At 72.8% G+C, this 57518-nt stretch carries 48 protein-coding genes (1 of these 48 cut by a window edge); 21 read left to right on the forward strand and 27 right to left on the reverse strand.

Annotation, left to right across the window (positions count from 1 at the left end):
* From ABR737_RS27375 to ABR737_RS27390, 4 genes are all read right to left on the reverse strand, one after another.
* Positions 1–1191 carry the 5' portion of a DUF8189 domain-containing protein gene (locus tag ABR737_RS27375; protein WP_350253051.1) on the reverse strand. 156 nt of this gene lie to the left of the window's left edge, so 1191 of the gene's 1347 nt are visible here — the first part of the coding sequence; it begins with the start codon at positions 1189–1191; its stop codon lies off the left edge, out of view.
* A 395-nt stretch (positions 1192–1586) separates the two neighbouring features.
* Entirely contained in the window at positions 1587–3359 is a 1773-nt protein-coding gene (locus ABR737_RS27380) for a PTS transporter subunit EIIC (RefSeq protein WP_350253053.1), read from the reverse strand.
* A gap of 85 nt (positions 3360–3444) precedes the next feature.
* A complete protein-coding gene (gene murQ / locus ABR737_RS27385) occupies positions 3445–4383 on the reverse strand; it encodes an N-acetylmuramic acid 6-phosphate etherase (protein WP_350253055.1) in 939 nt (312 codons plus the stop codon).
* 154 nt (positions 4384–4537) lie between these two features.
* Positions 4538–5485, reverse strand: coding sequence for a MurR/RpiR family transcriptional regulator (locus tag ABR737_RS27390; RefSeq protein ID WP_350253057.1), 948 nt, complete (start codon positions 5483–5485; stop codon positions 4538–4540).
* 149 nt (positions 5486–5634) lie between these two features.
* Here ABR737_RS27390 and ABR737_RS27395 point away from each other — a divergent pair, with 149 nt between their 5' ends.
* The 3 genes from ABR737_RS27395 to ABR737_RS27405 all read left to right on the forward strand — a co-directional run bounded on the left by ABR737_RS27395 (position 5635) and on the right by ABR737_RS27405 (position 7165).
* Entirely contained in the window at positions 5635–5997 is a 363-nt protein-coding gene (locus ABR737_RS27395; RefSeq protein WP_088802267.1) for a DUF8819 family protein, read from the forward strand.
* A 107-nt stretch (positions 5998–6104) separates the two neighbouring features.
* Positions 6105–6380, forward strand: coding sequence for a DUF4031 domain-containing protein (locus ABR737_RS27400; protein ID WP_350253059.1), 276 nt, complete (start codon positions 6105–6107; stop codon positions 6378–6380).
* 242 nt (positions 6381–6622) lie between these two features.
* Positions 6623–7165, forward strand: coding sequence for a pyridoxamine 5'-phosphate oxidase family protein (locus ABR737_RS27405; RefSeq protein WP_350253060.1), 543 nt, complete (start codon positions 6623–6625; stop codon positions 7163–7165).
* A gap of 40 nt (positions 7166–7205) precedes the next feature.
* Here ABR737_RS27405 and ABR737_RS27410 read toward each other — a convergent pair whose 3' ends face one another.
* A complete protein-coding gene (locus tag ABR737_RS27410) occupies positions 7206–8549 on the reverse strand; it encodes a Cmx/CmrA family chloramphenicol efflux MFS transporter (RefSeq protein ID WP_350253061.1) in 1344 nt (447 codons plus the stop codon).
* 80 nt (positions 8550–8629) lie between these two features.
* Positions 8630–9313 carry an HD domain-containing protein gene (locus tag ABR737_RS27415; RefSeq protein ID WP_350253063.1) on the reverse strand — a complete coding sequence of 228 codons (684 nt, stop codon included), beginning with the start codon at positions 9311–9313 and terminating at the stop codon, positions 8630–8632.
* A 356-nt stretch (positions 9314–9669) separates the two neighbouring features.
* Here ABR737_RS27415 and ABR737_RS27420 point away from each other — a divergent pair, with 356 nt between their 5' ends.
* A complete protein-coding gene (locus tag ABR737_RS27420) occupies positions 9670–10392 on the forward strand; it encodes a copper homeostasis protein CutC (protein WP_350253064.1) in 723 nt (240 codons plus the stop codon).
* Between the two features lie 170 nt (positions 10393–10562).
* On the opposite strand, the gene ABR737_RS27425 is transcribed toward ABR737_RS27420, so the two are convergent.
* Complete coding sequence (locus ABR737_RS27425; protein WP_502964381.1) at positions 10563–12794, reverse strand: HelD family protein; 2232 nt, start codon at positions 12792–12794, stop codon at positions 10563–10565.
* A gap of 368 nt (positions 12795–13162) precedes the next feature.
* Between ABR737_RS27425 and ABR737_RS27430 the strand changes: the two genes are divergently transcribed.
* Complete coding sequence (locus ABR737_RS27430) at positions 13163–13435, forward strand: hypothetical protein (protein ID WP_350253066.1); 273 nt, start codon at positions 13163–13165, stop codon at positions 13433–13435.
* Between the two features lie 295 nt (positions 13436–13730).
* Entirely contained in the window at positions 13731–14924 is a 1194-nt protein-coding gene (locus ABR737_RS27435; protein ID WP_502964510.1) for a glycosyltransferase 87 family protein, read from the forward strand.
* Positions 14925–14953: 29 nt separating this feature from the next.
* Here the strand turns inward: ABR737_RS27435 and ABR737_RS27440 are convergent, their stop codons facing one another.
* Together ABR737_RS27440 and ABR737_RS27445 are read right to left on the reverse strand one after the other, a co-directional pair.
* Positions 14954–16606: a DNA repair helicase XPB gene (locus tag ABR737_RS27440; RefSeq protein ID WP_350253070.1), complete on the reverse strand. Its 1653-nt coding sequence runs from the start codon at positions 16604–16606 to the stop codon at positions 14954–14956.
* Between the two features lie 331 nt (positions 16607–16937).
* A complete protein-coding gene (locus ABR737_RS27445; RefSeq protein WP_350253071.1) occupies positions 16938–19583 on the reverse strand; it encodes a helicase-associated domain-containing protein in 2646 nt (881 codons plus the stop codon).
* Positions 19584–19894: 311 nt separating this feature from the next.
* Between ABR737_RS27445 and ABR737_RS27450 the strand changes: the two genes are divergently transcribed.
* Positions 19895–21157 (forward strand): hypothetical protein, encoded by a 1263-nt coding sequence (locus tag ABR737_RS27450; RefSeq protein ID WP_350253072.1) that lies wholly within the window; start codon positions 19895–19897, stop codon positions 21155–21157.
* A gap of 199 nt (positions 21158–21356) precedes the next feature.
* Entirely contained in the window at positions 21357–22004 is a 648-nt protein-coding gene (locus ABR737_RS27455; protein ID WP_350253074.1) for an HAD family hydrolase, read from the forward strand.
* Here the strand turns inward: ABR737_RS27455 and ABR737_RS27460 are convergent.
* Positions 21959–22219: a hypothetical protein gene (locus ABR737_RS27460; RefSeq protein ID WP_502964382.1), complete on the reverse strand. Its 261-nt coding sequence runs from the start codon at positions 22217–22219 to the stop codon at positions 21959–21961. The genes ABR737_RS27455 and ABR737_RS27460 overlap by 46 nt on opposite strands.
* Before the next feature lie 238 nt (positions 22220–22457).
* Between ABR737_RS27460 and ABR737_RS27465 the strand changes: the two genes are divergently transcribed.
* Entirely contained in the window at positions 22458–22841 is a 384-nt protein-coding gene (locus tag ABR737_RS27465; protein ID WP_018089689.1) for a cold-shock protein, read from the forward strand.
* 144 nt (positions 22842–22985) lie between these two features.
* On the opposite strand, the gene ABR737_RS27470 is transcribed toward ABR737_RS27465, so the two are convergent.
* From ABR737_RS27470 to ABR737_RS27485, 4 genes are all read right to left on the reverse strand, one after another.
* Complete coding sequence (locus tag ABR737_RS27470) at positions 22986–23837, reverse strand: 1,4-dihydroxy-6-naphtoate synthase (RefSeq protein WP_350253076.1); 852 nt, start codon at positions 23835–23837, stop codon at positions 22986–22988.
* A gap of 10 nt (positions 23838–23847) precedes the next feature.
* Positions 23848–24615, reverse strand: a complete 768-nt coding sequence (locus tag ABR737_RS27475; protein WP_350253077.1) for a futalosine hydrolase — start codon at positions 24613–24615, stop codon at positions 23848–23850.
* 17 nt (positions 24616–24632) lie between these two features.
* Entirely contained in the window at positions 24633–25139 is a 507-nt protein-coding gene (locus ABR737_RS27480) for a hypothetical protein (protein ID WP_350253079.1), read from the reverse strand.
* Between the two features lie 70 nt (positions 25140–25209).
* The gene (locus ABR737_RS27485; RefSeq protein ID WP_350253080.1) at positions 25210–26712 is read right to left on the reverse strand and encodes an MFS transporter; all 1503 of its coding nucleotides are present in this window, start codon (positions 26710–26712) and stop codon (positions 25210–25212) included.
* Positions 26713–27031: 319 nt separating this feature from the next.
* Here ABR737_RS27485 and ABR737_RS27490 point away from each other — a divergent pair, with 319 nt between their 5' ends.
* The 3 genes from ABR737_RS27490 to ABR737_RS27500 all read left to right on the forward strand — a co-directional run bounded on the left by ABR737_RS27490 (position 27032) and on the right by ABR737_RS27500 (position 32295).
* Entirely contained in the window at positions 27032–27937 is a 906-nt protein-coding gene (locus ABR737_RS27490; protein WP_350253081.1) for a DUF3027 domain-containing protein, read from the forward strand.
* A 636-nt stretch (positions 27938–28573) separates the two neighbouring features.
* Complete coding sequence (locus ABR737_RS27495; protein ID WP_502964511.1) at positions 28574–31777, forward strand: sacsin N-terminal ATP-binding-like domain-containing protein; 3204 nt, start codon at positions 28574–28576, stop codon at positions 31775–31777.
* A complete protein-coding gene (locus tag ABR737_RS27500) occupies positions 31765–32295 on the forward strand; it encodes a hypothetical protein (protein WP_350253084.1) in 531 nt (176 codons plus the stop codon). Before ABR737_RS27495 ends, ABR737_RS27500 begins: the two co-directional genes overlap by 13 nt.
* 48 nt (positions 32296–32343) lie before the next feature.
* Here ABR737_RS27500 and ABR737_RS27505 read toward each other — a convergent pair whose 3' ends face one another.
* The 5 genes from ABR737_RS27505 to ABR737_RS27525 all read right to left on the reverse strand — a co-directional run bounded on the left by ABR737_RS27505 (position 32344) and on the right by ABR737_RS27525 (position 36697).
* On the reverse strand, positions 32344–32526 hold the full coding sequence (locus ABR737_RS27505; RefSeq protein WP_350253085.1) for a hypothetical protein: 183 nt from the start codon (positions 32524–32526) through the stop codon (positions 32344–32346).
* Between the two features lie 208 nt (positions 32527–32734).
* On the reverse strand, positions 32735–33451 hold the full coding sequence (locus tag ABR737_RS27510; RefSeq protein ID WP_350253086.1) for an SDR family oxidoreductase: 717 nt from the start codon (positions 33449–33451) through the stop codon (positions 32735–32737).
* Between the two features lie 212 nt (positions 33452–33663).
* Entirely contained in the window at positions 33664–33867 is a 204-nt protein-coding gene (locus ABR737_RS27515) for a hypothetical protein (protein WP_350253087.1), read from the reverse strand.
* A 77-nt stretch (positions 33868–33944) separates the two neighbouring features.
* Complete coding sequence (locus ABR737_RS27520; RefSeq protein WP_350253089.1) at positions 33945–36359, reverse strand: cation-translocating P-type ATPase; 2415 nt, start codon at positions 36357–36359, stop codon at positions 33945–33947.
* A 65-nt stretch (positions 36360–36424) separates the two neighbouring features.
* Positions 36425–36697, reverse strand: a complete 273-nt coding sequence (locus tag ABR737_RS27525; protein ID WP_350253090.1) for a DUF2530 domain-containing protein — start codon at positions 36695–36697, stop codon at positions 36425–36427.
* A 340-nt stretch (positions 36698–37037) separates the two neighbouring features.
* Here ABR737_RS27525 and ABR737_RS27530 point away from each other — a divergent pair, with 340 nt between their 5' ends.
* Positions 37038–38510, forward strand: coding sequence for an NCS2 family permease (locus ABR737_RS27530; RefSeq protein WP_350253091.1), 1473 nt, complete (start codon positions 37038–37040; stop codon positions 38508–38510).
* Here ABR737_RS27530 and ABR737_RS27535 read toward each other — a convergent pair.
* On the reverse strand, positions 38503–38706 hold the full coding sequence (locus tag ABR737_RS27535; RefSeq protein WP_350253093.1) for a hypothetical protein: 204 nt from the start codon (positions 38704–38706) through the stop codon (positions 38503–38505). The genes ABR737_RS27530 and ABR737_RS27535 overlap by 8 nt on opposite strands.
* Positions 38707–38837: 131 nt before the next feature.
* Between ABR737_RS27535 and ABR737_RS27540 the strand changes: the two genes are divergently transcribed.
* The 3 genes from ABR737_RS27540 (at position 38838) to thpR (ending at position 41567) form a co-directional block, all read left to right on the forward strand.
* Positions 38838–39302, forward strand: coding sequence for a MarR family winged helix-turn-helix transcriptional regulator (locus tag ABR737_RS27540; RefSeq protein ID WP_328385134.1), 465 nt, complete (start codon positions 38838–38840; stop codon positions 39300–39302).
* Between the two features lie 28 nt (positions 39303–39330).
* The gene (locus ABR737_RS27545; protein WP_350253094.1) at positions 39331–40779 is read left to right on the forward strand and encodes an MFS transporter; all 1449 of its coding nucleotides are present in this window, start codon (positions 39331–39333) and stop codon (positions 40777–40779) included.
* A 218-nt stretch (positions 40780–40997) separates the two neighbouring features.
* Positions 40998–41567 (forward strand): RNA 2',3'-cyclic phosphodiesterase, encoded by a 570-nt coding sequence (gene thpR, locus ABR737_RS27550; RefSeq protein WP_350253096.1) that lies wholly within the window; start codon positions 40998–41000, stop codon positions 41565–41567.
* 329 nt (positions 41568–41896) lie between these two features.
* On the opposite strand, the gene ABR737_RS27555 is transcribed toward thpR, so the two are convergent.
* Both ABR737_RS27555 and ABR737_RS27560 read right to left on the reverse strand, forming a co-directional pair.
* Complete coding sequence (locus tag ABR737_RS27555; protein ID WP_350253097.1) at positions 41897–42895, reverse strand: aldo/keto reductase; 999 nt, start codon at positions 42893–42895, stop codon at positions 41897–41899.
* A gap of 124 nt (positions 42896–43019) precedes the next feature.
* Positions 43020–43712: a GDSL-type esterase/lipase family protein gene (locus ABR737_RS27560; RefSeq protein WP_350253098.1), complete on the reverse strand. Its 693-nt coding sequence runs from the start codon at positions 43710–43712 to the stop codon at positions 43020–43022.
* Between the two features lie 158 nt (positions 43713–43870).
* On the opposite strand from ABR737_RS27560, the gene ABR737_RS27565 reads away from it, so the two are divergent.
* Together ABR737_RS27565 and ABR737_RS27570 are read left to right on the forward strand one after the other, a co-directional pair.
* Positions 43871–44866 carry a hypothetical protein gene (locus tag ABR737_RS27565; protein ID WP_350253100.1) on the forward strand — a complete coding sequence of 332 codons (996 nt, stop codon included), beginning with the start codon at positions 43871–43873 and terminating at the stop codon, positions 44864–44866.
* A 101-nt stretch (positions 44867–44967) separates the two neighbouring features.
* Positions 44968–45612: a dihydrofolate reductase family protein gene (locus ABR737_RS27570; protein ID WP_350253102.1), complete on the forward strand. Its 645-nt coding sequence runs from the start codon at positions 44968–44970 to the stop codon at positions 45610–45612.
* 44 nt (positions 45613–45656) lie between these two features.
* Here ABR737_RS27570 and ABR737_RS27575 read toward each other — a convergent pair whose 3' ends face one another.
* The 3 genes from ABR737_RS27575 to ABR737_RS27585 form a co-directional block, all read right to left on the reverse strand.
* Positions 45657–46091 carry a PPOX class F420-dependent oxidoreductase gene (locus tag ABR737_RS27575; protein WP_350253103.1) on the reverse strand — a complete coding sequence of 145 codons (435 nt, stop codon included), beginning with the start codon at positions 46089–46091 and terminating at the stop codon, positions 45657–45659.
* A 246-nt stretch (positions 46092–46337) separates the two neighbouring features.
* Positions 46338–47456, reverse strand: coding sequence for a phosphoserine transaminase (gene serC / locus ABR737_RS27580; protein ID WP_350253104.1), 1119 nt, complete (start codon positions 47454–47456; stop codon positions 46338–46340).
* A gap of 157 nt (positions 47457–47613) precedes the next feature.
* Positions 47614–48699, reverse strand: coding sequence for a helix-turn-helix transcriptional regulator (locus tag ABR737_RS27585; protein ID WP_350253106.1), 1086 nt, complete (start codon positions 48697–48699; stop codon positions 47614–47616).
* 66 nt (positions 48700–48765) lie between these two features.
* On the opposite strand from ABR737_RS27585, the gene ABR737_RS27590 reads away from it, so the two are divergent.
* Both ABR737_RS27590 and ABR737_RS27595 read left to right on the forward strand, forming a co-directional pair.
* The gene (locus tag ABR737_RS27590; protein ID WP_350253107.1) at positions 48766–50304 is read left to right on the forward strand and encodes an FAD-binding oxidoreductase; all 1539 of its coding nucleotides are present in this window, start codon (positions 48766–48768) and stop codon (positions 50302–50304) included.
* Positions 50305–50429: 125 nt separating this feature from the next.
* Positions 50430–53435, forward strand: a complete 3006-nt coding sequence (locus ABR737_RS27595) for an FAD-binding and (Fe-S)-binding domain-containing protein (RefSeq protein ID WP_350253109.1) — start codon at positions 50430–50432, stop codon at positions 53433–53435.
* 136 nt (positions 53436–53571) lie between these two features.
* Here ABR737_RS27595 and ABR737_RS27600 read toward each other — a convergent pair whose 3' ends face one another.
* A complete protein-coding gene (locus tag ABR737_RS27600) occupies positions 53572–54045 on the reverse strand; it encodes a hypothetical protein (protein WP_350253110.1) in 474 nt (157 codons plus the stop codon).
* 295 nt (positions 54046–54340) lie between these two features.
* Entirely contained in the window at positions 54341–55891 is a 1551-nt protein-coding gene (locus ABR737_RS27605) for an FAD-dependent monooxygenase (protein ID WP_350253111.1), read from the reverse strand.
* Between the two features lie 76 nt (positions 55892–55967).
* Between ABR737_RS27605 and ABR737_RS27610 the strand changes: the two genes are divergently transcribed.
* The gene (locus tag ABR737_RS27610) at positions 55968–56693 is read left to right on the forward strand and encodes a TetR/AcrR family transcriptional regulator (protein ID WP_350253113.1); all 726 of its coding nucleotides are present in this window, start codon (positions 55968–55970) and stop codon (positions 56691–56693) included.
* Positions 56694–57518 lie beyond the last annotated feature (825 nt).

Below are 57518 nucleotides of genomic sequence, written 5' to 3' on the forward strand. Positions count from 1 at the left end.
GTGGCCGGGGAACTTGGTGTCGGTGGACCACCGGCTGCCGTCGTAGTAGGTCCACCACAGGTTCTGGTCGTTGCTGCCGTGGCCGCGGTGGACGCAGTACAGCTTGTTGTCGAACACCGCCAGGCCAGGGCCTTCCAGGCTGCTGTGGGCGGGAAGCGACTGGTCGGCGGACCAGCGCGTGCCGTCGTACGTCGCATGCCACAGGGACACGTCGTTGCCGGTGCCGCGGTGGACCAGGTGGAGCTTGCGGTCGTAGACGGCCAGCGCCGGGTTCGAGGCCGTCTTGTGGGTGCGGAGTTCGGTGTCGGCGGACCAGCGCGTGCCGTTGAACGTGGTGTGCCACATGGTGATGGTGTTGCCGTCGCCGCGGTGGATGCAGTGCAGCTCGTTGTCGTAGACGGCCAGCGCCGGCCCGACCGAGCTCTTGTGGGCGGGGAGCCTCTGATCGGTTGACCAGCGGGTGCCGTCGAACGTGGTGTGCCACAGGGAGGTGTCGTTGCCGCTGCCGCGGTGGACGCAGTGCAGCTGTCCGCGGAAAACCGCCAGAGCTGGGCCGGCTGCGCTGGAGTGAGCACCGAAGGTCCTGTCCTCGGACCAGCCCCTGTCGGGGTCGAACTCGGTCCACCACAGCTGCTGGTCGCTGTTGCCGTAGCCGCGGTGGACGAGGATCAGACGGCCGTTGAACACCGCCGCCGCCGGGTTCGCGGCACTGGCGTGGCCGGGGAACATGGCGTCCTCGTTCCACTCGAAGCGACCGGTCTCCGCGTTGCGGCCGAACACCGTCCACCACAGGTTGGGGTCCTCGGCGGGGTTGATGCCGATCGGGATGAGCATCGTCGGCGAGATCCACGGCGAGACCAGCTTGCAGCCGTACCCCCTCGACACCGCCTGGATCCAGATCTTCTGTGCCATGGCCGCCAGGGTGACCAGGGACGAGAGAGGCTCCTTGAGCGCCTCGCCGAGGATGTCCGCGAGGAGGTCCTTGATCTCCAGGTACGCATCCACCGCCGCCTGGTTGAGGTGAACCTCGAACCCCCACCATTTCGCCTTGAACTCCACGGTGGCGCCCCGCGCCTCCAGTTCCTTGCGCGCGCGCTTCGCCCGCTCCACCAGCTCGGGCGGCGGCGTCTCGTAGACCACGCTGTTCTGCGGCGCGCTGTCCTGGGACTCGGTGGACTGATCGATGGCCATGGTTGTCCTCTCCAGTGGCGAGTGTCGTACCGGCCTGCCCGGACTCGTGACTCGAAGATCCCGGCGGCCCCAGGATGCCCACATAGCGCAGCAAAAGACTGCATAGAGTCACCAAAAGGCCTCAGGGCTACTCAATCTGGGGGGATCAACCACGGTCGGCCATGGGGGAATCAACCACGGTTGGCCACATGGGAAGAGCGAGCTGATTGTCACCGGACGGGCGGGCGGGAGCGGCGGCGCACTCGCCGCCCACGTCGATGTCCTCAACTGACCCCTGGCCTCCGGCACCGCGCCGAGCCACGGCCTTTCTTAACGGACGGTCCGCTTCCCCTGGCTGTTCCTTTGACCTGCGGCTTCAAGTTGGCGGAAGCGCAATGTCAAGGGGGAGCCCGGCCTCAGCGTGTTCCCAGGCCGGCCGGCGCGCCCGGTGTGGCGGGTGTGTCTGGCACGGTCGGCGCGCCCGGTGTGGCTGTTGGTGCGGTCGGGCTTCCGGTGGTTGGGGGATCGGTGGTCTGTGAGGGGTGGGGAGCGGTGGCGTCGGGGTCTTTGGGGTCCGTGTTCAGGTCCGCCCGCAACTGTTTGCTGAAGCCGAAGAAGTAGGTGGCGAGGAAGCCGGTGAGGTAGCCGACGGCCAGGCCCAGGGCGTAGACGACGAGGGTGGTGGTGACGGGCTGAGCGCCCTTCACCAGGGGGAACAGGGCCCAGCCTGAGGGCCCGATGGCGGTGGAGCCGACGGCGTCGCCGAGCTGGTTGAAGAGGCCGATGAAGCCGCCGCCGCACGCGCCGCCGATACAGGCGGTGATGAAGGGGCGGCCCAGGGGGAGCGAGACGCCGTAGATCAGAGGTTCGCCGACGCCCAGGAAGCCTGCAGGGAGGGCCGACTTGATGGTCGTACGGATCGAGCGGTTGCGGGGGAGCCGGAGGTAGACGGCGAGGGCGGCGCCGACCTGGCCCGCGCCCGCCATGGCGAGGATCGGCAGCAGGACGGTATAGCCCTGCTGCTCGATGAGGGTGGTGTGGATCGGGATCAGGGCCTGGTGGAGGCCCAGCATCACGAGGGGGAGGAAGAGGCCGCCCAGGACGAAGCCGGCGAAGGCCCCGCCGTGGGCCAGCAGCCAGGTGGCGAAGGTCCCGATGGCGGTGGAGACCTCGCCCGCCACGAACATCAGGCCGAAGATCGTGACCAGGCCCGTGACCAGGACGGTCAGGGTGGGAGTGAGAAGCACATCCAGTGCGTCGGGGACCTTTCCCCACGCTCTCGTTTTCGCCCGGCCGGGGAAGAACCCGTTGCGGCAGCACTTCTCCACCTGGACGGCGAGCAGTGCCGCGGCGAGGGCGCCGAGTACGCCGCCCTGGCCCGGGGCGAGCTTCTGGCCGAATGCCGTGACGTGGGCGATGCCCGGGAAGACGATGATCGCGGCGACCGCCCCGCCGAGGATCGGTGTGCCGCCGAACTCCTTGGCGGCGTGGTAGCCGACGAAGACGGCGATGAGGGACATGAAGCCGGAGGCGATGGCGGTCAGCGCCGGGACGACGGACGGCAGCCAGCCGAGGTTGGCCAGCAGGCCGTTGATACCGGCGACGATGCCGCAGCCGATCAGGGCGGGGATCAGCGGGACGAAGATATTGGCGATCCGGCGCAGGAACAGCTTTACGGGGGTGGCGTTCCGGGACTTCTGCCGGGCCTTGAGGGCGGCACCCTGGGCGGCCAGCTCCTCGGCGGTGGTGGCGGTGGGCGTGGCGGTCGGGGCGCCGGTGGGGGTGGCGGCCTCAGGTGTGGATTCCGGTGCGGAGGGTGGTGTGGCGGCCCGGGGGCCGGCGGTCGGCGCTACCGTCCCCGGTGTTGTGGCCTCCGGCGCTTCGGCCTTTGGTGCCTTGGCCTTCGGCTCCGGGAGCGGGGGCGTGGTGCGGGCCTGCTCGACCAGGCGCTCGAACTCGGGGGTGACCCGGGCAACCGTTCCGGGGCCCAGCACGATCTGGTACGTGTCGTCCTCGACCACGCCCATGACGGCCGGGAGCGCCTTGAGGGCTTCGTCCTGGACCAGGGAGCGGTCCTGGACGCCGAGGCGGAGCCGGGTCATGCAGTGGGCGATGGAGGTGAGGTTCTTGGCGCCGCCGACGAGAGGGAGGATCGCGGCGGCGGTGGCGCGGTTCTTGTCTTCGGGCATATGGGGTGCCTTGCTGTGCAGACAAACCAGGAGCAGGGGTCGGGGAACGGGGACGAGGACCGGGTGCCAGAGGGTCCCGCGGGCCTCAGGGGTTCTTGGCGGCCTGGAGGGCTTCGCGCAGATGGCCGTTGGCGGCGTCGAGAAGGCGGGCGGCGGTGGGGCCGTCGACATCGCCGAGGAGAGTGAGGATGGCGTTCTTCACCTCGCCGTCCGTGATCCTGAGTGCCGTCTCGATCTCCGGGTCGGTGGCGCCGGTGGCGAGCGCGACGATACGGCGCGAGCGGGCCCGCAGCTTTTCGTTGGAGGCGCGGACGTCCACCATCAGATTCCCGTAGGTCTTGCCCAGGCGGATCATGGTGAGGGTCGAGAGCATGTTGAGCACCAGCTTTTGGGCGGTGCCCGCCTTGAGCCGGGTGGAGCCGGTCAGCAGCTCCGGGCCGACCACGATCTCGATGCCGTGCTCGGCGGCCGCGGCCAGCGCCGAATCGGCGTTGCAGGACAGGCCGATGGTCAGGGCGCCCAGCTCGCGGGCGTACTCGACGGCCCCGATCGCGTACGGCGTGCGGCCGGAGGCGGAGATGCCGACGACGGTGTCCAGGTCGGTCAGGCCGATGCCGGTCAGATCCTCGACGGCGAATTTCGTGCTGTCCTCGGCGCCCTCGACGGCGGTGACCATCGCGGACGGCCCGCCCGCGATCAGCCCGAGGACCTGGGCAGGGTCGGTGTTGAAGGTCGGCGGGCATTCGCTGGCGTCCAGCACCCCGAGGCGGCCGGCCGTGCCGGCGCCTGCGTAGATCAGGCGGCCGCCGCGGGCCATGCGCGCGGCGGTGGCGTCGATGGCGGCGGCGATCTCGGGGAGCCGCCGGGCGACGGCGGCGGGGACGGTGGCGTCCTCGTCGTTCATCGTGCGGGCGATGTCCAGGGTGGAGCGGCGGTCGATGTCCGCGAGGTCGGGCCGGAACGCTTCGGTGGTGAGGGTGTCCAACTGGGCGCGCAGACGGTCGTAGTCGGCGGTGGAGGTCATGGCAACGATGGCTCTTTTCGGGTGGGCTCGTGGGGGGCCGGTGCTCTCTTCGGGTGCGCTGCCTCGTCTCGGGGTCGCTGTGCCGCCCGCGCCGATGTCGCGGACACGGGCCCGGCGCGGGCACGGGCCCGCAGAGCGGCGGGGCAGCGCGAGGTCAGCGCTGGTTGTGGCGTGGTGAGTGGCGGTGGGCAAGGGCCTCGTAGGAGGCGGAGAGCGCCGGGGCCGCGGTCTCGTACGTACGCTGTGCGACCCCTATGAACAGGCAGTCCACGACCAGCAGCTGGCTCGTCCTGGACGACATCGCGGCCGGGCGCAGCTCGCTCTCGCGGGCCGTGGACGTGGTGAGGATGTAGTCGGCGTAGGAGGCGATCTCGCCGTCCGGGCGGCCGGTGATGGCGATGGTGGTCGCGCCGTGGTCGAAGGCCACCCGCAGGGGCTCTATGACATCGGTGGTCCGCCCGGAGTGCGTGATCGCGAGGGCGACGTCACCGGTCCGCATCTGCACCGCGTTCGTCACGGCCAGATGCGGGTCCGCGTGCGCATGGGCGATCAGGCCGATGCGCAGCAGCTTCTGGACGAGGTCCTGGCCCACGAGGTTGGAGGCACCGATGCCGTACACATCGATGCGGCGGGCCCCGGCGAGCGCGGCGACGGCCGCTTCGAGCTGGGTGACGTCCAGTGCCGCGGCGGTGTCGGCCAGGCACTGCTGTTCCTCCTGCGCGAGCTTCGCGACGACCTCGACGAGGGAGTCGTCGACCGCTATATCGGCGGTCACCGCGGGCGCGCCGCCGGCCTCCTGCTGCGCGGCGAGCGCGGCGAGGGCGAGCCGCAGGTCGCGGTAGCCCGGGTAGCCGAGCAGCCGGGACGTCCGTACGACGGTGGCTTCGCTGGTGCCCGTGCGCTCCGCGAGGCCGGTGACGGTGAGGGCGGCACAGCCGGCCGGGTCGCTCGCCACGGTCTCGGCGACCCGCTGCATGGAGCGGGTCATCGTCGGGGCGAGGGTGCGGACCTTGGCGGCCAGTGCGGCGGGGGCGGGTGGGGCCGGGGCCGGCCGGGTCTCGACGGCCGCGTCCTTGAAAGTTTCCTTCACGCTGCTGCTCACGATTGAAAAGTAATTTCATCGCCGCGCGGCGTCAATACCCCGGTGAGTGCTGTGGACAGAGCGCAGGATCCGCCCGGGCGAGCGCGTGATGTGTGCCGGGGCTGTGGACAACTCCTTCGCCGGTCGGTGGCCGGGGGACAATGGGCAGCATGGAGCTGGAACAGGCATTGCACGCCGCGCGGGCGCTGGTGCTCGCCGACCTGATGGCGGATGAGGTGGCCGACGCCGACATCGTCTCGCTCGTGGAGGACGCGGTCGTCCACCGCCGGTGGTGGGTGGAGCAATGGCCTGAAGGCGCGGCATTCGTCGCGGGACTGATAGCGCAGGACGTCCAGGACGCCCTGCTGGACCGGTACGGCCGCTGGCCGCTGTGCCCCGTGTGCACGGAGTCGGGCGATCCCCATGCGCTCGACGTCGAGCCGGAGTTGGGACCCGACCCGCATTGGGTCTGCCCCAAGACGGCGGTCGCCGTGGCCCGGGTCGGGCGGCTCGGCACATCCCTGGAGGGGTGAGGTGGTGGATGGCGCGAAGTGGTGCATGGAGCGAGGCAAGGCGGTGGACGTCGCGAGGCGGTGGACGGTGCGGCGGGCTGACGCAGTGACCCGGCCGGAGGACTGACGTGGCGATCTATATCGATCCCCCCACCTGGCCCGGGCACGGCCGGATGTGGTCGCACCTGGTCAGCGACCACTCCTTCGACGAACTGCACGACTTCGCGGCGGGGCTCGGCGCGCCCCGGCGGGCGTTCGAGCGCGATCACTACGACCTGCCGGAGGAGCGGTACGGCGATGCGGTGCGGGCCGGCGCCGTGGAGGTCGGCAGCAAGGAACTGCTGCGCCGCCTGACGGCAGCGGGTCTGCGCCGCCCCAAGCACCGGCCGGCGCCGCGGGTGTGAGGCGCGCCGGTGGAGGGCCCGCCGGATGGAGCTGCCCCCTGGTGGTGGCGCCCCACCCGCCGGTGGAGCCGCACTCCGGGTGGAGCCGCACCCTGGGTCGAGTCGCACCCCGGGTGGAGCCACACCCGCAGAGCTCCCCGCGAGCCCCCTGCGGCGCGTCGTAGCGGGGGCGGGACGGTGGGCCGCCGGACGATGGGCCTGACCGTGCGCCGTATGGGAAGCCGTGTGGGAAGGGGACAGTCATGTCCGTCAGCGAACCGGGCCGGGAGCCGGCCACCGATCTCGACCCCGACTACAGCAGTGAGGACGCCACGGCGATCGGATGGCCCACGGCCGTCGGCGGTATGACCGAGGCGGAGATCTTCTGGCTCAGCACCGTCCGGCCCGACGGCCGCCCGCATGTCACCCCGCTGCTCGCCGTCTGGTCGGACGGCGCCCTCCACTTCTGCACCGGCCCCGGCGAACGCAAGGCCAAGAACCTCGAAACCAACGCGCACTGCGTGCTGACCACCTCGACGGCCGGCGGCAACGATCTGCACGCCGGGCTCGATGTGGTGGTCGAGGGCGAAGCGGTGCAGGTCAGCGACGAGCCGACGCTGCGCCGGCTGGCCGGTCTGTACACCGAGAAGTACGGCAGCGACTGGCATTTCGACGTCCGCGACGGCGCGTTCCAGGGGCAGGGCGGCCGGGCCGTGGTCTTCCGCGTCGAGCCGGCCACGGCCTTCGGGTTCGGGCGGGGAGAGACGTACAGCCAGACGCGGTGGAGGTTTGACGGCGGGGCGTAGGGCGCCGTGGGGGGAGCGGGCGCCGGCTCAGGGGCTCAGCTCAGCGCCGTCCCGCCGTCTCCCCGGCCTCTGCTGTCTCCGCTGCTGTCGCCGCCGTGGTCTTCATGGCCTCCATGGCCTCCACTGCCTCTGCTGCCGCCGCTGTCTTGTGTGTCGCCGTTGCGGGAGTGGCGGCGGCCGAGGAGGCGATCACCCGGGAGCGGCTCGTGGCGCGGTGCAGCCGGAAGGCGAGGGCGGTGGTGACAACGGCCGCCGCGGCCAGCGCGGCGCCGGTCCAGGCGACGGACGGGTAGCCCCAGCCCGCGCCGATGGCCAGACCGCCGAGCCAGGGGCCGACGGTGTTGCCGATGTTGAAGGCGGCGGTGGTGGTGGCGCCGGCCAGCGTCGGCGCGGCGTTCGCCACGTTGAACATCCGGGCGTTGAGCGCCGGCGCCGTGGTGAACGCGGTCATTCCGAGCATCAGCGAGAGCGCGACGGCGGCGACCGGGCTGTGCGCGGTCAGCGCCAGGACGGCCAGCACGACCGTGGAGGCGCTGATGCCGCCGAAGAGCGTCCCGAAGAGGTGCGCGTCGGCGATCCGGCCGCCGATGAACGTACCGATCAGTGCGCCGACGCCGAACAGCGCCAGCACCGTCGGCACCCAGCTCTCGGCGAGGCCGGCGGTGTCGGTCAGCAGCGGCGAGAGGTAGGAGAAGAGCGCGAAGACCGCGGCGCCGTTCAGCGCCGTGGCGGTCAGCGCCAGCCAGACCTGCTTGTCCTTGTAGATGGCCAGCTCGCGGCGGAGCTGCGGGCGGTCGTCGCCGGTGGGCACGGCCGTACGCGGCACCAGCGCGACCACGCCGAGCAGGCCGATCACGGCCAGGCCGGCCACCGCCCAGAACGCGGCGCGCCAGCCCGCGTGCTGGCCGAGCAGCGCGCCGGCCGGGACGCCCGCGATATTGGCGATGCTCAGGCCGCCGACCATCACTGCCATCGCGCGGGCCCGTGCGGTCACCGGCACCAGCGAGACGGCGACGGCCGCGCCGACGGCCCAGAAGCCGGCGCAGGCGAGCGCGCTCACGACGCGTGAGACGAACAACACGCCGTAGGAGGGTGCCAGCGCGCCTGCCACCTGGCCCAGGCCGAAGGCGGCGAGCAGCGCGATCAGGGTCGTCCGGCGCGGGAGGCGGAGCGTGGCGGCGGCGAGGACCGGAGCGCCGACCACCATGCCGATCGCGAAGGCGGAGACCAGGAGCCCGGCCTGCGGAATCGAGACGTGCAGGTCGCGGGCGAGCGGCTGGAGGATGCCGGAGAGCATGAACTCGGACGTGCCGAGAGCGAAGACGGACAGGCCGAGGACGTACACGGCTATGGGCAGGCGGGCGCGGTCGGACGGTGCTGGCATGTCAGCTACTAACAGCGGTAGGACGGCTTACATTCCCGGGCGCGTGCCCGGCTGCTGGTGATAGGGGACACCCCCTGGCCCTACGCCCCGCGCAGCAGATCCAGCTCCGTGGCGAGGTTGCGGCGGGCGAGGTGTTCCCAGCGGTCGTAGCCGCGGGGGGTGCGGAACAGGCGGGGGAGGGCGAGGAGTTGGGACAGGATGGCGGAGCGGCCGGCGAGGAAGTCGGGGTCGGGTACGAAGGCGTACTCGGCGCGGACCGCGGCGGCGTAGGCCGCGTACTCGTCGGGGGAGCCGCCGAGCACGGCGAGGTCGGCATCGCACAGCACCTCGCCGTCGGGGTCGTCGGGCGCCGGGTCATGGGTGACGGTGAGCCGCACCAGGCGGGCGACCTCGGCCGTGCGGGCCGGGCCGATGCCCAGCTCGGGCAGGGCGCGTTCGGCGAGCGCCGCGCTGCGCTCCTCGTTCTCGGAGCGGTCCGGGCGGTAGACGGCGTCGTGGAACCAGGCCGCCAACTGGACGGTGGGCAAGTCGTCGGCGTGCTGTGCCAGTTCGTCGATGCGGTAGAGGACCGCGGTCAGATGGTCGACGGTGTGGTAGCGGCGTTGCGGTTCGCGCCAACGGGACAGGAGGTTGTCCGCGTACGGGGCGGGGTCGGGCGCCGTGGGGTTCTTGGTGCCGCGGGCCTTGGCGACGGTCACGGCCCATCGCTGCCGCAGCTCCTGCGCCGGGTCGGTGGTGTCTGCCGTACGGGACACGGAGGTCATGCCCGCCATTGTGCCTCGCGCGCCGGGAAGCCGGGGCGGAGGGCGATGGAGCGGTCAGGTCCGGGGCTGGTCGTCGGGCGGTGGCCGGTTGGATCGGTGGCCGGCTGGTTCGGGGCCGGTTGGCCGGTGGTTGGTTGGTGGCCGGTTGGTCAGTGGTGGGTTGGCCGGGGGCCGGTCATCCGGTTAGGTGCGCCGGGTAGGTGTACGGGTAAGGCGTATGGGCGGACTCCGGTCGTGGCGGTGGCGGGGTGGCCCCCGGGGCGCCGGGTGGCCCGTAGTCTGGGATATTGGACTAGACCTGTTACCGGTGTCGGGGCGGTCCGTCTCGTCACGTCGTCATCGAAGGATGGGGTCATATGAGCAAGCGCGCGCTGCTGGAGGTGATCGCGCTCGACCCGCAGGACGCGGTCGCCGCCCAGGCCGGCGGGGCCGACCGCCTGGAGCTGGTCACGGACATGGCGGCCGACGGTCTCACCCCGCCCCGCGCGGCGTTCGCGGCGATCCGGGCGGCCGTCGGCCTTCCGCTGCGGGTGATGCTGCGGTCCGCCGACGGGTTCGCGGCCGGTGAGGTGACGGCGCTGTGTGAGGAAGCCGCGGCGCTGCGGGCGGAGGGCGCCGAGGAGTTCGTCCTCGGCTTTCTGACGCCGGACGGGCGGCCGGATCTCGATGCGGTGGCGGCGCTGGCCGAGGTGATCGACGGCTGCCGGTGGACCTTCCACCGGGCCATCGACCGGGCCGCCGACCGGGACGCGCTGCGCAAGGAGCTGTCGGCAGCGTCCGGCACCGCCGGGCTCGACACCTATCTGACGGCCGGTGCCGCGCAGGGCGTCGGCGCGGGGATGCCGACGCTGCTGGCCGAGCAGGCGCGTACCGCAGCGGGCGAGCCCGGGTACGCGCCGCGGATCCTGGTCGGCGGCGGGCTCGGGCTCGGCCATCTGCCGGAGCTGCGTGCGGCCGGTCTCGACGCGTTCCACATCGGGGGCGCGGCCCGGCCCGGCGGCTGGTCGGCACCCGTGGACGCGGCGGCGGTACGGACGTGGCGGGAGGCGCTGGACCAGCCGGTCGCGCCAAGGGGCTGAGTAGTCGACTGAGTAGTCGACCGGCGGGTCCGAGACGTTGATCGGGGGGCGGGGCGGGCTCGCCGGGCGGGTCGCGCCTGCGTCCCGCGCCCTCCGTCCCTCGGCGTCCGGTCCTCGGCGTCCGTCCCTCAGCGTCTGCCCCTCGGCGTCCGCCCCTCGGTCTCCGGACCTCAGCGGTCCGCCAGCGCTTCCGGCAGTGCCGCCCCATGGACCACCGTCAGGCCGGACACCGGCCGGGTCAGGCAGACGTACAGGCGGCGCAGGCCGGTGCGTTCGTCCGGTTCGCCGTCGACGATCGCGGCCGGTTCCTCCAGGACGACGTAGTCGTACTCCAGGCCCTTGGCGAGGGTGGCGGGGACCAGCGTCAGCCGGGCCTCGGCCGAGGTCTCCTCGCCGGGGGCCAGGCAGGCCATGCCCGCTGCCGCCAGGGCCGTGCGCAGCGTCGGAATGCGGGCCTCCGCGGCGATCAGGCCGATCGAGCCCTCCTTCGTCAGCGCATCGTCGCAGGCCGCGAGGGTGGCGGCGGTCAGGTCCGCCGGTTCGACCGGGCGGATCTCGAAGTCGCCCGCCGACTCGCGGATGGAGGTGGCCTCCGTCAGATCGGGGGCGATGGCGGGCAGCAGCCGGGACGCGTAGGCGATGACCTCGCGCGGTACGCGGAAGCCCTGGGTGAGTTCCTCGACGGCCGCACCGGGCTTGCCCAGGTGGGCCAGCGCCTCTTCCCAGGTGTGGGTCGCCCAGGGGGTGGTGCCCTGGGCGATGTCGCCGAGGATGGTCGTGGAGCCCGTCGTGCAGCGGCGGCCGACCGCGCGGTACTGCATGGGGGAGAGGTCCTGTGCCTCGTCGAGGACCACATGGCCGAGGGAGTGGGTGCGCGCGACCAGGTCCATCGCCTCGTCGATCAACACCGCGTCCGCGGACGACCACTTGGCGCTCTTCACGCTGCGGGCCGGCTTGGTCCACAGGATCGTCTTCTGCTCCTCGGGCGTCAGGATCCCCTCGGCCTGCTCGGCCAGGAACTCCGCGTCGCCCAGCAGCCGCAGCACCAGCTTTGCCGGGTCGACCGGCGGCCAGACCGCCTTGACGGCGGCTTTCACGGCGGGGTTACGGGCCACCGCGTCCTGCACCCGGTCGTCCGGGGCCTCGCCCGCCTGCTCCATCCGGACCAGCACGGCGTGCGCGATCCGCTGCGGCAGCGCCTCGCGGGCGGCACCGTAACGGATCTCCCGGTCCATCAACTCCTGTACGAGCTCTTCGAGTTCGTAAGCCGGTACGCGCCAGCGGCGGGAGCCGCGGACGACCATGCAGGGCTCCTGCGGCATGGTGATGTGCGAGCGGACCGCCCGCCGCAGCACCTCGGCCATGCGGGCGTCGCCCTTGACCGTCGCGGCGGCCGCCTCGTCCGTGCCGCGTACGTCCACGTGGCCGACCAGGTCATCGACCGTGGCCTGCTTGACCTCCAGCTCGCCGAGGGCCGGCAGCACCTGCTCGATGTAGTGGAGGAACGAGCGGTTCGGGCCGATGACGAGGGTGCCGGCACGGGCCAGCCGCTCGCGGTGCGCGTACAGCAGGTACGCGACACGGTGCAGGCCGACCGCCGTCTTACCGGTGCCCGGCGCACCCTGTACGCAGACCGAGCCGCCGATGCCGGCGCGCACGATCTCGTCCTGCTCCGGCTGGATCGTGGCAACGATGTCCCGCATGGGGCCGACGCGCGGGCGCTCGATCTCGGTCTGGAGGAGCCGGCTGGTCTGCTCCGCCTCCGTGGGGTCGGTGAGGTGTTCGTCCTCGTAGGCGGTCAACTCGCCTGCCGTGTAACCGAAACGGCGGCGCAGCCTGAGGTCCATCGGGTCCTTCTTGGAGGCCCGGTAGAACGGCTGGGAGACGGGCGCGCGCCAGTCGATGACCATGGGGTCGCCGTCGGCGTCGTGGACGTGCCGCCGTCCGATGTAGAAGTTCTCGCCCTCCCGTCGCCCACCACCGCCCTTGCCGGAGGCTCCCCCAGACTCCGTCCGGGGGGACCCCCACTGCGCCGCCCCACTCGATGCGCCTTCGGCGAGGTCGAGGCCGGGGGCGTGGAGATAGTCGAGGCGGCCGAAGAAGAGCGGGGTGTGGGAGAGGTCGGCGAGCGCCTTGATCCGGGCGTCGATCTCGCCCTGGAGGACTTCGGCGTTGACCCAGTTCGCGGTGACATCGGCGATGTTCAGCGCTTCGGCGTCCTCGCGCATGGCACGCAGGGCCGCGCGGGAGGCGGCCAGGTGGGACTTTTCGCGTTGGAGGGGGCCGGGGGCTGGGTCGAGGTTGGGCTGGGGGTGGTGGTCGGGTGACGGGGAAAGGCTTTCGGCGCGGAGCGGCGGCGATGAGGGGTGGTGGTCGGGTGACGGGTGGGCGTGCGAGGGCACGGCGTTGCCTCCGGGGGCGTACTTCGGCGGGCGCGCCGGGGTGAGCGGGCGCGGCGGGCCGGTGTCGGTGCGTAGCGCAGGTCAGGCGGTACGCGGGTCAGCGGCGTGAAGCGAAGGGCCGTCCGGTTTCCGACCGGGCGGCGGCACTCCTCGACGGGAGGCAGGCAGACGCGCGATTGTAGTCAGCGGCTCGGAACGGCGCCAACGGATTTCCGGCGGCGTTGCGGCGGTCGTTTCGGGGCGAACGAACCCTGAGGGCGCCGTAGGCCTCCCGTAGGGGGCCGGGTGGGTCTGGAGACTGACGTCATGTCCCAGGGATAGACCTATGGACCGATGTGCTGCAATCGCGTGAATTTCATCATGGAGACATGAGCAGCGCAGCGATTCCCCCAGGTTCTGTCCACCCGATCTCTGTCCACCCGGTCAAGGGCGCCACGGCCCTCGGCGCGGACCCCGGAGGCGGTGCGGCCGCCGTCCACGAGCACCGCTATGCCATGGGCAACGCACTCCGCGCGATCAAGGTCTTCGCCACGGCCGCCTTCAGCGTCGCCGTCATGGGCGAGTACGCGGACGACGCACGAACGCCCGACACCACGAACGCCCGGCACGACCACGACCACGACCACCCCGCGAACGCCTGAGTCCGCGAACCTCTGAGTCCGCGAATACACCCGACTCCACGACCTACCGACTCCGCACCACCCGACTGACTCCGCAAGCCCCGACCTCGCCCGACCCCGCACCGCCCCGTCGCCATCCGGTTGTCCGGAAACCGTTACGGCCTGTCGGCCTCGATCGATTAGCGTCACCGAAGAGAGCGCACTCAGGGCTACGGGGAGGGGACAACGGGTGTCTGCCGCCGGCGGGACGCGGACGGGGAGACGGACCTGGGGGCAGGGCATCGCCCACCCCGGCCGCTTGGTGATCGCAGCGGCGCTGCTCGTCGCCTCACTCGCCGGACTATGGCTGCTGTACCAGGTCCTGCCGCTGCCGATGTCCGACATAGCGGTCTACCGCGCCGAGGGCCAGGCAGCCTCGGCGGGCGGTGACCTCTACGGCTTCACGGTCACCAAGTGGGCACTTCCGGCCACCTATCCGCCCTTCGCGGCCGTGCTCTTCATACCGACCACCTGGCTCTCGCTCAGCACGCTGATCGTCGTGGGCGTGCTCGTCAACGCGGCGCTCCTCGCGCTGCTGATCCACCTCTCCTGCAAGGCGGCAGGCCTGCGCAAGGCTTCCCGCACCGCACCGGTCATCCTCGCCACCACCGCGCTCGGCCTCTGGCTGGAGCCGGTCTTCCAGACCCTTGTCTTCGGGCAGGTCAACCTCGCACTGACCTGCCTGGTCCTGTGGGACCTCTCCCGTCCGGACGGCGCCCGCTTCAAGGGGTTCGCCACCGGCATCGCGGCGGGCATCAAACTCACGCCCGCGATCTTCGGCGTCTATCTCCTCGTCACCGGCCGGGTGAAGGCCGCCTTCACCGTCCTCGGCGGGTTCCTGGCTTCGGCGCTGCTGGGCTGGCTGGTGCTGCCCGATGCCAGCATCGAGTACTGGACGCGGCGGATGTTCGAGACCGGCCGGGTCGGCAAGGCCTGGATCGTCGACAACCAGTCCCTCCAGGGCCTGATCACCCGCGTGCTGCACCAGCCCGAGCCCGGCCTCCTGTGGGCGGTGCCCGCGCTGCTGACCGCCGCGGCGGGGCTCTACACCGCCCGCCGGGTGTATCTGCGGCGCGGTCTGGACAGCTGGGGTGTGCTCTGTACGGCGATCACGGCGCTGCTGGTCTCGCCGATCAGCTGGTCCCACCACTGGGTCTGGTGTGTGCCGCTGCTCGTCGCGCTCGCCGCCCGTACCCGGCGCCACCCGTGGCGCCGGGCGCTGCTGGCCGCCGTCACCCTCGCCTTCGCCGCCCGCACGATGTGGATCATCCCGCACACCGGCGATCTCGACCTGCACTTCGCGTGGTGGCAGCAGCCGTTCGCGGCCCCGTATCCGCTGCTGGGTCTCGCCTTGCTGGCGGCCGTGGTCCGTTGGACGCGGAAGCCCTCCGGCGTCCCGGGCGCCACGGCCGGCCGCCTCCCGGCACCGCGCGCCGAGCAGCGCCTGCCCAGCGGGGCCCGGGCGGTCTGAGCGGACCGCCCCAGTGGCGCCCCCCCGGCTCAGACGTCCTCGTCCGCCGCCAGCAGCTCATCCGCGTCCACGATGCGGTACGCATAGCCCTGCTCGGCCAGGAAGCGCTGGCGGTGCGCCGCGAAGTCCTGGTCGATGGTGTCGCGCGCGACGACCGAATAGAACCGCGCCTCGTGCCCGTCGGCCTTGGGACGCAGCACCCGGCCCAGCCGCTGGGCCTCCTCCTGGCGCGAGCCGAACGTGCCGGAGACCTGGATCGCGACCGTGGCCTCCGGAAGGTCGACCGAGAAGTTCGCGACCTTCGAGACGACGAGCACCGAGATCTCGCCCTCCCGGAAGGCGCCGAAAAGCTTCTCGCGCTGTGCGTTGGTGGTCTCGCCCTTGATCACCGGCGCGTTCAGATGCTCGCCCAGCTCGTCCAGCTGGTCGATGTACTGCCCGATGACCAGCGTCTGTTCGCCCTGGTGGCGGCGGACCAGCGCCTCGGTCACATGCTGCTTGCTGGCGGTGGTCGCACAGAAGCGGTACTTCTCCTCGGTCTCGGCGGTCGCGTACGCCAGCCGCTCCGAGTCGGTCAGGTTGACCCGTACCTCGACACAGTCCGCGGGGGCGATGTACCCCTGCGCCTCGATCTCCTTCCAGGGCGCGTCGAAGCGCTTGGGCCCGATGAGGGAGAACACATCCGACTCCCGGCCGTCCTCGCGCACCAGCGTCGCGGTCAGCCCCAGCCGCCGCCGCGCCTGCAGATCGGCGGTGAACTTGAAGACCGGCGCGGGCAGCAGATGCACCTCGTCATAGATGACCAGACCCCAGTCGCGGGAGTCGAACAGCTCCAGGTGCGGGTAGACGCCCTTCCGCTTGGTCGTCAGCACCTGGTACGTGGCGATGGTGACCGGCCGGATCTCCTTCTTCGTCCCGCTGTACTCGCCGATCTCGTCCTCGGTGAGCGAGGTCCGCTTCACCAGCTCGTGCTTCCACTGCCGGGCCGAGACCGTATTCGTCACCAGGATCAGCGTGGTCGCCTTGGCCTGCGCCATCGCGCCCGCCCCGACCAGCGTCTTGCCCGCGCCGCAGGGCAGCACGACCACACCCGAGCCGCCGTGCCAGAAGCCCTCGACCGCCTGCTGCTGATACGGCCGCAGCGCCCAGCCGTTCTCGTCCAGCTCGATCGGGTGCGCCTCGCCGTCCACGTAGCCGGCCAGGTCCTCGGCGGGCCAGCCCAGCTTGAGCAGCGTCTGCTTGATCTGCCCGCGCTCCGAGGGGTGCACCACGACCGAATCCGGGTCCAGCCGCGCTCCGACCAGCGGCTGCACCTTCTTCGAGCGCAGGATCTCCTCCAGCACCGGGCGGTCGGTGCTGGTCAGCACCAGGCCGTGTGCGGGGTGCTTGGTGAGCGTCAGCCGCCCGTAGCGGGACATCGTCTCGGCGATGTCGACGAGCAGCGCATGCGGCACCGGGTACCGCGAGAACTGCACCAGCGCGTCGACGACCTGCTCGGCGTCGTGCCCGGCGGCCCGGGCGTTCCACAGTCCGAGCGGTGTCACCCGGTAGGTATGGATGTGCTCCGGCGCCCGCTCCAGCTCGGCAAAGGGCGCGATGGCCCGCCGGCAGGCGTCCGCCAGCTCGTGGTCCACCTCCAGCAGCAGCGTTTTGTCGCTCTGGACGATGAGGGGTCCGTTCACGCGCCTCGCCTTTCACTTGCCGGCCTTCGCCGCCGGTACCGGCCGCGGGACCTCGACCGTTGATCACGGCCTCAGCCCCCGGCCGCAGACCTCGGCCGCACATACGGCCAAACGTCCAGTGTGCCGCATTGCGCAGCGGGCGTCAGCGAGGGAATGACGGGCCCTCGTCAAGGGGCCCCGGGCCGGGGCGTCCGGAGGCATCTGCCGTGCTCCCGCCGAGCCCGTCGCTCGCCCCCCAGACCGGTCGTCCGCCGTGCGCCCGCCAGGCCCGTCGCCCGCCCTTCAGGTCGAATCGTCGCGCGTGCTCCCGCCAGGCCGGTCCGCCCGCGCCTCAGACCGAGTCGTCCGCCAGCTCCGCCACTCCCGTGATCCGGTGGAGCGGGTAGGTACGCACCTCGTCGGAGGTGTGGTCGTAGGCCGTCACGAAGCCGCCTTCGACGCGTACCGGTGCGATGACGCGCTGGCTGGCGGCGCCGTCGGCGTTGACGTACCCGATCCACAGGGCGGAGTGGGTCAGCACCGCGGCCTGCATGGTGGCAAGGGTCTCGGCTGAGGTGGTGCGGGGAAGGGCGCCGGGGGCGGTGGGAGCGGGGGCATGGACTGGCTTGCGTTCCGCGGTGGCGGCGAGGTCGCCGGCCCGGATGGCGCGTACCGCCGCCGTAAGCAGGGTCGCGTCGGGGGTCGGCGGGCCGTCGGGCACCGGGGTGGGGGCGGTGCGCGGCGGGGTGCGGTGGGTGTCGGCGCGGGCGATGAGTACGTCGCCCGCGGTGGACTCGGCGGCCGGGGCGTAGCCCATGGCCCGGAGGCCGTCGAGGAGCTGGTCGGGGGCGGTCTGGGCGGCGAGCACGGTCGGGGCGAGCCGGCGCAGCCGGAGGGTGGCGGCGCGGCGGTCGGCAAGGATCTCGGAGAGCAGCGCGTCATCGTCGCAGCGGACGTAGGCGGATGCCGCGCCGATCCGCAGCCGGCCGTGCTTACGGGCCACATCGTCGATGAGGTAGGCGAGGGGCTGGGGGACCGGGGTGCGGGAGTGGGCGGTGAGGAATTCCTGCAGCTCGGCGGCGGAGCGGCCGGCGTCCAGGGCGCGGCGCACCGAGGCGGGGGTGAAGCGGTAGACCGTCGCGCCTCCCTTGGACTCGATGTCGGCGAGGACGCCGAGCGCGTCGGAGAGCGGGCGGTGCAGCGGGCCGGGGGCGACGGCGGTCAGGTCCGCCTGGAGGAGGACGTGGTCGACGGGCTCGGGGAGGAGCGGGGCGAGGAGGGCTGCGGCGCGGGTCGCGGCGGCGTCGGTTTCCGCGGGGGAGGGGGCCGCGGTGGACGCAGGGGAGGGCGCCGCGGCGGCCTCGGTGGAGGAGGCCGCGGCGGGCTGCGCGGTGGTCTCGGTCAGTGCGCGGCCGTGGGTGGAGAGGGCGCCGCGGCCGGTCACACCCAGCAACTCGGCTTCGGTCAGCGTCCATTGAGCGAGCCGCGAGCGGAGGTCGTCGGCGGGGGCGGAGCCGGCGGGGGCGGGCGCGGAGCCGGCGAGGCCGGGAGCGGAACCGGACGGGCCGGGTGCCGGTGCGCCGCCGTCGACCGCTCCCGCCGCGGCCGGAGGCCGGCCCGTGGCCGGTGCCGGGACCTGGCCCGCGGCCCCGGCGCTGCGCAGCGGACGCTCCCACTGCAGCCGGGAGCGGACCGCCGCCGCCGGTACGGAGGTGCCGGGCGGCAGGCCGGCGAGGAGGGCGAGGGCGCGTCGGCGGACCTCGGGGGCGGGGGAGCGGTCGAGGTGCGGGCCGAGGGCGGCCAGCGCGCGGCCCTTGGCATCGGCGCTGCCGACGACGCCCGCGGTGCGGGTCGCGGAGAGCCAGGCGGCGGCCAGCACGGCCCAGCGCTCGTGGTCGGGCAGCTGCAGCCACTCCTCGGCGGCCGGGGTGGCCGCGAACCGCTCGTCGGCCTCGCCGTCGGAGGCGATCAGCCCGGCCCCGTAGGCGAGTTCGAGCCAGAAGGCGGCAAGCTGCTCGGTGGTGTCCAGGGCGGCGGCGGTGCGCTTGAGGTCGCGGACGCTCATCCCGCCGGCGCGCAGGACGCCCGGCCCGCCCAGGTCCCACTCCTTGAGCAGTTCCTCGACGGTTGCCAGCGCGGTGAAGGCCTGGCTTGCGGCGGCGTTGTCCACAAGCTGTGGATCACGTTCGGTGGCGGGGGCGAGCGCGGGCGGGACCGGCTCGGGGGTGTGATGGGCACGCCCGGCGCGCAGATGGAGCGCCGCCTCGCGGGGCAGGACGACATTGCGGGCGCCCGCCGGGAGCAGCAGCCCCCGGTCCAGCAGCCACTGCAGATGCGGGGCCGGACGGTCGGTGACCCCGCCGTACGGCGGGCCCCACAGCAGCTTGTCGAGGACGGCGACGGATTCGGCGGGCGCGGTGTCGAGCAGCGCCGTCATCCGGGCGCGATCGGTGAAGAGCGCGGTGAGCGCGGCGGCCGCGGTGACCGGATCGTGGGTGGTGGGCAGCCCGGCAGCGGCGATGATCTCCTGCAGCCGTCCCGGCGACATACCGGCCGCGGCCTCGGTGACGGTCGGCCCCAGCCCGGTCGGCGACGGATGCGCGGCGCTGGGACTGAGCAGTTCACGGGCCGTACGCACCAGCCGCAGCCGGTCGTCCGGACCCCACACCAGCGCCTGCGCCCGCAGCTCGGCCACCGCCCTGGGCAGCTCGGCGGCGACCGCCGCGTCCCCGCTGTCCCCGCCCATCAGCGCGCCCAGCGTGTCGTACGGGCACGGGTCGGGCGACACCGCCAGCGCCTCGGCGGTCTGCAGCACGAACCGGTCGAGCCGTTCCACCGCGCGGACGACCGACGCCCGGGTCCCGGCCCGGGTGGCGAGCTGGGTGACGTCACCCGGCACCGGATTGAGCAGGTCGGGCCGTGCCCGCAGCAGCCCGACGAGCCCGCGGTCGGTGCGGGTCCTGAGCTCCTCGGCGAGGGTGCGGGGTGTACCGGTCATTCGTCCTACGTTAGCGGGGCGGGGCCGGACGGGGGACCGGGTGGCGGCACGGTATCGACGGAACGCCGCCACGCCAGGGGCACGCCACCCCGCCACACCGCGCCTACGGGCCCCTACGCCGCGCCTGCAGCACCTCGCCACGCCTGCAGCCACCCGCCCGCCCGCGTACGCCGACCCCGCCGCACCCCGCGTACGCCACCCCGGCGCGCCCCGCGTGCGCCACCTCGCCCCGGCCCCCGCGGCCTCCGGCCCGCCGGGCGGTCGAGGCGGTACCGTCGGGGCAGCAACCAGCGGACGCCGCAGGGGATTTCGTGGGGATCGAGAGCGATCAGCTCGTCTATGACTATCTGAGCCGGGTGGGCGACCTGGCCCAGCAGCGGGGACTGCCCTCCGCCACGCGGATGCGGCTGGTCACCGGGCTCCGGGCCGAGATAGACGGACAGCAAGCCGATTCGGTATCCGGTGTGAAGAGGGTGCTGGCGCGGCTGGGGACGCCGGAGGCGGTGGTCGCGGCCGCGGGGAGCACGGACGACCGGGTGCCGGGCGCGTCCTGGGGTGGATCCGAGCAGGGGCGCGGGCCGGAGCCGAGGCGCGCGCCGGAGCCGCGGCAGGGACCGGAGGCCGGGAGTGCCCCGGGAGCCGGTCCTTCCGTGCCGCTCGGCCCGGTGCCGTCTGCAGACCCGTCGCAGCCCGCCGGGCCCCCGCGCCCGTGGAGCGCGGCACGCGAAAAGCTCACCGGCCTGGCCTGGCGCGGCGGGCTGACGGGCAAGCCGCCCGCGAACGGCAAGGACGCCCCGCACGGCAAGGACGGTCCGTACGGCGCGGTGCCCGCCCCGCGCGACGGCGGGCCGGAGACCGCGCCGTCCGTCGGCCTGCCGCCGCATCTGGCCGGCGCGGACGAGCTGGGCGACGACGGTGACGCGCCCGACTGGTGGCGGGTGGAGCCGGCGCCGTTCGGGCCGGGCGAGACCGTTCCGGGGTTCGTCGGCGGGATCGAGATCCCGGAGATATGGGACCGGCCGGAGAGCGACCCGGTGTCCCCGGTGTCGATGAAGAAGGACGGGGCCGGGGGCGCCGGGGCGCAGGGCACGGACGTGGACGCGGACGGCGCGGCGCCGGGGGAGCGCCCGCTGCGGCGGATGGTCCGGCGGGTGCTCGGCCGGCGGCGCGTCACCCGGCCCGGTGCGGTGCCCGCGGCCGAGGCCGGGGAAGACGCCGTGGTGGTGCCGGCGCGGGCGCCGCTCAGCCCGGTGCTGACGCTGGCCGTGCTGCTGCTGGTGGCCGGTGCGGCGCTGGGGTCGTGGCTCGCGCTGGCGGGCGGCTGGGGGCTCGCCTACGTATCGCGGCGGCTGAGCCGGGCCGAGGCCAAGTTCGCGGCGCTCGGCGTGCCGGGGACCGTCGTCGGCGGGCTGGTGGTGTGGCTGTGGGGCCGGTTCGACGGGCGCTGGGGCGAGCCGATCGCGCAGGGGCGGCTGGGGCAGGAAATGCTCGACGGGCTGCCGGGAGTGCTCCGGGTGGCGGCGGTCGCCTCGGCCCTGTTCCTGGTGTGGCGGATGCGGCGGGCGCCGCGCTGAGGGGCAGGGCCACTGGGGCCTGCCCCTCCGGCTGGGGGCCCGCCCCTCCGGCCGCCACGAGCCCGGGCCCTCGCCCCCGGCCCGAGCGAGCCAGAGGCATCGCCCCCCCCGCCGGGACGCTCAGGACCTCGCCCCCCCACCCGGTACGCCCCAGGGGCCTCCCTCCGGCCGGGCCGCGCCCGCAGGCACAATGGCAGGCATGGCTGCGCACTCGCTGACGGTCGGCTTTGACCTCGATATGACGCTGATCGACTCCCGCCCGGGCATCAAGGCCGCGTACCAGGAGCTCGCGGCCAGGACCGGCACCGTGATCGACGCCGACCTCGCGGTGAGCCGACTGGGGCCCCCGCTGGAGGACGAGATCCGCCAGTGGTTCCCCGCGGAGCGGGTGGCGGAGATCGCCGAGCTCTACCGCGCGCTGTACCCGGAGTACGCGATCGCCGCGTCGCCCGCCCTGCCCGGCGCCCGGGAGGCCATCGACGCGGTGCACGCGGCGGGCGGCCGGGCGATCGTGGTGACGGCGAAGTACGAGCTCAACGCCAAGCTCCACCTGGAACACCTCGGCCTCGACGTCGACGCCCTGTTCGGTTCCCTGTGGGCCGAGCGCAAGGCCGAGGCGCTGCGCACGCACCATGCGCCGGTGTACGTCGGCGATCACACCGGCGACGTCGTGGGGGCGCACACCGCGGGCGCGCTGTCCGTCGCGGTCGCCACCGGCCCGTGCGACGCCACGGAGTTGCGCAACGCCGGTGCCGAGGTGGTGCTCGCGGACCTGACGGAGTTTCCGTCCTGGCTGGCGCGCTATGTGGCCGAGGGCGCGGACGGCGGCGACTGCGCCGCCACCTGACGGCGCTGAGCCGTGGCGGAACGGATCACTCCGGCTGCCGCGACGAGGAAACCGAGCCCCATCAGCATGCACAGCCAGTAGAAGACGGACGGCAGCGTTGCGGTCCCGAGGAACAGTGGCGCCACCGTGGCGAGAGTGGCCACTGCGCCAACTAGGAACATGATCGCGCCGATTCGGACCAGCAGATCCCCGGCCTGGGGAGTTTCGTCAGACACCTGACCAGGGTAAGTCCGGGCGAGAAGCACCGAGGATCCACCCGGCGGCGTCTTGTCACCGGCCTTGGGACCATTAGCCTGGGTGATGGCGGGTCCTGCGGCCCGCTGCACTGCTTTCCAGCCCCTCCCCACTCTCGTGCTCCGCTCGAGCGGGGAGACACCCACCCCGCAGTCTCCGCAGTAGACCCGGCCCAGTTATTTCCGTTTTTTTCCAACGAGTACGAGGACGAGGACAGACGTGCCTACCGGCAAGGTCAAGTGGTTCAACAGCGAGAAGGGCTTCGGCTTTCTCTCCCGCGATGACGGCGGTGACGTCTTCGTGCACTCGTCGGTGCTGCCCGACGGCGTAGCCGCACTCAAGCCTGGCCAGCGCGTCGAATTCGGCGTCGTCGCGGGCCAGCGCGGCGACCAGGCGCTGACCGTGACGCTCCTCGACCCCGCACCCTCGGTGGCCGCGGCGCAGCGCCGCAAGCCCGATGAACTCGCCTCGATCGTCCAGGACCTGACCACGCTGCTGGAGAACGTCACCCAGCAACTGGAGCGCGGCCGGTACCCGGACAAGGTGCACGGCGCGAAGATCGCCGGCATGCTGCGCGCCGTCGCCGACCAACTGGACGTCTGAGCACGCCTGCCCGCGGGCGGCCGCACCGGCCGTCACACGCAGCACACCTCACGCACAGCACACCTCACGCACAGCACACCTCACGCACAGCGCACTTCACGCACGGCACACGTCAGACGCGGCGCACCGCACCCGCTGCCTGCCTCACACGAAGTGCAACGCATCGCGGCCGAGGGGCGGAACCAGCCCCTCGGCCGCGGCGCGGGTGAGCAGTCCGCGCACCGCGGCATAGCCGTCCTCGCCGAGGTCGGCGGTGAATTCGTTGACGTACAGCCCGATGTGCTGGTCGGCGACCTTCGGATCCATCTCCTGGGCGTGCTCCAGGACGTATGGCCGGGAGGCCTCGGGGTCGTCCCAGGCCATCAGCACGGAGCTGCGGACCGCCGCCGCGAGCTCGCGCAACGCCTGCTCGCCCAGCGACCGCTTGGCGATGATCGCGCCGAGCGGGATCGGCAGCCCGGTGGTGAGCTCCCAGTGCTCGCCCATGTCGGCGAGCCGGACCAGGCCGTAGTTCTGGTACGTGAAGCGCGCCTCGTGAATGACCAGACCTGCGTCGACCTTGCCGTCGCGCACGGCCGGCATGATCTCGTGGAACGGCAGCACCACGATCTCCCCGACCCCGCCCGGCACCTCGGCCGCCGCCCACAGCCGGAACAGCAGATACGCGGTGGAGCGCTCACTGGGCACCGCGACCGTCTTGCCCGCCAGATCCGCGGCAGGCCCCTGCTCCCTGGTCAGTACCAGCGGCCCGCAGCCGCGCCCCAGCGCCCCGCCGCAGGGCAGCAGCGCATAGTCGTCGAGCACCCACGGCAGCACCGCGTACGACACCTTCAGCACGTCGAACTCACCGCGCTCGGCCATGCCGTTGGTGAGGTCGATATCGGCGAAGGTGACCGCCAGCTCCGGCGCGTCCGGCACCCGGCCGTGCGCCAGCGCGTCGAAGACGAAGGTGTCGTTCGGGCACGGCGAGTACGCGATGTTCAGTGGCCGGGTCACGGGGCCCTCCTCAGGGATGGTGGGGATCCGGAGCAGGCGCCGGAGCCGGTCCGGTGGCGGCCGTCAGGGCTCCGGGAAGCGTGCGGAAAGCACCGGTCAGGGCGGTGAGCGCGGGGCCGATGCGCCAGGCGGCGCGGTCGCGCGGGCCGACGGCGTTGGAGACCGTACGGATCTCCAGCACCGGCACCCCGTGTGCGGCGGCCGCCTCGGCGACCCCGAAGCCCTCCATCGCCTCGGCCAGCACCCCGGGGTGACGCTCCGCCAGCTCGGCGGCGCGGGCCGCGCTGCCGGTGACCGTGGAGACGGTCACGATGGTGCCGGATGCCGCACCGGCCGCCGCGGCGACGGCCTTGACCAGCGCCGGGTCGGGGCGGTGCGCCACCGTCCCGAAGCCGAGGTCGGTGACCGGGGTGAAGCCGTCGGGGGTCTCGGCGCCCAGGTCGGCCGCGACGATCGCGTCCGCGACCACCACGGAGCCCAGGGCCGCGCCGGACGCGGCGAAGCCGCCGCCGATACCGGCCGAGACGACCAGGTCGTACGGCATGGTGGCGAGCGCGGCGGCGGTCAGCGCGGTGGCCGTACCGGCGGCCGCGGCGGCCGGGCCGACACCGGCGGCCAGCACATCGAGCGCCACAGGGGAACCCGCCGCTGCATCCGGCGGACCCGCCGCGCGCCGCAGCGCGTACCCGCCGGGCAGCGCCGTCTCGTCGCAGGGCCCAGCCGCGGCAGCCACCGCATCGCGTTCGGCGGCCACCGCCGTGACGACCAGGACCCGCATCGAACGGCCCTCCCGCCCTAGTCCTTCTGCTTCAGGGTGAAGTGCCACAGGGTCTTGGGGCCCTCGCTGCTGCCGCCGAGCTCCGCGACCTGGAGGGTGACGTCCTTGCTGTAGGAGGTCTGGCCGGTCTGCGGGTTCTGCTGCATGAAGAGGGTGTCCGCGTCGAAGCTGCGGTACGTCTGCTTGCTGGGCGCGCGCATGACGGGGCCGGCGCCGATGACGATCCAGCCGGACTTGGCGACCTCCGGGTCGACGCCGACGCGCACCTTCTCACCGGGGTGGACGGTGATCGTCTTGCCACCCTTCTTGGTGATGCAGGCAGCAACGGCCTTCTTGGAGAGAACCTTGCCCCCACCGTCGCAGCCGGGGGTGGCCTCGGCCTGCACCGTCGTCGAACCGACGGTCACGGTCGCGAGCGACGTCGGCTTCTCGCAGGCGGAGAGGGTGAGGAGACCCAGGGACACGGCACCGATGGCGGCAGCGGCACGGCGGCCCTTGCCCCAGGAGATCAACGCAGCGGTCATACGGGCAGGCTATCTGGCGCCCCAGCTCACGCCACGCCCGGGTACGGCGTGCCGCATCGCCCGTCGGATGTCAGGCCACCCGGGGGGCCGGCGTACCGCCCCGCCGGGCCGCGCTCAGCAGTCCGCGTACGGCCAGCAGCACGCCCAGCGCCACCAGCCCCGCGGCCACCGCCATCCCCAGCGTGCCGATCAGCGGCAGCGAGATCCCGATCGCGCCGCCCACCACCCAGGACATCTGCAGCGCCGTCTCGGACCGGGCGAACGCGGAGGTGCGCACCCCCTCCGGCACATCGCGCTGGATCATCGCGTCCAGCGACAGCTTCGCCAGCGCCTGGCACAACCCCGCGACGGCCGCCGCGGCAGGGACCACGACCACCGCCAGCACCGGGTAGAACAGCGCGGCGAGCACCGTCGCGCACAGCGCCAGCCCCAGCATCGCCGCGACGATCGGCTCGGGACCGCGGGCCTTGAGCCAGGCGCCGACCGCCGTCCCCAGTGCGTTTCCGGCACCGGCCGCCACCACCACCAGCCCCAGCGAGGCCGCCGCGCCCAGCCCGCCCAGCGGATGCTCGCGCAGCATGAAGGCCAGGAAGAACGTCAGGAAGCCGGAGAGCGCCCGCAGCGCGGCATTGGCCTGCAGGCCGTGCAGGACCGACGGGCCGACCGTACGCAGCCCCGGCTTCCGCTTCCCGTCGCCCGCCGCCCGCGCCGACGCCTCCCGGGACGCCAGCCGGGCCCGGCCCTCGCCCTTCGCCGAGTCGACCTTGGGCGGCAGGGAGAACGACAGGACCGTCCCCGCGGCGAATACGGCACATGCCCCGTACAGCGGCCAGCCCGGCCCGAGCAGTTGCAGCCCGGCCCCCGTCGGCGCCGCCACCCCGGTCGCCAGCAGCCCCGCCAGCGTCACCCGCGAATTGGCCTTGACCAGCGAGATCCGCGGGGGCAGCAGCCGCGGCACCACCGCGCTGCGGACCACGCCGTACGCCTTCGACGCCACCAGCACCCCCAGCGCCGCCGGATACAGCTGTAGCCCGCCGGTCGCCACCGCGCCCGACATCGTCAGCGCCAGCAGCGCCCGCGCCAGCATCGCACCCGCCATCGCCGCCCTGCGGCCGTGCGGCACCCGGTCCAGCAGGGGCCCGATCACCGGCGCGAGCAGGGCGAACGGGGCCATCGTCACGGCCAGATACAGCGCCACCCGGCCCCGCGCCTGGTCCGTCGGCACCGCGAAGAACACCGTCGAGGCCAGCGCGATAGTGATCATCACGTCGCCCGCGGAGTTCACCGCGTGCAGTTCGATCAGCTTGCCCAGACCCGATTCGCCCGCGCCGTGCGCATGCGTGGCGCGCCGCAGCCCCCGCGCCGCGCCGGTGACGGGTCGGCGCAGCGCGCGCCCCAGCACCCGGCCCGCCCGGCGGGCCCGTCCGGCCCCGTACCCGCCCCGGGACGAGGCGCGCGACACCTGTGACGACTTCCCTGAGGTCCTGGACACCCTCGACACCTTCGACGCCCTTGCGGCAGCCACCTGGTCATAGTGCCCCAACTCGCCCAGGAGAGGGCACTTTCTCCGCATTGGCGCGCGAGGCGCAGCGGCCCGTGGCCGCCGGTGCTGACATTTGCCCTCCCACCGAGGGGTCGTACACCGTTGAAGGGGTAGCGTGTGTAGCGCGCCACCGGCGGTCGTTCTTGGCCGCGTGCCTCCGCGCGATCCCGCAGAATGGGACGCAAGAGGTGCGCTCGACCGAAACGACCGGGCGCGGACGTCGACGCGGTCCCCTGGTCCGCTCCGCCCGCCCCGGTACCGCCGGTCGTCCGGACAGGACAAGGACAGCTCCGGCTGGCGCACTCGTGAGACGGCGTAGAAGAGAGAATCGATTCTTGTGAGTGCTGCGATGCGAAGCCGTACCCCTGACCGCCTGTGCGCCGAGGCGGTCGACCTTGCGCGGGAGGCGGCGGAGGAAGCCGCACTGCCCGGCATGGTGGGCGAGCACATCGATGCGGTGGCCGACGGGGACCGCGTCGTCACCCACCTCTTCGCCTGCAACGAGCCCGGCTACCGCGGCTGGCGCTGGGCCGTGACGGTCGCCCGGGCCTCCCGCGCCAAGCTCGTCACGCTCGACGAGGCGGTCCTGCTGCCCGGCCCCGACGCGCTGCTCGCACCGGAGTGGGTGCCGTGGAGCGAGCGGCTGCGCCCCGGCGACATGGGCCCCGGCGACCTGCTGCCCACCGAGGCCGACGACCTGCGCCTGGAGCCCGGTTACACCGGCGAGGACACCCCGCCGCCGAATTCCCCTCTCGCCGAGGGCATGGCCGCCGAGGTCGCCGATTCCGAGGAAGCGGACGTCGTCCCCGGCTCGCCCGCGATCCAGCCCGCCCCCGAGCGCGGCAGCATCGCCGCGGTCGCCGAGGAACTGGGCATGCGCCGCGCCCGGGTGCTCTCCCGCTACGGCCTGCACACTGCCGCCGACCGCTGGGAAGAGGCCTTCGGAGCCAAGGCCCCGATGGCCCAGGCGGCCCCCGCCACCTGCGTGACCTGCGGCTTCCTCACCCTGCTCCCCGGCTCCCTGGGCCAGGCCTTCGGCGTCTGCGCCAATGAGTTCTCCCCGGCGGACGGCCGGGTCGTCTCCCTCGCGTACGGGTGCGGGGCGCATTCCGAGGCTGCCGTGATGCCGAAACCGCCGCGGCCGGCCGCGCCGGTTGTTGATGAGACGGTTGTTGAGCCGTTGTCGCTTCGGCCCGAGCGGGACGGTGGGTCCGTCGAGGAGACGGGGCCCGCCGAGGAACTCGGCCACAGCTAGGGGCTGGGCCCCTGGCCCCACGTTGTTTTCTGCGGCGCCGTGTCGCCTCTTGTCTTTCGCCTCCGGCGGGGTGGGGTGGTGGTTGGGCGGGGGTCGCTTGCGCTGTGTGGTGGTGCCGGTGGCGGGCCTCCGGGGGTGGGTGTGCGGACTGCTTCGCTTTACGTCCGCACACCCACCCCCTCCGGCCCACCACCTCCCGCCCGGAATGGCGACCCCCGCCCGGTGGGGGTGAAGGTTTTTAAAAGCCAGAAGCTCGGCCGCGTCGGGGTTTAGCTGATGCTTGGGGTCTTTGGTTTTCTCCTGCTCCCCACCGGGGTGGGGCCCACAACGGACGGGAGGGGGCGGGGCCGGAGGGGTGGGTGTGTGGACGTAAAGCGAAGCAGTCCACACACCCACCCCTCCGGCCCCGAACCCGGCACCCACCACAAACCCGGGGCCCCACCCCACACACAACCTTCCGCCGAAGGCGGGGACCCACCCCGCCGAAGGCGGGACAGGCACGGCGGGGCACCCGCACACGTGGGGCGATACCGTCGGCCCACCGACACACGCTTAGGGAGACGGACAGTGACAGCTACGTCGTTGGTGCGAGGCGCAGCCGGAGACCCGTTCGGGACGGCGCGGCTGCGGCGTGGCGTGCTGGATGCCTGGGCCACCTCGCCGGCCCGGTTCCGGGAGGATGCCAACGCCGAGGAGGACCTGGCGCTCGGCGGCTACCGCGACCGGCTCGCCGTGGAGCTGGCGCAGAACGCGGCCGACGCGGCGGCCCGGGCCGGCGTCCCCGGCCGGCTGCGGCTGACCCTGCACCCGGCGAACGGCGACGCGCCCGCCGTACTGGTCGCGTCCAACACCGGCGCCCCCCTGGACGCCACCGGCGTCGAGTCGCTGTCGACGTTGCGGGCCTCCGCGAAGCGGGAGCCCAGCGTGGCGGCCGGGGCGGTCGGCCGGTTCGGCGTGGGCTTCGCCGCGGTGCTGTCCGTGAGCGATGAGCCGGCGCTGGTGGGCCGCACCGGCGGCGTCCGCTGGTCGCTGGCCGAGGCGCGGGCGATGGCGGAGGAGGTCGCGGCGCACAGCCCCGGTCTGGGCGGTGAATTGCGCCGGCGCGACGGTCATGTGCCGCTGCTGCGGCTGCCGCTGCCCGCGGAGGGCGGGGCGCCCGAGGGGTACGACACGGCCGTCGTGCTGCCGCTGCGGGACGGCGCGGCGCAGGATCTCGCCGAGCGGCTGCTGGACGCGGTCGACGCGGCGCTGTTGCTGACCCTGCCGGGGCTGTCCGAGGTCGTGATCGAGACCCCCGAACACGTACGGGAGTTGAGGCGGAGCCAGGACGGCCCCTACGTCCTGATCGAGGACAGCGAGCGCGGTGCCACCCGCTGGCGGGTGGCGAGCGACGGCGGCCCGCTGGACCCGGCGCTGCTGGCGGACCGGCCGGTCGAGGAGCGGCTGCGGCCGGCCTGGTCGGTGACCTGGGCGGTGCCGGTGGACGGCGAGGGCGCACCGGCGCAGCCGGGAACCGCGGCGGTGGTGCATGCGCCGACGCCCACGGACGAGCAGCTGGGGCTGCCCGCGCTGCTGATCGCCTCGTTCCCGCTGGAGCCGACCCGGCGGCATGTCGCACCGGGCCCGCTGACGGACTTCCTGGTGGAGCGGGCGGCCGCGACCTACGCGGCGCTGCTGGGCGACTGGCAGCCAGTGTCCGTCGGCACGCTCGACCTGGTGCCCGGGCCGCTGGGCAAGGGCGGCCTGGACGGTGAGCTGCGCCGGCAGGTGCTGGAACTGCTGCCGCGGGTGCGGTTCCTGCCGAGCGCGGCTGCGCCCGGTGGCTCGCCCGCCGAGCCGGAGGCGCCGGCGGCGGGCGAGTGGGACGAGGACGGCGGCGGGGCGGACCGCTTCGTCCTGCGCCCGGTGGACGCCGAGCTGGTGGAGGGCGCGGGCGCGGCGACGGTCGGCGTGCTGGCCGAACTGTTCCCGAGCCTGCTGCCGGCCGGCCTCGAACGCCGTCCGGAGCTGCGGGCGCTGGGTGTGGCCCGGGTGGGCCTCGGCGAGATGGTGGACCGGCTGGCCGGCGTCGAACGCTCGCCCGGCTGGTGGTGGCGGCTCTATGACGCGCTGGCCGGCACCGACCCGGACCGGCTCAGCGGGCTGCCGGTCCCGCTGGCGGGCACCGTGGCCCAGGGGCCCGGCGGGGGCAGCGGCGTACGGACCACGATCGGACCGCGTCAGGTGCTGCTGCCGCTGCCCGGCGGCGACGAGGACGCCGGGGCCCGGCACCGTACGCTCGCCCGGCTCGGGCTGAAGGTCGCCCACCCCGACGCGGTGCACCCGCTGCTGGAGAAGCTGGGCGCCACCCCGGCCGCCCCGCGCGCCGTACTGACCACGCCCCAGGTGCGCGCGGCCGTGGCGAACTCGCTGGACGCGGACGAGGACGCCTACGACGTCTTCGCCGACGAGATCGGGGGCGGTCCCGGAGCACCGCTGGGCGCCGAGGAGCTGGCGGAGACCGTGCTCGGGCTGGTCAGGGACGCCAACCTCGCGCCGGGCGACGAGCCCTGGCTCGGGGCGCTCGCCCTGCCCGACGAGGACGGCGAGCTGGCGCCCGCGGGTGAGCTGGTGTACCCAGGCAGTGCCTTCGAGCGGGTCATCCGGGAGGGTGAACTCGCGGCCTGTGAGGGGGAGTTGGCCGAACGCTGGGGTGAGCAGCCGCTGACCGCCGTGGGCGTCATGGCCGACTTCGCGCTCGTCCGGGCCACCGATGTCGTACTCGACCCGGACGAAATGGAGCCCCGGGAAGGAGACTTCGCCGAGCCGGACGACGTCGGGCTGCTGGACGCGGTCGACGTGTGGTGCGAGGACATCCTCGACGCCCTGCCGGAGACCCCCGTACCGCCGGTGGTGACCGAGCTGGTCGCGGTGCGCGACCTCGATCTGGTCGACGACGACGCCTGGCCCGACGTGCTGGCCATGCTCTCCCGCCCGCCGCTGCGCGACGCCCTGACCGCACCGGTGCGGGTGCTGCTCCCCGACGGCACCACCGAATCCGTCCGCCCGTACACCGCCTGGTGGCTGCGCGGGCACCCGGTGCTCGACGGCCGCCGCCCCGCCGGCCTGCGTTCGGCGGGCGGCGATCCGCTGCTGGCCGGGCTGTACGAGTCCGCGGACGCGGGCGAGGTCGATGCGCAGGTGCTGCGGGCGCTGGGTGTGCGTACGTCCGTCGCCGCCCTCCTGGACGAGCCGGGCGGCGCGGCGGAGCTGCTGACCCGCCTGGCGGACCCGGAGCTGCCCGTCGGCGCCGCCCAACTCCACGCGATCTACGGCCTGCTGGCGGACCTGGACCCCGATCAGGTGACGCTGCCCGACGAGCTGCGCGTCGTGCGCGACGAAGAGGTCCTGGTGGTGGACGCGGCGGACGCGGTGGTCGCCGACGCGCCGGACCTGGTGCCGCTGGCGGCCGGCCGGGCGCTGCTGCCGGTGCGCCCCGCCCGCGCCGCCGAGCTGGCGGAGCTGCTGCAGGTTCGCCGGCTGAGCGAGGCGGTCGGCGCCGAGGTCCGCTCCGAGGGTGTACGCCACGAGGTGCCGGACGCCGTCCGCGTCCTGCTCGGCGCCGCTACCCCCGAGGCGTACGTGGAACACGAGGAGTTGCTGGTCGACGGCCCCGACGGCCCCGCCGAGCTGGACTGGCGCCGGACCCCGGACGGCACCGTGCACGCCGCGACCCTGGAGGGCGTGGCGGCGGGCCTGGCCTGGGCGGCGGGCCAGTGGCCGCGCCGCTTCGAGGTCGCCGCCCTCCTGGAAGACCCGGAGCGGGGCGAGGAGCTGGCACGGGCGCGGTGGTTCGACTGACGGAGGGCCCGTACGGGGAGGGCCCCCGCCGCATCATGGACGAGGCGGAAGGAGCGCAGGTCACCTTCCGCTTGGAGCGGGGCGTTACCGGTTTCCGCGACCGGGGTGACCCGCCCGTGCCGAGTACCGATCCCCGGGCGTGCCGTGCCGCTTGGCATGCCGCGGCGCGGGCCGCGGGCGGGCAGGTCGAGGACTTCGCTGAGCAGGAGTACCCGCAGAGCTTCCACAGCGCCACGATCAGCGGCAGTGACGGCACGCACCTCGCCCTGTTCCACGCTCACCACCCGCTGGTCGCCTTCGTGGAGGGCAGGCGCTACTGGTACACCGAGGGATTCCAGGACCCTCCCGCGTGGGCTGCTGTCCTCGGCGACCTCGGCTTCGTCGTCCTGAGCGCAGCACGGCTACGGTCACCGCTGGAGGAGTCCGACACCTCTGCCCTGTCCGCGGAGGAGTGGCGTCAGATCAGGCACTGGCGGCCCGAGACCCTTGGCGCCACGCTCTTCAACCCGTGGGACTGACGGCCGGCCGCGTGTCTTCCCGGGCGGAACCGGTGGCGGACCGCGACGTCAGTTCGAGCGGAACCGCTTGACCAGGCTCCAGATGACGACGATCGCGGAGAGGGCGAGGAGGGGCCACACCCACCAGTCGAGGGTGCCGTCGCCGGTACCGCCGTAGTGGCTGCCGATGTGGTGGTAGTGGCGGTGCGAGCTCGCCAGCACTGTGTACGCCAGGTCCCCGTGGAGTGTCATGGGGCTGGAGCGTAGTACGGCGGCAGCGGCCGGGGTATCGGCCGGGCAGGTTCTCTTCGGCCCGTCGCACCATCCGCGGACCCGTCGGGCCGGCCGCGGACCCGTCGCGCCGCCCCGGACCCGTCGCACCGCCCGCGGAGTGGGCAGTGCGCGTGCCTCCGCAGGCCGGCTGTGGCGACGGCCGGCCCGGAGCCGGGCGGCTCTGCCGTCAGCGGCCGGGGATGCTGCCGCCGCCGTCCACGCACAGGGTCTGGCCGGTGATGAAGCCCGCGTCGTCACCGAGGAGGAAGCAGATGGCGGCGGCGATCTCCTCTGGCTGGCCCAGCCTGCGCAGGGGGATGGTCTGCAGTACCTGGGCCTCCGCATCGCTTCCGGCCGGGCGGGTCCGGTGGAACAGCTCGGTGTCGACCGGGCCCGGGGCGACCGCGTTGACGGTGACCGCGTGTTCGGCCAGTTCCAGCGCCCAGGTCCGGGACAGGCCCACCAGGGCGCTCTTCGCGGCGGAGTAGCTGCTGCGGCCGCGTGCGCCGAAGACGGCCCGGCTGGCCACGTTGACGATCCGGCCCCGGCCCTGCTCCCTCATGCCGCCGACGAAGGCCTGGGTGACCTGCACCGCGGCACGCACGTTCAGGTCGAAAACCGTCTGCAGGTTCGTGGTGCTGACCTCACTCAGTGGTTCGGGCAGGGCGATGCCGACGTTGTTGACCACCGCGTGCACCTGGTGGTCCCGTGCCAGCGCCCGCATCACCTCGCGGGTCTGCTCCTCGTCGGCCAGATCACAGGGCGTGAGCAGGCCGGGGAAATCCGTCTGCGGGGCACAGCGGGCGATGCCCAGCACCTGTGCGCCCTCGGCGGCGAGCCTGTGGCTGACGGCCAGGCCGATCCCCCGGGTGGCTCCGGTGACCAGCACGGTCCTTCCCTGCATCCGACGCTCCGTTCTGACTGAGCACCAGGGGAACAGCGCCGTGGGCCGCTTCGGCCTGTTCCGGACCGGCTCCCCGTAATGAACTTGATCTTTCGTCGAACACACTAACGGCCGACGTGGTGGGACGACGCGGTAATGGCGTCAAAACTGCTACGAGGACCGGGAATTGGGAGAAGGCAAGCGGCCGCGGGCAAAGGCGCCACGGTGTTCGCTCAGCCGTGCCGGAACCGCCGCTTGACGAAGAACCAGCCGACCCCGAGCACGGTGCCGAGCGGGATCATCCACCACGCGCCGCCGAACGAGACGCCGGGGGAGTGGGATTCGTAATGGCCGCCGTAATGGCTGATGTGGTGGCTGATGCTGTGGTGCGAGCGTGCCAGGATGTCGAAGGCGTGGGGCCCTGGGTGGAGTGTCATGGACATGAACTCTAGGGGAGGCGGGGCGGGCTGAAGGGACGGGCCCGCGGTGTCAGGGGACGCGGGCCGCCCGTTCGTCACGCCGGGAAGCGCCGGCCCACCCACCGCCAGGTGATCTCCAGTAGCACCGCTGCCACCACCGCGAGGGCGACGGCCGTCCACGGCATCGTCGTGCCGACCAGGCGCAGGTCGAAGAACCTCTGCAGCCAGGGCGTGGCGAGGACCGCGAGGAAGGCCAGGCCCATCGCCAGGACCAGGCCGATCCGCCACCAGGTGTAGGGGCGGGCGATGATCGCCAGGACCCACATCGCGGCGAGGAAGAGCGTCAGGGTGGCCGCGCTGGTCTCGGCGGACAGGGAGCCGGGGCCGGTGTAGTAGGCGCGGGCGAGCAGGTAGGTGGTGAAGGCGGCCAGGCCCGTGATCAGGCCCGACGGCACGGCGTAGCGCATCACCCGGCGGACGAAGTGCGGTCTGGCGCGCTCCTTGTTGGGGGCCAGGGCGAGGAAGAACGCGGGGATGCCGATGGTCAGGGTGGACAGCAGGGTCAGGTGCCGCGGCAGGTACGGGTAGGGGATCTGGCAGCAGGCCACCAGGATCGCCAGCAGGACGGAGTAGACGGTCTTGGTGAGGAAGAGGGTGGCGACGCGGGTGATGTTGCCGATCACCCGGCGGCCCTCGGCGACGACCGAAGGGAGCGTGGCGAAGCTGTTGTCGAGCAGGACGATCTGGGCGACGGCGCGGGTGGCCTCGGAGCCGGAACCCATGGCGACGCCGATGTCGGCGTCCTTGAGCGCGAGGACGTCGTTGACGCCGTCGCCGGTCATCGCGACGGTGTGACCGCGCACCTGCAGGGCGGCGACCAGCTCCCGCTTCTGCTGCGGGGTGACCCGGCCGAAGACCGCGGACCGTTCGACCGCGGCCGCCATGGCCTCGTGGTCGCCGGGCAGTTCGCGCGCGTCCACCGCCGCGCCCGCGCCCGGCAGCCCGAGTTTGCCGGCCACCGCGCCCACCGACACCGCGTTGTCGCCGGAGATCACCTTGGCCGCGACGTCCTGCCCCGCGAAGTAGCGCAGGGTGTCGGGGGCGTCCGGGCGCAGCCGCTGCTCCAGGATGACCAGCGCGGCGGGCCGTACGTCCCGGGTGACCTCGGGGTCGTCCAGCTCCCGTGCGGCGCGGGCCAGCAGCAGGACGCGCAGGCCCTGGGCGTTGAGGCCGTCGGTCTCGGTGAGGTGGTGGTCGCCGGGCGGCAGCAGTACGTCCGGGGCGCCGAGCAGCCAGGTGCTGCTCTCGCCGTCCGGGCCGTTGAGGGCGGCGCCGCTGTATTTGCGGGCGGAGGAGAACGGCAGCGCCCGGGTGCAGCGCCAGGCGTCGTCCGCCGGATACGCCTCGATGATCGCCTGGAGGGAGGCATTGGGCCGTGGATCGCATTCACCCAGTGCGCCCAGCACCTTCTCGATGTGCGGCTCGTCGCCGTCGAGGGACCGCAACCCGTGGACGTCCATCCCGCCCTCGGTCAGCGTGCCGGTCTTGTCCAGGCACACCACATCGACCCGAGCCAGGCCCTCGATCGCGGGCAGCTCCTGGACCAGGCACTTCTTGCGGCCGAGCCGGATGACACCGATCGCGAAGGCGACGGAGGTGAGCAGCACCAGGCCCTCGGGGATCATCGGCACGATGCCGGCGACCATCCGGCGGACGGCCTCGTCGCCCGGCAGGCCGAGGGTGAGCAGATGGCTGAGGATGAGGCCGATCGCGGTCGGGATCATCATCCAGGTCACGTACTTGAGGATCCGGCTGATGCCGCTGCGCAGTTCGGAGTGGACCAGGGTGAAGCGGCTGGCCTCCTCCGCGAGCTGGGCCGCGTACGCCTGCCGGCCGACCTTGGTGGCGGTGAAGGCACCGCTGCCCGCGACGACGAAGCTGCCGGACATCGCCGGGTCGCCGGGCTTCTTGAGGACCGGATCGGCCTCGCCGGTCAGCAGCGACTCGTCGATCTCCAGGCCGTCGCTCTCCCGCACCTCGCCGTCGACGATGACCTTGTCGCCGGGCCCCAGTTCGATGACGTCGTCGAGGACCACGTCGGAGGTGGGGATCTCGGCGGCGGTCCCGTCGCGCCGGACGGTCGGCCGCGCCTCGCCGATGACCGCCAGGCTGTCCAGGGTCTTCTTGGCGCGCAGTTCCTGGACGATGCCGATGCCGGTGTTGGCGACGATGACGAAGCCGAACAGGCCGTCCTGGATCGGGCCGACGATCAGGATGATCACGAAGAGCACGCCGATGATGGCGTTGAAACGGGTGAAGACGTTGGCGCGGACGATCTCGGCGGCCGAGCGAGACGACCGTATGGGGACGTCGTTGACCTCGCCCCGGGCGACCCGCTCCGCGACCTCGGCGGCGGTCAGTCCGGGGTGGACCGGTTCCCGAGCGGTCCGCCGGGCCGGCGCGCGGCCCGGTCCGGAGTGCTCGGGTTCGGCGCTCGCCCGCTCCGTCATGCCCTCGACGTTACGGGCGGACGGGGCGATGCACCCGTTGTCGTGCGCCGTGCCGGGGCGTGCGCTCAGTGCTGGTCGGCGGGCTGCCCGGCCGTCGTGGCGGAGCGCTTGATCGCGGCGTCCCTGGCCCGTACGTACCAGATGCCCACCAGCCCGAGGCCGCCGCCGGCCAGGCAGGTCCACACCCACCAGCTGTGGCCGCGGTCGGCGAACCAGCCGTAGAAGGGGAGCTGGCCGAGGAAGAGCGCGAACCAGATGATGGTGCCGCCGGTGATCGTGCCGACGACGGGGCCCTCAAGAGGCGCCGGGGCCTCGCGCAGTTCGGACTTCTTCCACATGGTGGCCAGCTTACGGGGAGGGGGCGCGGGGGCCGCGGGCGGCGGTGGGCAGGGCCCGGAACCCGGTGGGGCGGCCCGCCCGGCCTTTCCCGAACCCGGTGGGGCGGCCTGCCCGGCCTTTCCCGGACCCGGTGGGGTGGCCTGCCCGGCCGTTGCGGCACAAGGCTCTACGCGCGGAGATAGCGATCAACGGATTGTTTATTCATACTGAACCTTTCTGGATACGGCTGGTTCTGGTTGTCTGTTCGTCCAAGCCCATCCGGTTGCTGCTTGTTTCCGTACGTGTTCCGGGCCCCCGGGCCCCCACGCCTGCCCAGGCCCGTCCGACTGAGGTCCCCGCATGCCCCCCTCGGCCACCACGCCGGTCGACCCGCTCAAGAGCCCAGGTCCGAAGCCCCCCAAGAACGGCCTCGACCGCTTCTTCAAGATTTCCGAGCGGGGGTCGACGGTCGGTCGTGAGCTCCGCGGCGGCCTGGCGACGTTCTTCGCGATGGCGTACATCATCGTGCTGAACCCGATCATTCTCGGCTCCGGAGTCGATAAGTTCGGCCACCATCTCGACAATGCCCAGCTGGTCACCGCCACCGCGCTGATGGCCGGTCTGAGCACCGTCCTGATGGGCGTCGTCGGCAATGTCCCGATCGCCATCGCCGCGGGCCTGGGCATCAACGCCGTGGTGTCCCTGCAGCTCGCCCCCAAGATGAGCTGGCCGGACGCGATGGGCATGGTCGTGCTCGCCGGTCTGGTGCTGATGATCCTGGTCGCCTCGGGCCTGCGGCAGCGGGTGATGGATGCGATCCCCAACGGGCTGCGGCGGGCCATCGCCATCGGCATCGGCCTGTTCATCTCGCTGATCGGCCTGGTCGACGCCGGCTTCGTGACGCGTAACCCGGACGCCGCGCACACCACCGTGCCGATGGGCCTGGGGCAGGGCGGGCAGCTCAAGGGCTGGCCGGTGCTGGTCTTCGTCCTCGGCCTGGTGCTGATGTTCGTGCTGGTCGTGCGGAAGGTCAGGGGCGCGATCCTGATCGGCATGGTCAGCATGGCCGTGGTCGCGATCATCATCAACGCGCTGGTGCAGATCCCGGACGCGTCCTGGGGCCTGGCGGTCCCCAACGTCCCGGACAAGATCATCGGCACCCCGGACTTCGGCCTGATCGGTCAGATCAGTCTCTTCGGCGGCTTCAAGGAAGTCGGCGTGCTGACCGGCTGCCTGTTCGTCTTCACCGTGCTGCTGTCCGGCTTCTTCGACGCGATGGGCACCATCATCGGCGTCGGCGAGGAGGCCGGTCTGCTGGACAACGAGACCGGCCAGCTGCCGAACATGGGCCGGATCCTCATGGTCGACGGCATCGCGGTCGCGGGCGGCGGCTTCGGCTCCGCCTCCGCCAACACCTGCTTCGTGGAGTCCACGGCCGGTGTCGGCGAGGGCGCCCGCACCGGTCTGGCGAACCTGATGACCGGTGGCCTCTTCCTGCTCGCGCTGGTCTTCGCGCCGGTGGCGACCGTCGTCCCCTCGCAGGCCGCGACGCCCGCCCTGCTGGTCGTCGGCTTCCTGATCATGTCCTCGAACGTCCGGGACATCGACTGGGGCGACTTCACCATCGGCATTCCCGTGTTCCTGACGATGGTCTCGATGCCGTTCACCTACAGCATCACCAACGGCATCGGCATCGGCGTGCTGGCCTTCATCCTGCTGCGCACGGCGACCGGCCGCTTCAAGGAGATCCCCTGGCTGCTGAACGTGGTCGGCCTCTGCTTCCTCGTCTACTTCCTGCTCGACCCGATCGAGCAGGCACTCGGGGTCAAGTAGGGGGCCGGCGCGCCCTCAGCCTCTCCGTCAGCTTCTCCGTCTCGTCGAGAGACGACTGGAAGCGCTCGTCGAAATCCTCGCGGATGAGCGTCCGGACCACATAGTCCTGGACGCTCATTCCGCGTTTTGCGGCGTGCTGCCGTATCCGGTCCAGCAGCTCCCCGTCCACGCGCAGGCTGAGCACTTGCGATGCCATACGGACACGGTCCCGTCCGTACGCGGTCAGGTGCGTCGCATTCGGCCGCGTCCTCACCCGTATGGGTGAAGCCCGACGGGCGGTACCCCACCGGCTTTCCTTAGAAAGGGTAATGAGTTATGCTAAAGACCATGCCGGAACTGTCCCGCCCCCAGCCTGACGGCCGGGAGGCGCCCCCAGACGACGCGGCCGCGGTGAACGCTCTGCGGTCCGCCGTGATGCGCCTGTCGCGCCGCCTCAAGCACCAGCGGGTCGACGAATCGCTGAGCCCCACCGAGATGTCGGTGCTCGGCACCCTGTTCCGCTGCGGCAGCGCCACCCCCGGTGAGCTGGCCCGCAAGGAGCATGTGCAGCCGCCGTCGATGACCCGCATCGTGGCCATGCTGGAGGCCAAGGGACTGGTCCGGCTCGAACCGCACCCCGACGACCGCCGTCAGAAGGTCGTCACGCAGACCGAACAGGCCGAGGCGATGCTCGAGGAGAGCCGTCGCAAGCGCAACGCCTGGCTCGCCGAGCTGGCCTCCGGGCTGGACGAGGACGAGTGGGCGAAGGTGCGGGCCGCCGCGCCCGTGCTGGAGAAGCTCGCACAGCTGTAGAACCCGAGGCCGAGGAGGCGAACCGACTTTGAGTACGGGATCCGGAGCACACTCCGCCCCCGCACCGAACTCCCCACACGACACGGTTTCCGACGACGCGACCGCGACCCCGCAGGGCCCCGCCCCGGACGTCGCCACAGGCCCCGCCGCCACACCGCGCAAGGGCACGTTCAGCTCGCTCCGCATACGTAACTACCGCCTCTTCGCCACCGGCCAGATGGTGTCCAACACGGGCACCTGGATGCAGCGCATCGCCCAGGACTGGCTGGTGCTCAGCCTCACCGGCTCATCCGGCGCGGTCGGCATCACCACCGCGCTGCAGTTCCTGCCGATGCTGCTCTTCGGGCTCTACGGCGGCGTCATCGCCGACCGCTTCGCCAAGCGCAAGCTGCTCCTGTTCACCCAGTCCGCCATGGGCCTGACCGGCCTCGCCCTCGCCGTGCTCACCCTGAGCGGCCAGGTGCAGGTCTGGCACGTCTACCTGGTCGCCTTCGCCCTCGGCCTGGTCACCGTCGTCGACAACCCCTCCCGGCAGGCCTTCGTCTCCGAGATGGTCGGTCAGGACGAGCTGCGCAACGCCGTCAGCCTCAACTCCGCCAACTTCCAGTCCGCACGGCTGATCGGGCCGGCCGTCGCCGGTGTCCTGATCACCGCCTTCGGCAGCGGCTGGGCCTTCCTGCTCAACGGCCTCTCGTTCATCGCCCCGCTCACCGGGCTGCTGATGATGCGGACCGCCGAGCTCCACAAGGTCGAACGGGTCCCGCGCAGCAAGGGCCAGCTGCGGGAGGGGCTGCGGTATGTCTCGGGGCGCCCCGATCTGCTCTGGCCCATCGTCCTGGTCGGCTTCATCGGGACCTTCGGCTTCAACTTCCCGATCTGGCTGACCGCGTTCGACTACCACGTCTACCACCAGGGCGCCGGCACCTACTCGCTGTTCAACGGGCTGATGGCGGCGGGCTCGCTGATCGGCGCGCTGCTCGCCGCCCGCCGCGCCGGCTCCCGGCTGCGGCTGCTCGTCGGTGCGGCGATCCTCTTCGGCGCCCTGGAGATCGCCGCCGCGCTCGCCCCGTCGTTCTGGGTCTTCGCGGCGCTGCTCGCCCCGATCGGCATGGTCGGCCTGACGGTCAACGTCACCGCCAATTCGAGCATCCAGATGGCCACCGATCCGCTGATGCGCGGCCGGGTGATGAGCCTGTTCATGATGGTCTTCGTGGGCGGCACCCCGCTGGGCGCACCGGTGGTCGGCTGGATCACCGACGCCTTCGGCGCACGGACCGGCTTCCTGGCCGGCGGCCTGGTCTCCATGGTGTCCGCGGTCGTCATCGGCCTGATCCTCGCCAGGGTGGGCGGCCTGCGCCTGAAGATCGATCTGCGCCGGGGCCGTCAGCACGTGGCGTTCGTGCCGCGGGTGTCCGCCGCCACCGCCGCTGCCTCCGCCTCTGCCTCCGCGGAGAGGAGTATGGCTCCGGCGGCGTAGGGACGGTGCGGGTGGCGCGGGGCCGGGCGGTGGCGCGGGGCGGCGCGCTTCAGGGCCACGGTCTGGCGGACGGTGCGAGCCCTGCGCGACACTGCCGCGGTCTGCCGGCGCGGCGTGAGCCTTGCGCCACACTGCGGCGATCCGCACGGACCGTGCGAGCCCTGCGCCACACTGCCGCGATCTGCCGGACGGCCCGAGCCCTGCGCCACACTGACCGCATGAGACTCTTCGCCGCCGTCCTGCCGCCCGCTCCCGCGATCGAGGAACTGGCCGCCGAGGTAGCGCAGTTGAAGAAGCTGCCGGCCGCGGACCGGCTGCGGTGGACGGGCCGGGACAGCTGGCACTTCACCCTTGCCTTCTACGGCGAGGTGCCCGAGGAGATCGTCCCCGACCTGCGGGAACGCCTGGGCCGCGCCGCCGCTCGCCGCGATTCCTACCCCCTGCGGATCGCCGGCGGCGGCCGCTTCTCGGACCGGGTGGTGTGGGCCGGGGCCGACGGCGACCGGCCCGCCATGCGCACGCTCGCCGGCGCGGCATCGGCAGCGGGCCGCCGGGCGGGCGTGGCCATGGAAGAGGAACACCGCCCGTACACCCCCCACCTCACCCTCGCCCGGAACCGCGTCCCCGATCTGGACCTGCGCCCGTACGCGGCCGCCCTGAAGGATTTCTCCGGTGCCCCCTGGACGGTCGAGGCCCTGGCCCTGGTGCGCAGCCATCCACCCGTCCCCGGCGTGGCCGGCAAGCAGCCCCGCTACGAAACGGTGGGGGTCTGGCCGCTGGGCCGCTGAATGGTTGCTGGGTGCTGAACTGGGTGCTGAAGGGGCGCCGGGGCGCCGCCGCGCCGCTGCCCGGCCGTCAGGCCCCGCGGCCGGGCAGGTCCCGGGCAGGCCCCGGGCCGCCGAAACCTGCCGACCGGTCCCGGTTACGCTCAAGGGGTGGACCCCAAAACCCGTAACCGGATCATGTCCGGCCTGCTCGCCGTCCTGCTCATCGTCGTGGTCGTAGCGGCGGCGCTGCACTGAGCGATGCTGTCGCGGCGGCGCTGCACCGAGTGCTGCTGTGGCCGCTGCCGCGTGCCGGGCCGCCGGTCTGACCGATGGCCCGGCACGCGGTCCGCTCACCAGGCGAAGGCCTCCGGGCTCGGGCCGGGCCCGGGGAAGATCTCGTCGAGCGAGGCGAGGAGATCGTCCGGGAGGGTCAGTTCGACGGCGCGCAGCGCGGAGGCGAGCTGGTCCGTCGTGCGGGGGCCGACGATCGGCCCGGTGACGCCGGGACGCGTCAGGAGCCAGGCCAGCGCGACCTCGCCGGGCTCCAGGCCGTGCTTGTCGAGCAGATCCTCGTAGGACTCGATCTGGGCACGGATAGCGGAGTTGGCGAGGGCATCGGCCGAGCGGCCGACGGCCGAGCGGCCCGCGCCGCCCTCGCGCTCCTTGCGCAGGGCCCCGCCCAGCAGCCCACCGTGCAGCGGGGACCACGGGATGACGCCCAGGCCGTAGCCCCGGGCGGCCGGGATGACCTCCATCTCGGCGCGCCGCTCGGCGAGGTTGTAGAGGCACTGCTCGCTGACCAGACCCAGCGAACCGCGGCGGGCCGCCGTCTCGTTGGCACGGGCGATGTGCCAGCCCGCGTGGTTGGACGAGCCGGCGTAGAGGATCTTGCCCTGGTGGACGAGAACGTCGATGGCCTGCCAGATCTCGTCCCAGGGGGTGTCCCGGTCGACGTGGTGGAACTGGTAGAGATCGATGTAGTCCGTGCCCAGCCGCTTGAGGCTGGCCTCCACCGAGCGCCGGATGTTGACCGCGGAGAGCTTGTCGTGGTTGGGCCAGACCTTGTCGCCCTCCGTCCCCATGTTGGCGTAGACCTTGGTGCCCAGCACGGTCTTGTCCCGCCGGCCGCCGCCTTTGGCGAACCAACTGCCGACAATCTCCTCGGTACGGCCCTTGTCGGCGCCGAATCCGTAGACATTGGCGGTGTCGAAGAAGTTGACGCCCGCGCCCTGCGCTGCGTCCATGATGGTGTGACTGGCGGCCTCGTCCGTCTGAGGCCCGAAGTTCATCGTCCCGAGGACGAGTCGGCTGACCTTGAGTCCGGTGCGTCCGAGCTGCGTGTACTTCATGGTGGTCCAGCCAACGCCTTGGAACGCGCTCGACGCAAGGACCGCGCGGGGTGGCGGGCGGACTCCTTGTGGTTCCCGGGCAGGGCCGGGCGCTCCACGGGACGCGTGGTGCCGGTGCGGCGCCTCAGTGCGAGGACAACACCCCGTACGCCGCCCCGACCCCCCACGCCTGATGCATCGCCCCGGCGAACGCCCCCGCGAGCAGTCGCTCGCCCCACTCCGACGGATGCGTCCCGTCGTACGTGGCGCTGTCGATCTCCCAGCCGTCCGGCACGGAGGCCAGCAGCAACGGCGAGCCGGGGGTGGAGAGATCGGCGACGGCCTTGGCCAGCAGCTCGTTGAAGCGCTCGCACTCCGCGCCGAACGCGGTGTCCGCCACCGCCCGCACATTGGGTATCACCGGCATCAGCACCGCCCGCAGGTGCGGCGCCGCCGCCCGGGCCCGCGCCACGAACTCCCGCACGTTCTCCGCGGTCTGCTCGGCGTTCGTATAGAAGCCGAGGTCGATCAGGCCGAGCGAGACCAGCAGGGTGTCGGCGTCGTACCGGCGCACCATGTCGCCGATCAGCGGTGCCATGTGCAGCCAGCCCTCGCCCCAGCCGGCGAGGTGGCGGCGGGCCTCCTCGGGGAAGCCGGGGTCGGCGTAGGCGGCGGAGGTGGGGGCGCCCGTGGCCGGTTCGTGGAGCGTGTGGCGCGGTCCGACGATGCGGTACGGGCCGTCGAACGTCGCGTTCAGGTGCTGCCACATCCGGTAGCGCCACGTGAAATCGCCGGTGCTCCCAATGGTCATCGAGTCACCGACGAACATGATCCTCATCCGGCCATGATGGCCGAGACCCCCTACTGCTCGGTACGTGACGCTGGACACGCCCGGTTCGTGGTGCGGTGACGGCCTGGCCGACGCGATGCGGTCGGCGATGGGGAGGCCGGTGGCTTGCGGCCACGTCCGGTGGTCCGGGATGGCAGTCTGTGCCCATGCGTTCGCTTCTGTGCGCGGCCGGTGCCGCGGGAATCCTGTGGTCGGCTGCCGTGGTGCCCGCCGCCGCCGACGAGCCCGACGGCTTCACCATCGGCGATCCCCGGATCACCGAGTCCAGCGGCCTGGCCGCCAGCCGGGCGCACCCCGGGATCTACTGGACCCACAACGACAGCGACGACGGCCCCTACGTCTACGCCGTCGACGGCCGCACCGGCCGTACGGTCGCCCGGATCACCCTGCGCGGCATCGGCAAGCCGCGCGATGCCGAGGCCATCTCGACCGGCCCGGACGGCAATATCTACGTCGGCGACATCGGCGACAACCTCGGCGGCAGCTGGAGCCACGTCTGGATCTACCGCTTCCCCGAACCGAAGAAGCTGCGCGACGCGACGGTGACGGCGACCCAGTTCGACGTGAAGTACGCGGACGGGCCACGGGACGCCGAGGCGCTGATGGTGCACCCCAAGACCGGCCGGGTCTACATCGCCAGCAAGAAGCAGGACGGCGGTGGCGCCCTCTACGCGGGCCCGCAGCGGCTCACCACCTCCGGCACCAACGTCTTCCAAAAGGTCGCGCCGATCGACCTGTGGGTGACCGACGGGGCGTTCTCCCCCGACGGCACCCGTCTGGTCATGCGCAGCTACTTCGGCGCCCGGATCTACCGCTGGCAGGACGGCCGCCCGAAGGACCTCGGCAGTGTGGGCGTACCGGTCCAGCAGCAGGGCGAATCGGTCACCTTCACCCCCGACGGCCGCACCCTGATGTACGGCTCGGAGGGCAACGACAGCGAGGTCAAGCCGGTCGGCCTGAGCGACGACCAGCTGCCGGACTCGGCGAAGGACGACCCGGCGAACGGCGACGGCGCCAACGGCCACGGCGGCAAGGGGAGTGAGGGGACGGACCTGGACCCCGGTTTCATCAAGGGGGCGATGGTCCTCGCGCTGGCCACGGCCCTGGTCGTCGGGCTGCGCAGGCTGGTGCGACGGCGGTAGGACGGGGCGTTGTCACCGCCGCAGCGATGAGTTTGTCCGGCCCCGGCAGTCTCACTGACATCGATACCGACACCGGTATCGACAACGGCAGGAGGAAACGCATGGCTCAGCTGTTGAGGGTCCAGAACTTCAACGTTTCGCGTGACGGGTTCGGTGCCGGTGAGCACCAGAGCTTGGAGAGACCGTTCGGCCACGCGGATCCCGGCGAACTGTTCGCCTGGGCCGGCGCCACGGCGAGCTGGCCCATGCGCACCGACCCCGGAGGCAGCCGCGGCCTCGACGACTACTTGACGCGGGACTTCGCACGCAACATCGGCGCCGAGATCATGGGCCGTAACAAGTTCGGGCCCTATCGCGGGCCCTGGAGCGACCACGAGTGGAACGGCTGGTGGGGTGACGAGCCCCCGTTTCACACCCCGGTGTTCGTCATGACCCACCACGAGCGTCCTCCGCTCACGCTCTCCGACACCACCTTCCACTTCGTCGGCGGCGACCCGGCCACGGTCCTCGGGCAGGCGCGGGAGGCCGCGCAGGGCAAGGACGTCCGACTCGGTGGCGGGGCCACGACCATCCGGCAGTTCCTTGACGCCGACCTCGTGGACACCCTGCATGTAGCCGTCTCGCAGGTGGAGCTCGGATCCGGGGTTCGGCTCTGGGAGTCGCCCGATGAACTGCTCGACCGGTTCCACCTCGACGTCGTGCCCAGCCCGAGCGGCGTGACGCATCACCTGTTCTGGCGAAGGTGACGCACGGGCCCACTCGGGATGCCGGCGCGGTCGCCGCGACCGTCTCAGTGGGCCCCGGCCCCGCCCTGTTCCCCGGCCCCGCCCTCGACCAGCCGCAGCTCGTAATGCAGTGTCCGCTCCTTCTTCAGCCGGTGCACCAGCGGTACGAACAGCCCGTGGATCAGGGGGTACTTCCGGGTCAGCGACCGCTCGGCCCGCCGGTACTCCCGGGTCTGCGGATCCAGCAGCCGCACCCGCGCAGGGACGGTGGGCCCGGTGGGACGGCCCCGCCAGGTGGAGGCGCAGATCTCCACCTCGGGGAAGTTCCGCATCCGCTTCGCCTTCCAGGCGCTGCCGTACGTCCGCAGATAGGCGTGATCGCCGTCGACGGCCATGTTCATCGGCGTACCGACGCCGGTGCCGTCCCGCTTGTACGTGGTCAGCAGGATCGCCCCCTGCCGCTCGAAGGGGGCGAGGCCGGGGCTCGGGGGATTCGTCATGGCTCCCATACAGGCACATCCGGCCTGTTTCGTCACTTCATGGTGCGTCCGTTCGGGCGGTGCGGGGGCTTGATCCTTCCGTGCGGCAGCGCGGCAGCGCGGCCACGCGGCTTGACGGGGCGTCGGTGGGGCACCTGCTGCTCCCCCCCGGGAAGGTGGTGGCGAGGTGACTGGACGGGCACCACGCACCATCGGGCCCCGGCGGTTGCCCGCCGGGGCCCGATGGTGTGTGGTGCCGTCAGGTGGCTACAGCTTGCCGATGACGTGGTCGATGCAGGCCGTCAGGGCCTCGACGTCCGCCGGGTCGATTGCCGGGAACATCGCGATGCGCAGCTGGTTGCGGCCGAGCTTGCGGTACGGCTCGGTGTCGACGATGCCGTTGGCGCGCAGGGCCTTGGCGACGGCCGCGGCGTCGATGTTGTCATCGAAGTCGATGGTGCCGATGACCTGCGAGCGCTTGGCCGGGTCGGTGACGAACGGGGTGGCGTACTTGGAGTCCTCGGCCCAGCCGTAGAGGGTGCGCGAGGAGGTGGCGGTGCGGCCGACCGCCCAGTCCAGGCCGCCCTGGCCGTTCATCCACTCCAGCTGCTCGTTGAGCAGGAAGAGGGTGGAGAGCGCCGGGGTGTTGTACGTCTGGTTCTTCAGGGAGTTGTCGATCGCCGTGGGCAGCGAGAAGAACTCCGGGATGTGGCGGCCGGACGCGTGGATGGCGCGGGCGCGCTCCAGGGCGGCGGGGGAGAAGGCCGCCAGCCACAGACCGCCGTCGGAGGCGAACGACTTCTGCGGCGCGAAGTAGTAGACGTCGGTCTCGGCGATGTCCACGGGCAGGCCGCCCGCGCCGGAGGTGGCGTCGACCAGGACCAGCGCGCCCTCGTCGGCGCCCGCGACCCGCTTGATGGGGGCGGCGACACCGGTCGAGGTCTCGTTGTGGGTGAAGCCGTAGACGTCCACGCCCGCCTCTGCGGCCGGGTCCGGGTGGTCGCCCGGGTCGGCGGAGAGGACGGTGGGCTCGTCCAGCCACGGCGCCAGCTTCGCGGCCTTGGCGAACTTCGAGGAGAACTCGCCGAAGCTGAGGTGCTGGGACTTGCGCTCGATCAGGCCGTGCGTCGCGATGTCCCAGAAGGCGGTGGAGCCGCCGTTGCCGAGCACGACCTCGTAGCCCTCGGGGAGCTGGAAGAGGTCACGTACGCCGTCGCGCACCTTGCCGACCAGGTTCTTGACCGGGGCCTGGCGGTGGGACGTGCCGAGAAGGGAGCTACCGGTGGCGGCCAGGGCGCCGAGCGCCTCCGTACGCACCTTGGAGGGGCCCGCGCCGAAGCGTCCGTCGGCGGGCTTGATGTCAGCGGGGATCTGGATATCAGCCACGGGGGAAGCCTAATCCGTTGTGCTGGGGGGTTCGGCGGCACGTCCAGCGGATGAGATGCGTGGTGCTCGTACGGTGGACGGTTTTGGAGGGGGCATTACCGGGTGGTGGCGCGTTACCCGGTGGTGGGGCGTTACCCAGTGGCTGGGCGTCAACCGGTCAACCGGTGGTGGGGCGGTCGGGGCCGTCGTCCGCGTAGACGGCGGTGAGGGCGGTCGCTGCCTCGGCCATGACCCGGCGGGCCTCGGGCGGGTCGAGCACTTCGAGGGAGTCGCCGAACTGGAGCAGTTGACGGACGGCGCCGATGACCGGGTAGGCCAGCTCGATGACGGCCCAGTCGGTCCCGGTGTCCGTCTTCTCGCCGGTGCCGGTGCCGGTGTCCGTGTGCGCGTCGTTCCGGGCGTCCTCGCCGTCCCTGGAACCCTCGCCCTCCCCGGAGCCCTCGTCACCCGTACGGGGTGGTCCGGTCAGTGCCGGGCCCAGGATGCGTACGGCCAGGTCGAGGCGGTCGCGGCGGATCCGGGCGGTCACCCTGACCTCCGCGGGCCGGTCCTCGACCTGGCGCCGCAGGTGCTGCCAGACCTCGGCGAGTCCGACTCCCGCGCGGCGCCGTACGGGGGCGTCGGTGAGGGTTGCCGAGGCCACCCGGTCGGCGCGGAAGAGCTGTGGCCGGCCGCGCCGGTCCGCGACGAGGTACCAGGTGCCCGCCTTGGCGACCAGACCGTAGGGGTCGACGGTGTACGTGCGCAGCCGGGTTTCGCCGCTGTGGCGGTAGCAGATGCGCAGTCGCCGGTCGGTGAAGACGGCGGTGTGGAGTTCGTCCAGGTCGACGGCGGGGCGCGGGCCGCTCATCCACTTGTCGGGGTCGACCAGGATGCGGCTGCCGGCCAGCTCCGCGGCCGGCCGGTGCGGGGCGGGCAGCGCCGCCATCACCTTGCGCAGCGCCGAGCCGAGCGCTTCGTCCAGGCCGAGGGCGGTGTGTGCGCCCTGCGCGGCCAGGATGAACAGGGCGCGGGCCTCGTCGGTGGTCATCCCCGTGACGTCCGTACGGAAGCCGGGGAGCAGCGCGATCCCGCCGTGCCGGCCGCGTTCGGCATAGACCGGCACCCCGGCCGCCGACAGCGACTCGATATCGCGGTAGACGGTCCGGGTGGAGACCTCCAGCCGCTCGGCGAGCTCCGCGGCCGGCACCCGGCCGCGGGTCTGGAGGAGCAGAAGGATCGAGAGCAGACGGGACGACTTCACGGCCGCATTTATAGCCGCATTCATATATGACGTCAGCTGTCAGGTTATCGCGCCAGAGTGCCGGTCATGGAGATCAACGACTTCGACCGGCTGTCCGCCCCCACCCTCGGCCTCGCCGCCCTCGTGGCGCAGGTCCGGGGCCCCGTCCTCGTCCCCGGCGACGACGGCTACGACGCCGAACGGTCCGGGTTCCAGCTGGCCCGCTGCCACAGACCCGCCCTGATCGTCGGCGCGGAGTGCGCCGGGGACGTCGTCGCCGCGGTGCGCTTCGCCCGCGCTCAGGGCCTGCCGGTTGCCGTCCAGGCCACCGGGCACGGGCTGTCCGCGGCCACCGACGGCGGGCTGCTGATCAGTACCCGGCGGATGGCCGGGGTGCGGGTGGACGCGGCGGCCGGCACCGCGCGGGTCGAGGCGGGCGCCGTCTGGGGACAGGTCGTCGAGGCGGCGGCCCCGTACGGGCTGGCGCCGCTCAACGGCTCCTCCCCGGGCGTCGGCGTCGTCTCGTACACCCTCGGGGGCGGCGTCGGGGTGCTGGCCCGTACGTATGGCTTCGCCGCCGATCACGTGCGGTCCGTCGACCTCGTCACCGCGGACGCCCGGCTGCGGCACGTCACCGCGGACAGCGACCCCGGGCTGTTCCGGGCGCTGCTCGGCGGCGGCCACGGCCTGGGGGTGGTGACCGCGATGGAGTTCGGGCTGATGCCGGTGGCGCGGCTCTACGGCGGGCAGTTGGTGTTCGGCGGCGAACAGATCGACGCGGCGCTGTCGGCGTATCTGGACTGGACCGAGAGCGTCCCGGACGAGCTGACCTCATCGCTCGCGCTGATCGCGTACCCGGACCTCCCGCAGCTGCCCGAATCGCTGCGCGGCCGCTACCTCGCGCACATCCGGATCGCCTACACGGGGAGCACCGCGGAGGGCGAGCGGCTGGTGGCGCCGCTGCGGGCGCTGGGGCCGCGGGTGAGCGACGACCTGCGCGAGATGCCGTACGCCGAGTCGCACATCATTCACCGCGACCCGAGCGATCCGCATGCCTACGACGGCGACAACGCGCTGCTCAGCGGGCTGGACGCGGCCGCTCTGCTGCGGGTGGCGGCGCTGACCGGGCCGGCCGCCCCGGTCATGTGCGTGGTCCAGCTCAACCATCTCGGGGGTGCCATGGCCACGGGCGCCTCGGCCGGCGCCGTCGGCCACCGGGATGCCCGGTATGCGCTGCGGCTGGTGTCCGGGTTGCCGGTCGCCGCGGGTGACGGGCCCGGCAGCGGCGGGGCCAGCAGCGATGGGGCCGGCAGCGATGGGGCCGGCAGCGGAGGGCCCGATGCCGCTCTCGCCACCGTACGGGCGCTGCACGCCGAAGCACTGGCGGTCGTTGAGCCCTGGCGGCTCGGCCGGAGCGTGAACTTCCTCTTCGGCGGGCACGGGGAGCGGCAGGACGCCGAAGAGGTGGCGCGCAGTGTGCACGACGCCGACGAGCACCGGCGGCTGGCCGGGATCAAGGCCGGCCATGACCCGGAGAACGTCTTCCGTTTCCACCCGGTCGGTGCCGCCATGGCCGGTGCCGCCATGGCCGGCCGGGCGCCGGTCGCCGCCGCCTTCCCCGGCTGAGGGCCGTTCCCCTCTCCGGCTGACGGCCGCCCCCTCTCCGACTCTCCGACGGACCGCCGCGACTCGCCCCCGCGATCGGGCCCGCCCACCGCCCATGAACCCGCCCCAGTGGGCAGGCTGGAGACATGGCTGATCGTACGGAGACGGAGAAGCGGAACCTGGAGAAGGAGTTGGCGGCCGCGGTGCGGGGGGAGGTCTCGTTCGCCGCGGCCGACCGGGCGCTGATGACGATGGACGCGTCCAATTACCGGCGGGTGCCCAGGGGGGTGGTCGCGCCAAGGGACGCCGAGGATGTCGCGGCGGCGCTGCGGGTGTGCCGGGAGCACGGGGTGCCGGTGGTGCCGCGCGGCGGCGGGACCAGTATCGCCGGGCAGGCAACCGGCGTCGGGGTGGTGCTGGACTTCACCCGGCACATGCGGCGCATCGTGTCCCTGGACCCCGCCGCCCGCACCGCCGTCGTCCAGCCCGGCGTGATCCTCGACGACCTGCGGGCGGCGGCCGGCGCGCACGGACTGACCTTCGGCCCCGACCCCTCCACCCACAGCCGCTGCACCCTCGGCGGCATGATCGGCAACAACTCCTGCGGCTCGCACTCGGTGGCCTGGGGCACCACCGCCGACAGCGTCCGCGAACTGGAGCTGTTGACCTACGGCGGCGAGCGGGTGCGGGCCGGCCGCGGCACGGGCCCCACCGGCGCCCCGACCGGACTGCCCCCGCGGCTGCGGGACGGCGTCAAGGCCCTGGTCGACGCGGAGTTGGCACTCCTGCGCACCGGCTACCCCGACCTCCCGCGCCGGATCTCCGGCTACGCCCTGGACGCGCTGCTGCCGGAGGCGGGCACCGACCTCGCCCGCGCCCTCACCGGCAGCGAAGGCACCCTCGGCGTGCTGACCGAAGCGACCGTGCGGCTCGTGGAGACCCCGGCAGCGCGGGCCCTGGCCGTCCTCGGCTACCCCGACGAGAGCGCCGCCGCCGAGGCCGCGCACACCCTCCTCCCGCACAAGCCGATGACCGTCGAGGGGATGGCCGCCGACCTCGTGGGCAGCGCGGCCGGGCTGCCCAAGGGCGGCGCCTGGCTGTTCGTCGAGATGGGCGGCGCGAGCCCCGGCGAGGCGGCGGCACGGGCCGAGGCGCTGTGCCGGGCGGCGGCCGCGGACGGCGCCACCGACCACACCCTCGTCACCGACCCGGCCGGCCAGCGCGCCCTGTGGCGCATCCGCGAGGACGCCTCGGGCACCGCGACCCGGCTGGCCGATGGCTCCGAGGCATGGCCCGGCTGGGAGGACTGCGCCGTCCCGCCTGCCCGGCTCGGCCCGTATCTGCGCGACTTCCGCGGCCTGTTGGCCCAGCACGGCCTGCGCGGCACCCCCTACGGCCACTTCGGCGACGGCTGCATCCACATCCGTATCGACTTCGACCTGCTGACCGCCCCGGGCATCCGCCGCTTCCGGGAGTTCTCCTACGACCTGGGCGAACTGGTGGTGGCGCACGGCGGCTCGCTCTCCGGCGAACACGGCGACGGCCAGGCCCGCGCCGAACTGCTCCCGAAGATGTACGGCCGGGAACTCGTCGGCGTCTTCGAACGCTTCAAGTCGCTCTGGGACCCGGCCGCCGGGCTCAACCCCGGCATGCTGGTCCGTCCCGCCCGGCTCGACGAGAACCTTCGCTTCGAGCTGCTGCCCAAGCGCCCGGTCCCGGTCGAGTTCGGCTACCCGCACGACAACGGGGACTTCTCCGCGGCCGTACGGCGCTGCGTCGGCGTCGCCAAGTGCCGTAACGCCGCCACCGGTCCGGGCTCGACGGACGTGATGTGCCCGTCCTTCCGGGCCACCGGGGAGGAGCAGCACTCCACCCGCGGCCGGGCCCGGCTGCTGCACGAGATGCTGGCGGGCGAGGTGATCACGGACGGCTGGCAGTCGCCGGAGGTACGCGACGCCCTCGACCTGTGCCTGTCCTGCAAGGGCTGCCGCAGCGACTGCCCCGTAGGGGTCGACATGGCCACCTACAAGGCGGAGTTCCTGCACCACCACTACGAAGGCCGGCTGCGCCCCGCCGCCCACTACTCCATGGGCCGCCTCCCCCAGTGGCTGCGCGCCGCGGCCCCCGCCGCCCCCGCCCTCAACGCCCTCGCCCGTACACCGCTGGCCGCCGTCGCCAAACGCCTGGGCGGGATCGCACCCGAGCGGCCGATCCCCCACCTGGCCACGGAGACCTTCACCCGCTGGTGGTGGCGTCGGCGCGGGGCGGTGGGGGCCGGGGTCTCCGAGGCGGGCAACCGGGCAGCTTCCGGGGCCGCCCCCGCGGCCCGGCGGCGCGACGCACCTCCCGGCCGCACGGTCATCCTCTGGCCCGACACCTTCACCAACCACCTCTCCCCGGACGTCGGCCGCTCCGCCGTACGCGTCCTGGAGGCCGCCGGACTGCGTCCCCTCCTGCCTCCGACCGCGCCTCTGCGTCCGGCCGGAGCCCTTCCACTGCCGCGCCGCCACCGCCCCCTGTGCTGCGGTCTGACCTATGTCTCCACCGGCCAGCTCGACCAGGCCCGCGCCGAGATGCGCCGCACGGTCGAGATCCTGAGCCCCCTCCTCCGTGACGGCCGCCCCCTGGTCGTTCTCGAACCCAGCTGCGCCGCCGCCCTCCGCACGGACCTGCCCGAACTGCTCCCGGACGACCCCCGGGCGGCCCGCCTGGCCCGCTCCGTACGGACCTTCGCGCAGGCCCTGGAGGAGCTGGCCCCCGACTGGCAGCCCCCGCGCATCGACCGCCCCGTAGCCGGCCAGACCCACTGCCACCAGCACGCGGTCCTGGGCGACGCCGCCGACCGCCGCCTCCGCGAACGCGCAGGCCTCACCGGCTCACTGACCGGCGGCTGCTGCGGTCTGGCCGGCAACTTCGGCTTCGAACGCGGCCACTACGACGTGTCGGTGGCCTGCGCCGAGGACCAACTCCTGCCCGCCGTGAGGGAAGCCCCCGAGGGGACGGAGGTCCTTGCCGACGGGTTCTCCTGCCGCACCCAGCTCGATCAGCTGGGCGACCGTCCGGCCCGGCATCTGGCAGAGGTGCTGGCGGAGGCGCTGGACGAGGCGTTGGAGGAGCCTTCGGGGGAGCCTTTGGGGGACGAGGGCAGCTGAGGTGACGGGGGCGGGGCCCGCAAGGAGCGGGACGGAGCGGAGCGGTTCTCCCCTGTTGAACCGCTCCGCCCGCCTGGCGCCGCGGGCCGAACCCCGAACCCCGAACCCCGAACCCGAGGAGCGTCGTGGTCTCGCGCTACCCGGCGGCGAACGCCGACCGCATCCGCCTGCCGTTCACGATCAGGACGACACCGAGCAAGAGCACGCCGCACACGCCCTGTTCGGCCTTCAGCCACACCGGGAAGGCGCCGGGCAGCGCAACGATGACCGCGATGGCCACCAGCATGACGCCGGACGCCACCCGCAGCCGCAGGTAGGACCGGCTGTGCCCACGGCCCGTCCGCACCGCGAACGAGACCATGAGCAGGGAGGTCGCAACGACGATGGAAGCCCGCACCCACACGGCGTCGGTGACCAGGTCGGGGTGGTGGCGCAGCAGGATGATGGCGAGCAGCGTGAGCCCGCTGAGTAAGGCGTAACCGCCGACGAGCAGCTTCGTGCTGCGCAGCGCCCGCCGCAGGTGCGGAGGGCGGAGATGCGGAGGGCGGAGGTGCGGAGGGCGCGAGTCTCCGCCGGCCGGCTCGACGGCGCGCGGCATCGGGGTGGTCATACTGATCCTCTCTGATCCGGGTGCAGGGCTGCTTGCGGCCGGGTGCACCGGCCGCAACGGGCCTTGCGATGCCGGCTCGTGCCGCGCGGACGGTCGGTTCCATGGTGCTCTCCGCCCGCCACCGCTCCCTCGTTCCCACGGACGAGACACGGCCCCGGCAGGCCTCAGGGACTTCCCGGGACCGCCCCGTAGTGGCATCCCCGATGTCTCCGGACGGAGGCCTGGGCGGAGGCCAGGGTGGAGGCCGGATGCAGGCGGTAATACAGGCCGTAATGCAGGCCCGGACGAGGCCCCTTCAGGCATCCTGCCCCTCGCCCAACAACCGTCCCAGGACGGGCCCGAGCCGTTCGGGCACGCTCTCCCCGGCCCGCCATCCGATGAAGCCGTCGGGACGCACCAGGAGGGCACCACCTTCCGGGATCTCCGGCACGGCGACGCTGTGCACGGGGAGTCCAAGCCGCCCGGCGGCCTCGTCCCACGCCGAGTCCCCGGGGCCGGTCAGCAGGGTGAACCGGGAGCGGATCAGATCGAGGGTCGAGAGTCCTTCGCCGATCCAGTGATGCGGCAGCCGCGAGCCGGGGGAGCCGTCCAGGACGAGGGCGATGTCCTCGGTGGAGGGCAGCTCCGGCTCGGGGTCGATGACCGCGGCCGAGGCGTAGCGGTAACCGGCGTGCACGACAGGCGCGTTGACCACTCCGGCGGCCGTCCGCGCACGGGCCGCCGCCGGCCCGTGCCCCCAATGCAGCCCGGGGTCGGACAGCCGCAGCACCGCCTGGTCCAGGGCGAGCCGGGCCACCGGACGGCGTTCGGCGTCATAGCTGTCGAGCAGCGCGGTGCCGGCCGTGCCGCGGAGCACCAGGGCCAGTTTCCACGCCAGGTTGTGGGCGTCGGCGACCCCGGTGTTCAGCCCGAAGGCGCCCAGCGGGGGCACCACATGCGCGGCGTCGCCGATCAGGAACACCCGGCCGTCGCGGAAGCGGTCGGCGAGCAGGCCGCGCATCCGCCAGTGCAGAGTGCTGACGATCTCGACGTCGAGACCGGGAACACCCAGGGCGGTCCGGATCAGCTCCGGGGTGGGCTCCTGGGAGCGGGAGGTGTGGAAGACCCACTCCTGAGCCCCGTCGATGGTGACGAGCATGCCGGTGGCCTCGGGGTGGGTGATGTCGCAGAGGGCGAATGACCGTCCGCCCAGCAGCGGTTCGAGGTCGGCGCGGAAGAGGATGTTGGCGTGCGGCTCGCCCAGGTCGCCGGGGCCGGAGGTGGCGATGCCGAGCGCCTGGCGGACCGCGCTGCGGGCGCCGTCCGCGGCGATGAGGTAGTCGGCGGTGACCGTCCGGCCGTCGGAGAGTCGTGCGCTGACCCCCGTGCCGTCCTGGGTGAAGGATTCCAGTGCGACACCGAATTCGACGACCGCGCCCCGGTCCCGGGCGGCCGGGAGCAGAACGGCGTCGAGGCGGTTCTGCGGGCAGGTGCCACGCAGCGTCCCGGGGGTCCAGGGCATGTCCGCGGTGGCCAGGTTCCGGGCCTGGCCGGGTGGCCTGGACGGCAGATCAGCCGCCGCCAGGGTCTCCGCGCTGATCTTGCCCAGGCTGCCGGCCGAGGCGTCGACGGCCACCGCGTTCACCGCATCGGCCAGTTGGACCTCGCGCAACAGCTCCACGGTCCGCCCGCCCAGCCCGGTGGCACGCGGGTGGATCCGGAGGCCGTCCTCCCGCTCGACCAGATGCACCCGGACACCGTGATGCGCCAGGAACACAGCCGCACTCAGCCCGACCGAACCGCCGCCGCTGATGAGCACTTCGGCCCGCGCGGCCACCGTCGCGTCATCCGCCCGTAATTCCGCCATCCGTCATCCCTTCCCCGAGTGGGAACAGTGTCCCCGTCAATGGGCACACTGTAGCCACAAGGTTAGGATGAACACCATGGCAGACGAGAGAAACGGCCCTGAGCTGGTCTGGAGCCGGGAGCCGCGGGCCCCCAGGCGGCCGGCGATGACGATCGGGCGGATCGTCGAGGTCTCACTGGCACTCGCGGACGCCGAGGGCTTGGAAGCGCTGTCCATGCGGCGGGTCGCCACCGCGCTCGGCTCCGGTACCACCTCGCTCTACCGCTATGTGACGAGCCGGGACGAGTTGCTGGAGCTGATGATCGACGCGGCCCAGGGCGAGGACGTGCCGCCGCCGCTCTCCGGTGACTGGCGCGCCGACCTGCGGGCAGCCGCTTGCCGGCACCGCGCCGTCCTGCTGCGGCACCCCTGGCTGAGTGGGGTGATGTCCACCCGCCCGGCACTCGGCCCCAATATGCTGCGCCAGCTCGACACCGCCCTGGGCGCCGCCTCCGCCCTGACCGACGACATCTCACTGGCCTCGAACGCCGTCGACGTCGTCATGCAGTACGTCTTCGGTGCGGTCTCCCGCGAACTCGCCGAACAGGAGGCGCAACGCCGCACCGGCCAGACCGAGGAACAGTGGCGAAGCAGCGTCGGCACCTACGTCCAGGAGATCATCGCCGCCGGCCATCACCCCCAGTTCGCCCGCCGCGTCCTGGAGGCCCGGGACCACACCTCCCAGGAACTCTTCGACTTCGGCCTCGACTCCCTCCTCGACGGCATCGCCACCCGGGCCAACGGCCCTGAGACGCGACCCTGACCCAGCCAGGGGGTGGGTGGCACCGCCTCGACTACGGGAAGCCATCCGCCGGCGTCAGGGGCGTCCCGAACCTCACCGCCCGACCGTCTCGACACGGACAAGGCGTTCCCGGCGGCGCCCCGTCGACGAGGGACAGAAAGAGGACCGCACTGGCCGACCATTCCACCCACGCCCCGCCGCAGTTGAGCGCAAGCCTGCACGGCTCGCCCCGCTGGAGTGCGGCCATGACTCCTACCTGCCCGGGCCTGCCCAACTCGCCTGAAACCCGCTGCCGTTCGTCCCCGTGGAGACCGGCAGTCACTTCCCGCGCATCCCCGCCCATCAGCCGGACCGCACGTACGGGGCTGCGTGTGACGAGGGCCGTCCAGGAGGCCAGGCGATCCGCGTGGACGGACGTGTACACAAACCGCTCACACCAGAAGCCGGGCGTGAGGAGAGCCGATGCCGGCCCCCGCGTCACGCTGCCTCCTGGACGCACATGGGCCGGAAGGAGGCTGCGGTACGGGCCCGGGGGTCCGGGCGCGCCACAAGCGCGTACGTACACCCCTCCGCATCAACTGCCCTGAGCACGACAGGGATTCCGGCAGCCAGACTCTCTCGTGCCCACCGGTATCCGACCGCATCCTCCAGCCACGCATGCACCACACCGTCGTACGGGGCGCCTAACTGCTGCGCCACGTGCTCCGCCCTCGCTCGTACCCAGCCGAGGGCCCGCCCCGGCGAGTACGACGTCCAGCCGCCGAGGTCGATCGAGGAGCCATCCGGATACCGGGCTGTGGCCTCCGCCCGGTAAGCCACGGGCAGCCGCCGGGCCGTCAGAGGCTG

Source organism: Streptomyces sp. Edi2, assembly GCF_040253635.1.
In the GTDB taxonomy this organism is placed as follows: domain Bacteria; phylum Actinomycetota; class Actinomycetes; order Streptomycetales; family Streptomycetaceae; genus Streptomyces.

Bases quoted from the DNA above. Each gene is read 5' to 3' on its own strand.
- ABR737_RS27380 (WP_350253053.1), bottom strand. From the start codon at position 3,359: ATGCCCGAAGACAAGAACCGCGCCACCGCCGCCGCGATCCTCCCTCTC.
- murQ (WP_350253055.1), bottom strand. From the start codon at position 4,383: ATGACCTCCACCGCCGACTACGACCGTCTGCGCGCCCAGTTGGACACC.
- ABR737_RS27395 (WP_088802267.1), top strand. From the start codon at position 5,635: ATGGAGCTGGAACAGGCATTGCACGCCGCGCGGGCGCTGGTGCTCGCC.
- ABR737_RS27405 (WP_350253060.1), top strand. From the start codon at position 6,623: ATGTCCGTCAGCGAACCGGGCCGGGAGCCGGCCACCGATCTCGACCCC.
- ABR737_RS27410 (WP_350253061.1), bottom strand. From the start codon at position 8,549: ATGCCAGCACCGTCCGACCGCGCCCGCCTGCCCATAGCCGTGTACGTC.
- ABR737_RS27415 (WP_350253063.1), bottom strand. From the start codon at position 9,313: ATGACCTCCGTGTCCCGTACGGCAGACACCACCGACCCGGCGCAGGAG.
- ABR737_RS27420 (WP_350253064.1), top strand. From the start codon at position 9,670: ATGAGCAAGCGCGCGCTGCTGGAGGTGATCGCGCTCGACCCGCAGGAC.
- ABR737_RS27430 (WP_350253066.1), top strand. From the start codon at position 13,163: ATGAGCAGCGCAGCGATTCCCCCAGGTTCTGTCCACCCGATCTCTGTC.
- ABR737_RS27445 (WP_350253071.1), bottom strand. From the start codon at position 19,583: ATGACCGGTACACCCCGCACCCTCGCCGAGGAGCTCAGGACCCGCACC.
- ABR737_RS27455 (WP_350253074.1), top strand. From the start codon at position 21,357: ATGGCTGCGCACTCGCTGACGGTCGGCTTTGACCTCGATATGACGCTG.
- ABR737_RS27475 (WP_350253077.1), bottom strand. From the start codon at position 24,615: ATGCGGGTCCTGGTCGTCACGGCGGTGGCCGCCGAACGCGATGCGGTG.
- ABR737_RS27480 (WP_350253079.1), bottom strand. From the start codon at position 25,139: ATGACCGCTGCGTTGATCTCCTGGGGCAAGGGCCGCCGTGCCGCTGCC.
- ABR737_RS27485 (WP_350253080.1), bottom strand. From the start codon at position 26,712: ATGCGGAGAAAGTGCCCTCTCCTGGGCGAGTTGGGGCACTATGACCAG.
- ABR737_RS27490 (WP_350253081.1), top strand. From the start codon at position 27,032: ATGCGAAGCCGTACCCCTGACCGCCTGTGCGCCGAGGCGGTCGACCTT.
- ABR737_RS27505 (WP_350253085.1), bottom strand. From the start codon at position 32,526: ATGACACTCCACGGGGACCTGGCGTACACAGTGCTGGCGAGCTCGCAC.
- ABR737_RS27510 (WP_350253086.1), bottom strand. From the start codon at position 33,451: ATGCAGGGAAGGACCGTGCTGGTCACCGGAGCCACCCGGGGGATCGGC.
- ABR737_RS27515 (WP_350253087.1), bottom strand. From the start codon at position 33,867: ATGACACTCCACCCAGGGCCCCACGCCTTCGACATCCTGGCACGCTCG.
- ABR737_RS27520 (WP_350253089.1), bottom strand. From the start codon at position 36,359: ATGACGGAGCGGGCGAGCGCCGAACCCGAGCACTCCGGACCGGGCCGC.
- ABR737_RS27525 (WP_350253090.1), bottom strand. From the start codon at position 36,697: ATGTGGAAGAAGTCCGAACTGCGCGAGGCCCCGGCGCCTCTTGAGGGC.
- ABR737_RS27530 (WP_350253091.1), top strand. From the start codon at position 37,038: ATGCCCCCCTCGGCCACCACGCCGGTCGACCCGCTCAAGAGCCCAGGT.
- ABR737_RS27535 (WP_350253093.1), bottom strand. From the start codon at position 38,706: ATGGCATCGCAAGTGCTCAGCCTGCGCGTGGACGGGGAGCTGCTGGAC.
- ABR737_RS27540 (WP_328385134.1), top strand. From the start codon at position 38,838: ATGCCGGAACTGTCCCGCCCCCAGCCTGACGGCCGGGAGGCGCCCCCA.
- thpR (WP_350253096.1), top strand. From the start codon at position 40,998: ATGAGACTCTTCGCCGCCGTCCTGCCGCCCGCTCCCGCGATCGAGGAA.
- ABR737_RS27555 (WP_350253097.1), bottom strand. From the start codon at position 42,895: ATGAAGTACACGCAGCTCGGACGCACCGGACTCAAGGTCAGCCGACTC.
- ABR737_RS27560 (WP_350253098.1), bottom strand. From the start codon at position 43,712: ATGAGGATCATGTTCGTCGGTGACTCGATGACCATTGGGAGCACCGGC.
- ABR737_RS27565 (WP_350253100.1), top strand. From the start codon at position 43,871: ATGCGTTCGCTTCTGTGCGCGGCCGGTGCCGCGGGAATCCTGTGGTCG.
- ABR737_RS27570 (WP_350253102.1), top strand. From the start codon at position 44,968: ATGGCTCAGCTGTTGAGGGTCCAGAACTTCAACGTTTCGCGTGACGGG.
- ABR737_RS27575 (WP_350253103.1), bottom strand. From the start codon at position 46,091: ATGACGAATCCCCCGAGCCCCGGCCTCGCCCCCTTCGAGCGGCAGGGG.
- ABR737_RS27590 (WP_350253107.1), top strand. From the start codon at position 48,766: ATGGAGATCAACGACTTCGACCGGCTGTCCGCCCCCACCCTCGGCCTC.
- ABR737_RS27595 (WP_350253109.1), top strand. From the start codon at position 50,430: ATGGCTGATCGTACGGAGACGGAGAAGCGGAACCTGGAGAAGGAGTTG.
- ABR737_RS27600 (WP_350253110.1), bottom strand. From the start codon at position 54,045: ATGACCACCCCGATGCCGCGCGCCGTCGAGCCGGCCGGCGGAGACTCG.
- ABR737_RS27605 (WP_350253111.1), bottom strand. From the start codon at position 55,891: ATGGCGGAATTACGGGCGGATGACGCGACGGTGGCCGCGCGGGCCGAA.
- ABR737_RS27610 (WP_350253113.1), top strand. From the start codon at position 55,968: ATGGCAGACGAGAGAAACGGCCCTGAGCTGGTCTGGAGCCGGGAGCCG.